Source organism: Hungatella sp., from assembly GCF_046966825.1.
The window spans coordinates 1-57,671 of record NZ_JBKVCZ010000020.1; the positions used below are offsets into that span (position 1 = coordinate 1).

56 protein-coding genes (1 of these 56 running past the window's edge) are annotated in these 57,671 nt (G+C 46.3%); 32 read left to right on the plus strand and 24 right to left on the minus strand.

Features of this window, described 5'->3' with window-relative positions; all coding sequences use genetic code 11:
* Positions 1 to 247: 247 nt before the first annotated feature.
* Both xerC and ACLTD4_RS08640 read right to left on the minus strand, forming a co-directional pair.
* On the minus strand, positions 248 to 1,660 hold the full coding sequence (gene xerC / locus ACLTD4_RS08635; protein ID WP_178258133.1) for a tyrosine-type recombinase/integrase: 1,413 nt from the start codon (positions 1,658 to 1,660) through the stop codon (positions 248 to 250).
* A 14-nt stretch (positions 1,661 to 1,674) separates the two neighbouring features.
* Entirely contained in the window at positions 1,675 to 1,881 is a 207-nt protein-coding gene (locus ACLTD4_RS08640; protein ID WP_178258134.1) for a helix-turn-helix domain-containing protein, read from the minus strand.
* A gap of 549 nt (positions 1,882 to 2,430) precedes the next feature.
* Between ACLTD4_RS08640 and ACLTD4_RS08645 the strand changes: the two genes are divergently transcribed.
* The 6 genes from ACLTD4_RS08645 (at position 2,431) to ACLTD4_RS08670 (ending at position 6,451) form a co-directional block, all read left to right on the plus strand.
* The gene (locus tag ACLTD4_RS08645) at positions 2,431 to 3,669 is read left to right on the plus strand and encodes an IS110 family transposase (protein WP_117624397.1); all 1,239 of its coding nucleotides are present in this window, start codon (positions 2,431 to 2,433) and stop codon (positions 3,667 to 3,669) included.
* 313 nt (positions 3,670 to 3,982) lie between these two features.
* The gene (locus tag ACLTD4_RS08650) at positions 3,983 to 4,759 is read left to right on the plus strand and encodes a M23 family metallopeptidase (protein ID WP_412313758.1); all 777 of its coding nucleotides are present in this window, start codon (positions 3,983 to 3,985) and stop codon (positions 4,757 to 4,759) included.
* The gene (locus ACLTD4_RS08655; protein ID WP_412313757.1) at positions 4,749 to 5,159 is read left to right on the plus strand and encodes a TIGR04076 family protein; all 411 of its coding nucleotides are present in this window, start codon (positions 4,749 to 4,751) and stop codon (positions 5,157 to 5,159) included. The genes ACLTD4_RS08650 and ACLTD4_RS08655 overlap by 11 nt, the downstream gene beginning before the upstream one ends.
* Before the next feature lie 59 nt (positions 5,160 to 5,218).
* Positions 5,219 to 5,635, plus strand: a complete 417-nt coding sequence (locus ACLTD4_RS08660; protein ID WP_412313756.1) for a DUF3795 domain-containing protein — start codon at positions 5,219 to 5,221, stop codon at positions 5,633 to 5,635.
* Positions 5,611 to 5,883, plus strand: a complete 273-nt coding sequence (locus ACLTD4_RS08665; RefSeq protein ID WP_412313755.1) for a preprotein translocase subunit SecD — start codon at positions 5,611 to 5,613, stop codon at positions 5,881 to 5,883. The genes ACLTD4_RS08660 and ACLTD4_RS08665 overlap by 25 nt, the downstream gene beginning before the upstream one ends.
* Before the next feature lie 46 nt (positions 5,884 to 5,929).
* Entirely contained in the window at positions 5,930 to 6,451 is a 522-nt protein-coding gene (locus ACLTD4_RS08670) for a GNAT family N-acetyltransferase (RefSeq protein WP_412313754.1), read from the plus strand.
* 90 nt (positions 6,452 to 6,541) lie between these two features.
* Here the strand turns inward: ACLTD4_RS08670 and ACLTD4_RS08675 are convergent, their stop codons facing one another.
* Entirely contained in the window at positions 6,542 to 7,270 is a 729-nt protein-coding gene (locus tag ACLTD4_RS08675; protein WP_412313753.1) for an alpha/beta hydrolase, read from the minus strand.
* Between the two features lie 330 nt (positions 7,271 to 7,600).
* On the opposite strand from ACLTD4_RS08675, the gene ACLTD4_RS08680 reads away from it, so the two are divergent.
* The gene (locus ACLTD4_RS08680; RefSeq protein ID WP_412313751.1) at positions 7,601 to 8,152 is read left to right on the plus strand and encodes a TetR/AcrR family transcriptional regulator; all 552 of its coding nucleotides are present in this window, start codon (positions 7,601 to 7,603) and stop codon (positions 8,150 to 8,152) included.
* 87 nt (positions 8,153 to 8,239) lie between these two features.
* Here the strand turns inward: ACLTD4_RS08680 and ACLTD4_RS08685 are convergent, their stop codons facing one another.
* Complete coding sequence (locus ACLTD4_RS08685; protein ID WP_412313750.1) at positions 8,240 to 8,422, minus strand: helix-turn-helix domain-containing protein; 183 nt, start codon at positions 8,420 to 8,422, stop codon at positions 8,240 to 8,242.
* On the minus strand, positions 8,412 to 8,822 hold the full coding sequence (locus ACLTD4_RS08690) for a sigma-70 family RNA polymerase sigma factor (RefSeq protein ID WP_412313749.1): 411 nt from the start codon (positions 8,820 to 8,822) through the stop codon (positions 8,412 to 8,414). The genes ACLTD4_RS08685 and ACLTD4_RS08690 overlap by 11 nt, the downstream gene beginning before the upstream one ends.
* A gap of 948 nt (positions 8,823 to 9,770) precedes the next feature.
* Here ACLTD4_RS08690 and ACLTD4_RS08695 point away from each other — a divergent pair.
* Positions 9,771 to 11,075, plus strand: coding sequence for a TrkH family potassium uptake protein (locus ACLTD4_RS08695; RefSeq protein ID WP_412313748.1), 1,305 nt, complete (start codon positions 9,771 to 9,773; stop codon positions 11,073 to 11,075).
* Positions 11,076 to 11,078: 3 nt separating this feature from the next.
* Entirely contained in the window at positions 11,079 to 11,789 is a 711-nt protein-coding gene (locus ACLTD4_RS08700) for a potassium channel family protein (RefSeq protein WP_412313759.1), read from the plus strand.
* A gap of 142 nt (positions 11,790 to 11,931) precedes the next feature.
* Here ACLTD4_RS08700 and ACLTD4_RS08705 read toward each other — a convergent pair whose 3' ends face one another.
* The 5 genes from ACLTD4_RS08705 to ACLTD4_RS08725 form a co-directional block, all read right to left on the minus strand.
* The gene (locus tag ACLTD4_RS08705; RefSeq protein ID WP_412313747.1) at positions 11,932 to 13,371 is read right to left on the minus strand and encodes a carbon starvation protein A; all 1,440 of its coding nucleotides are present in this window, start codon (positions 13,369 to 13,371) and stop codon (positions 11,932 to 11,934) included.
* Between the two features lie 186 nt (positions 13,372 to 13,557).
* Complete coding sequence (locus ACLTD4_RS08710; RefSeq protein WP_412313746.1) at positions 13,558 to 14,280, minus strand: LytR/AlgR family response regulator transcription factor; 723 nt, start codon at positions 14,278 to 14,280, stop codon at positions 13,558 to 13,560.
* A complete protein-coding gene (locus ACLTD4_RS08715; RefSeq protein WP_412331237.1) occupies positions 14,277 to 16,016 on the minus strand; it encodes a LytS/YhcK type 5TM receptor domain-containing protein in 1,740 nt (579 codons plus the stop codon). The genes ACLTD4_RS08710 and ACLTD4_RS08715 overlap by 4 nt, the downstream gene beginning before the upstream one ends.
* 161 nt (positions 16,017 to 16,177) lie before the next feature.
* Positions 16,178 to 16,582 carry a helix-turn-helix domain-containing protein gene (locus ACLTD4_RS08720; protein ID WP_412313744.1) on the minus strand — a complete coding sequence of 135 codons (405 nt, stop codon included), beginning with the start codon at positions 16,580 to 16,582 and terminating at the stop codon, positions 16,178 to 16,180.
* Positions 16,583 to 16,599: 17 nt separating this feature from the next.
* The gene (locus ACLTD4_RS08725; RefSeq protein ID WP_117622492.1) at positions 16,600 to 16,908 is read right to left on the minus strand and encodes a helix-turn-helix domain-containing protein; all 309 of its coding nucleotides are present in this window, start codon (positions 16,906 to 16,908) and stop codon (positions 16,600 to 16,602) included.
* Positions 16,909 to 17,055: 147 nt separating this feature from the next.
* Here ACLTD4_RS08725 and ACLTD4_RS08730 point away from each other — a divergent pair, with 147 nt between their 5' ends.
* The 9 genes from ACLTD4_RS08730 to ACLTD4_RS08770 all read left to right on the plus strand — a co-directional run bounded on the left by ACLTD4_RS08730 (position 17,056) and on the right by ACLTD4_RS08770 (position 28,518).
* Complete coding sequence (locus ACLTD4_RS08730; RefSeq protein WP_412313743.1) at positions 17,056 to 17,718, plus strand: hypothetical protein; 663 nt, start codon at positions 17,056 to 17,058, stop codon at positions 17,716 to 17,718.
* 539 nt (positions 17,719 to 18,257) lie between these two features.
* A complete protein-coding gene (locus tag ACLTD4_RS08735) occupies positions 18,258 to 19,325 on the plus strand; it encodes a YqaJ viral recombinase family protein (protein ID WP_412313742.1) in 1,068 nt (355 codons plus the stop codon).
* Between the two features lie 21 nt (positions 19,326 to 19,346).
* Positions 19,347 to 21,626 carry an ATP-dependent RecD-like DNA helicase gene (locus ACLTD4_RS08740; protein WP_412313741.1) on the plus strand — a complete coding sequence of 760 codons (2,280 nt, stop codon included), beginning with the start codon at positions 19,347 to 19,349 and terminating at the stop codon, positions 21,624 to 21,626.
* A 68-nt stretch (positions 21,627 to 21,694) separates the two neighbouring features.
* Complete coding sequence (locus ACLTD4_RS08745; protein WP_412313740.1) at positions 21,695 to 22,825, plus strand: hypothetical protein; 1,131 nt, start codon at positions 21,695 to 21,697, stop codon at positions 22,823 to 22,825.
* Between the two features lie 47 nt (positions 22,826 to 22,872).
* Positions 22,873 to 24,192, plus strand: coding sequence for a DNA primase (locus ACLTD4_RS08750; protein WP_412331238.1), 1,320 nt, complete (start codon positions 22,873 to 22,875; stop codon positions 24,190 to 24,192).
* Positions 24,189 to 24,671, plus strand: a complete 483-nt coding sequence (locus ACLTD4_RS08755; protein ID WP_412331239.1) for a YodL domain-containing protein — start codon at positions 24,189 to 24,191, stop codon at positions 24,669 to 24,671. Before ACLTD4_RS08750 ends, ACLTD4_RS08755 begins: the two co-directional genes overlap by 4 nt.
* Before the next feature lie 88 nt (positions 24,672 to 24,759).
* On the plus strand, positions 24,760 to 25,695 hold the full coding sequence (locus tag ACLTD4_RS08760; protein ID WP_412313737.1) for a DUF5688 family protein: 936 nt from the start codon (positions 24,760 to 24,762) through the stop codon (positions 25,693 to 25,695).
* A 37-nt stretch (positions 25,696 to 25,732) separates the two neighbouring features.
* Positions 25,733 to 26,506, plus strand: coding sequence for a Cas9 inhibitor AcrIIA9 family protein (locus ACLTD4_RS08765; protein WP_117622499.1), 774 nt, complete (start codon positions 25,733 to 25,735; stop codon positions 26,504 to 26,506).
* Positions 26,507 to 27,171: 665 nt separating this feature from the next.
* Entirely contained in the window at positions 27,172 to 28,518 is a 1,347-nt protein-coding gene (locus tag ACLTD4_RS08770; protein ID WP_412331240.1) for a PcfJ domain-containing protein, read from the plus strand.
* A 146-nt stretch (positions 28,519 to 28,664) separates the two neighbouring features.
* Here the strand turns inward: ACLTD4_RS08770 and ACLTD4_RS08775 are convergent, their stop codons facing one another.
* The 3 genes from ACLTD4_RS08775 to ACLTD4_RS08785 form a co-directional block, all read right to left on the minus strand.
* Positions 28,665 to 29,864 carry a hypothetical protein gene (locus tag ACLTD4_RS08775; RefSeq protein ID WP_412313735.1) on the minus strand — a complete coding sequence of 400 codons (1,200 nt, stop codon included), beginning with the start codon at positions 29,862 to 29,864 and terminating at the stop codon, positions 28,665 to 28,667.
* A complete protein-coding gene (locus ACLTD4_RS08780) occupies positions 29,857 to 30,345 on the minus strand; it encodes an RNA polymerase sigma factor (protein WP_412313734.1) in 489 nt (162 codons plus the stop codon). The genes ACLTD4_RS08775 and ACLTD4_RS08780 overlap by 8 nt, the downstream gene beginning before the upstream one ends.
* Before the next feature lie 186 nt (positions 30,346 to 30,531).
* Positions 30,532 to 32,352: a diguanylate cyclase domain-containing protein gene (locus tag ACLTD4_RS08785; protein ID WP_412313733.1), complete on the minus strand. Its 1,821-nt coding sequence runs from the start codon at positions 32,350 to 32,352 to the stop codon at positions 30,532 to 30,534.
* A 420-nt stretch (positions 32,353 to 32,772) separates the two neighbouring features.
* Between ACLTD4_RS08785 and ACLTD4_RS08790 the strand changes: the two genes are divergently transcribed.
* Genes ACLTD4_RS08790 through secD form a run of 4 tightly spaced genes read left to right on the plus strand, consistent with a single transcriptional unit; the run spans position 32,773 to position 40,401 of the window.
* Entirely contained in the window at positions 32,773 to 35,436 is a 2,664-nt protein-coding gene (locus ACLTD4_RS08790; RefSeq protein ID WP_412313732.1) for a cation-translocating P-type ATPase, read from the plus strand.
* A gap of 20 nt (positions 35,437 to 35,456) precedes the next feature.
* The gene (gene ytvI / locus ACLTD4_RS08795) at positions 35,457 to 36,545 is read left to right on the plus strand and encodes a sporulation integral membrane protein YtvI (protein ID WP_412313731.1); all 1,089 of its coding nucleotides are present in this window, start codon (positions 35,457 to 35,459) and stop codon (positions 36,543 to 36,545) included.
* A complete protein-coding gene (locus ACLTD4_RS08800; RefSeq protein ID WP_412313730.1) occupies positions 36,545 to 38,209 on the plus strand; it encodes a Na/Pi cotransporter family protein in 1,665 nt (554 codons plus the stop codon). The genes ytvI and ACLTD4_RS08800 overlap by 1 nt, the downstream gene beginning before the upstream one ends.
* Entirely contained in the window at positions 38,206 to 40,401 is a 2,196-nt protein-coding gene (secD, locus tag ACLTD4_RS08805; protein ID WP_412313729.1) for a protein translocase subunit SecD, read from the plus strand. Before ACLTD4_RS08800 ends, secD begins: the two co-directional genes overlap by 4 nt.
* A 99-nt stretch (positions 40,402 to 40,500) precedes the next feature.
* On the opposite strand, the gene ACLTD4_RS08810 is transcribed toward secD, so the two are convergent.
* Positions 40,501 to 41,760 (minus strand): HlyC/CorC family transporter, encoded by a 1,260-nt coding sequence (locus ACLTD4_RS08810; protein ID WP_412313728.1) that lies wholly within the window; start codon positions 41,758 to 41,760, stop codon positions 40,501 to 40,503.
* Between the two features lie 530 nt (positions 41,761 to 42,290).
* Between ACLTD4_RS08810 and ACLTD4_RS08815 the strand changes: the two genes are divergently transcribed.
* The 8 genes from ACLTD4_RS08815 to ACLTD4_RS08850 all read left to right on the plus strand — a co-directional run bounded on the left by ACLTD4_RS08815 (position 42,291) and on the right by ACLTD4_RS08850 (position 48,933).
* Positions 42,291 to 44,213: a YARHG domain-containing protein gene (locus ACLTD4_RS08815; protein WP_412313727.1), complete on the plus strand. Its 1,923-nt coding sequence runs from the start codon at positions 42,291 to 42,293 to the stop codon at positions 44,211 to 44,213.
* 306 nt (positions 44,214 to 44,519) lie between these two features.
* A complete protein-coding gene (locus ACLTD4_RS08820; protein WP_412331241.1) occupies positions 44,520 to 45,344 on the plus strand; it encodes an undecaprenyl-diphosphate phosphatase in 825 nt (274 codons plus the stop codon).
* A 20-nt stretch (positions 45,345 to 45,364) separates the two neighbouring features.
* Entirely contained in the window at positions 45,365 to 46,174 is an 810-nt protein-coding gene (locus ACLTD4_RS08825) for a DUF368 domain-containing protein (protein ID WP_412313725.1), read from the plus strand.
* A gap of 38 nt (positions 46,175 to 46,212) precedes the next feature.
* A complete protein-coding gene (locus ACLTD4_RS08830) occupies positions 46,213 to 46,503 on the plus strand; it encodes a hypothetical protein (RefSeq protein WP_412331242.1) in 291 nt (96 codons plus the stop codon).
* Positions 46,504 to 46,578: 75 nt separating this feature from the next.
* Entirely contained in the window at positions 46,579 to 47,019 is a 441-nt protein-coding gene (locus ACLTD4_RS08835) for a phosphate-starvation-inducible PsiE family protein (RefSeq protein WP_243009726.1), read from the plus strand.
* A 49-nt stretch (positions 47,020 to 47,068) separates the two neighbouring features.
* Positions 47,069 to 47,485 carry a winged helix-turn-helix domain-containing protein gene (locus ACLTD4_RS08840; protein WP_117622511.1) on the plus strand — a complete coding sequence of 139 codons (417 nt, stop codon included), beginning with the start codon at positions 47,069 to 47,071 and terminating at the stop codon, positions 47,483 to 47,485.
* An 81-nt stretch (positions 47,486 to 47,566) separates the two neighbouring features.
* Entirely contained in the window at positions 47,567 to 48,481 is a 915-nt protein-coding gene (locus ACLTD4_RS08845) for a ParM/StbA family protein (RefSeq protein ID WP_117622512.1), read from the plus strand.
* Between the two features lie 5 nt (positions 48,482 to 48,486).
* On the plus strand, positions 48,487 to 48,933 hold the full coding sequence (locus ACLTD4_RS08850; RefSeq protein ID WP_412313722.1) for a hypothetical protein: 447 nt from the start codon (positions 48,487 to 48,489) through the stop codon (positions 48,931 to 48,933).
* Between the two features lie 17 nt (positions 48,934 to 48,950).
* Here the strand turns inward: ACLTD4_RS08850 and ACLTD4_RS08855 are convergent, their stop codons facing one another.
* Positions 48,951 to 49,292 carry a helix-turn-helix domain-containing protein gene (locus tag ACLTD4_RS08855; protein ID WP_117622514.1) on the minus strand — a complete coding sequence of 114 codons (342 nt, stop codon included), beginning with the start codon at positions 49,290 to 49,292 and terminating at the stop codon, positions 48,951 to 48,953.
* Positions 49,293 to 49,422: 130 nt separating this feature from the next.
* Between ACLTD4_RS08855 and ACLTD4_RS08860 the strand changes: the two genes are divergently transcribed.
* On the plus strand, positions 49,423 to 49,950 hold the full coding sequence (locus ACLTD4_RS08860; RefSeq protein WP_412313720.1) for an SLOG family protein: 528 nt from the start codon (positions 49,423 to 49,425) through the stop codon (positions 49,948 to 49,950).
* Positions 49,951 to 49,962: 12 nt separating this feature from the next.
* Here the strand turns inward: ACLTD4_RS08860 and ACLTD4_RS08865 are convergent, their stop codons facing one another.
* Positions 49,963 to 50,271 carry a helix-turn-helix domain-containing protein gene (locus ACLTD4_RS08865; protein WP_412313719.1) on the minus strand — a complete coding sequence of 103 codons (309 nt, stop codon included), beginning with the start codon at positions 50,269 to 50,271 and terminating at the stop codon, positions 49,963 to 49,965.
* A 137-nt stretch (positions 50,272 to 50,408) separates the two neighbouring features.
* Here ACLTD4_RS08865 and ACLTD4_RS08870 point away from each other — a divergent pair, with 137 nt between their 5' ends.
* Positions 50,409 to 51,128 (plus strand): hypothetical protein, encoded by a 720-nt coding sequence (locus ACLTD4_RS08870; protein WP_412331243.1) that lies wholly within the window; start codon positions 50,409 to 50,411, stop codon positions 51,126 to 51,128.
* A 106-nt stretch (positions 51,129 to 51,234) separates the two neighbouring features.
* Here ACLTD4_RS08870 and ACLTD4_RS08875 read toward each other — a convergent pair whose 3' ends face one another.
* The 8 genes from ACLTD4_RS08875 to ACLTD4_RS08910 form a co-directional block, all read right to left on the minus strand.
* Positions 51,235 to 51,999 carry a hypothetical protein gene (locus ACLTD4_RS08875; protein ID WP_412313717.1) on the minus strand — a complete coding sequence of 255 codons (765 nt, stop codon included), beginning with the start codon at positions 51,997 to 51,999 and terminating at the stop codon, positions 51,235 to 51,237.
* A gap of 645 nt (positions 52,000 to 52,644) precedes the next feature.
* A complete protein-coding gene (locus ACLTD4_RS08880; RefSeq protein WP_412313715.1) occupies positions 52,645 to 53,445 on the minus strand; it encodes a phosphoadenosine phosphosulfate reductase family protein in 801 nt (266 codons plus the stop codon).
* 47 nt (positions 53,446 to 53,492) lie between these two features.
* Positions 53,493 to 53,858 carry a hypothetical protein gene (locus ACLTD4_RS08885; RefSeq protein ID WP_412313713.1) on the minus strand — a complete coding sequence of 122 codons (366 nt, stop codon included), beginning with the start codon at positions 53,856 to 53,858 and terminating at the stop codon, positions 53,493 to 53,495.
* Positions 53,859 to 53,864: 6 nt separating this feature from the next.
* On the minus strand, positions 53,865 to 55,067 hold the full coding sequence (locus ACLTD4_RS08890) for a sarcolemmal membrane-associated protein (RefSeq protein WP_412313712.1): 1,203 nt from the start codon (positions 55,065 to 55,067) through the stop codon (positions 53,865 to 53,867).
* A gap of 9 nt (positions 55,068 to 55,076) precedes the next feature.
* Entirely contained in the window at positions 55,077 to 55,280 is a 204-nt protein-coding gene (locus ACLTD4_RS08895) for a hypothetical protein (protein ID WP_117622522.1), read from the minus strand.
* A gap of 164 nt (positions 55,281 to 55,444) precedes the next feature.
* Entirely contained in the window at positions 55,445 to 55,954 is a 510-nt protein-coding gene (locus ACLTD4_RS08900) for a hypothetical protein (RefSeq protein WP_412313711.1), read from the minus strand.
* Positions 55,954 to 56,337: a DUF6809 family protein gene (locus tag ACLTD4_RS08905; RefSeq protein ID WP_412331244.1), complete on the minus strand. Its 384-nt coding sequence runs from the start codon at positions 56,335 to 56,337 to the stop codon at positions 55,954 to 55,956. Before ACLTD4_RS08905 ends, ACLTD4_RS08900 begins: the two co-directional genes overlap by 1 nt.
* A 66-nt stretch (positions 56,338 to 56,403) precedes the next feature.
* Positions 56,404 to 57,671, minus strand: the 3' end of a protein-coding gene (locus tag ACLTD4_RS08910) for an N-6 DNA methylase (RefSeq protein ID WP_412313709.1). 1,774 nt of this gene lie beyond the right edge of the window; 1,268 of the gene's 3,042 nt are visible here — the last part of the coding sequence; the start codon falls outside the window, past its right edge; the stop codon is at positions 56,404 to 56,406.

Below are 57,671 nucleotides of genomic sequence, written 5' to 3' on the forward strand. Positions count from 1 at the left end.
GCCGAAAGCCTTGATTTTACTAGGTTTTCGGCTTTTTTGTTTTTGGTGAACCTTTAAAAATCTGCTAATAAAATTGTGTCCTTGCTAATAAAATCAGGTCTGCTAATACGAGGCGAACGGTTTTGGGCTGTTTTTTCATGAAATTCTGTTTGCTAATAAAATGCCCCTTTTCAAATCCTGGTGCTGCGATTTGGGGGCTGATTTGCTAATACGGTTTTTCAGCCCCTGATTTTTTCTGCTAATAAAATTATTCTTTATTAGCAGGCTGGACAGACCGGACGACCTGCATTAGCAAATCCGGATTGGTCTGTAACAGGGTTTGCAGCGCCTGGGCTATGGCGCCGGCCTGGGCGCCGCTGGTATCGCCAATGTCTCCTTTTGTTTCTTCCAGGCCGCCGCCAAGAAAATCATCCATCTTTTGGGCAAGCTTTTCCCGGTTGTCCTGGAAGGAGTGTTTTCCGTAGCGCCGGGTAAGCATCTCCAAGTTTGCCCAGCCTCCGGCCTGCATGACCGAGTTATAATCTCCGTGGGATACAAATAGCTTTGCCGTGGCGCTTGTGTGACGGAGGCTGTGGAAGACGATTTCTTCCGGGTTTATTTCCGGATCGTTCATTTCTACCAGAATCTCTTTGAAGCGCTTGTTTAAATGCTCGGTCATCATCGGGCGGCCGTTAGCCTGGCAGATTACCAGATTGTAGTCTATGTAGCCATCGGAACCTAATTCTGCTTTCAGTTTCTCCTGCATTTGCTTCAGGAGCTGCAGTGCGTTTAAGACAATCTGCGGAATGTCTACATCACGCGCGGAGTGGTCGTTCTTTGGCTGCTTTAAGACAATACAGGTTTTCGCTCCGGGTATCAGATTGGGAAACTTGAACAGTATCCTTACTTTGGGCAGTTTCAAGTTTTTCTTGCTGATCCGGTCAATGGCTCTGTCAATGTGAAACGTCATTTTCTCATAATGTACACGGTCCCATTGCAGCCCTCCGATTTCGCCGCCGCGGATGGTACAGCCTATCGCAATCAACACGGCGCAGTGAATCAGGTAGTAATCGTAGTTGTCGGTCCGGCAGGTGAATTTTAAAACCTTCAGGATTTGGCTCGGCTCCAGGACTACCCGCTCCTTTTCCTTATGTTCCGGAAGTGTCACATTAAGGAATGGATTCTTTTTCCTGTAATCCCAGCGCACGGCCAGATTAAAGGCACAGCGCAGGACTTTGTGAATGTCGTGGATGGTGGAAGCGGTGATCCGCTCTCGCGTGGGTTTCCCCATATTGGTGGCCGGCTCCGCCTCTGTCTCTAAAAAATGGTAATAATCGTCAATCATCTTTGTTGAGAGAGAAAAAAGCTTTTTATCGCCTATGTAGGGATGAACATAGTTTTCCAACAGTCCTATGTTACCATCATAGGTTGAGGCCGACCATTTTTTTGCCCCGTATTTTTCTATGAACTCATAGAGAAATTCGCTGACGGTCATTTCTTTCAGATGATTTTCTGAATCGCCACCTCCTGTCTGCTGTGCCTGTTCATGCTCAATTTTTGCCTTCATGGCTTTTGCCGCGGAATACGTCAATCCGGATTCCCATTTTTGCTGACGCTTTTTTCCTTCCCCTTCGTAGTAAACTACGGAATATGTTTTACCTCGCTTTACGATAGATGCCATACTGATTCTCCTTCTTATGTGTGTGTGTCAAGCCATTCATCAAAGGAGGGCTTTGAGACTCTGACATATTTGCCAACCTTGACCGTCTTAAAAAGTGACTGTTTACAAAGGTTGTATGCCATGCTGCGGCTAATCTGCAGAATGTCTGCTATCTCTTGAACCGAGTAGGTTCGCTTTTCTGAAACGGCTTGTTTGTCATGGTTAAATTCTCCAACTGCCATGTTTACTCCTTTCTTTTGCAGTTGAAGAGGGAATCAGCATAATCCCTGTTTGTTGCTCTCCATATATCTTATACGAGGTGAACCTACGACTTTTCAACTGCAATTAGCATATTTTTTAAATAGTAATGTTTTGAATGAACACTCCAGGTCATTTCCTGCGCCAAAGTTATGCCGCGTATTGGCAGGCTGTGCTATGCACGGATTAAGAAACGGGCACGCTCATAGGATCGTCGCATACTGTCCGGAACACCTGTATAACTCCTGGAATGGGGTATGGAATTGTCAACGAATCATGAAAGGTTATCACAGCCCCTAATGAAAATAGGGTATTGGCTCCGCTACTTTTCTTATGCTTGCTTTTGCCGTAGAATCGGATTAGGCAGGATAAAGTTTGACCGCACATTGGTGGATCTGCACCCCGTTTGTTCAACGTAAACGCTTTACCCTTGAGCACAGCATATTGTGGCAATCTTTATGGTTAGCACGCGTAGCAAAGTCCGTATTATCTCGGGTAAATCTCCTGCCATCTTTGGAAAGGAGCTTGTACTTATGAAAGACCTGTTAGAAATTTCCTGCGGCCTTGACGTTCACAAAGATAAGATTGTTGCTTGCATCTTATCCGGCCCCATTGGCAAAACCACTGTCTCTGAAATTCGTGAATTTACCACTCTTATCCCTGATATGGCTGCTCTACGCGACTGGATTGTTTCCTGTAACTGCCATCATGTCGCTATGGAAAGCACTGGCATTTACTGGCAGCCTATTTATGAAATCCTTGAAGATGCTTATTCTGGTGATATCACTCTGCTTGTTGTTAATGCCAGACACATGAAAAATGTTCCGGGTAAGAAAACTGATATGCGTGATTCGGAATGGATTGCTACTCTTTTACGCGCAGGACTTCTCAATGGCAGTTTCATTCCGGATAAGCAGATCCGTGAATTTCGGTATCTGAATCGGTATCGCAAGAGTATCATCCGTGATATCACTTCCCAGAAAAACCGGGTCGAAAAATTCCTTCAAAGTTCCGGTTTCCGTTTATCCACTTTTATTTCAGATATATTTGGTGCCTCCGGCAGAAACATCATTTGTCATCTGATCCAGCATGGCTGTATCGATAGGGAATCTCTTGATTCCTGTCTGAAAACCAAAACCCGCAATCACATCAATGAAATTCTTGTGGCTGTGAACGGAACTCTTTCCCAAATCCAGCAGGATTTTCTGGAAATGCTAATGGATCATTATGACTCCCTCAAATCACATCTGGCAGAAATTGAAACCGCATTAGAAGAAGCAATGGCACCTTTTTCCCTTCATATTGAACAGTTAACCAGCATCTATGGAATCAACACCACTGCCTCCTGTGCAATCATTGCTGAAATTGGCACAGATATGAGCTATTTCAAAACTGCAGAGCACATATGTTCCTGGGCTGGTTTATGTCCGGGTAATAATGAAAGTGCCGGGAAACGCAAAAGCACCTCTATCACCAAAGGCAATCCTTATATAAAAAGTATGCTTTGTGAAATTGCCTGGGTCATTGCTGGAAAGCGTAATACCTATCTTTCCGCATGGTACTGGAGAATCAAGCAAAAGAAAGGGGCTAAAAAAGCCATAGTTGCGCTCGCACGCAAACTTCTGGTCATCATCTATACCATGCTGAAGCAAGGTACACTTTTTGATGAGAACTGCTTTGAAACGCGCCGTAAAAACTGTGAACAAAAACAGGTATCCCATTACATTCGTGAACTTGAAAAACGAGGTTATCATATTGAAGCCTCCGCCTGATGATTCATTATGGACAGGCAGCTATTTAGCTGCTCTATTTGTCGTGTCTTCATGATTGTTGAAAACATTTGTTGTCAATGTGCGGGTATCGCTACGAGGTATTTATTTTCGTAGCAAGGTGCATAAAGAGAAAAAACAATATCTGGTATTGCGATTTTAAGCTATACACTAAATAAATAGGGGAAGGCGGGGATATTTCTGCAGAATGGAAAAATTTATTTTCATAGTGTGAGAAACTATATATTGCTTCATTTCTATCGGGTTCTTTGATATAATTGTTTCAACCAGAAATTGGGGAGGTGGTGCTGGATCGATGAATCGTATTGTGCTGATACAATCACTGAAACAACTGTGGGGAATGATTGTGCTGGAATATAAATATCACGGCAATCTCCCCAATATCGAAAATTATCGTTCAAAAGAAACGTATTCTCTGCCATTTCACGGTGAATGGGTGGTTGCAAATGGCGGAGTAACTGAAAAAACCTCCCATTCGTGGGAGATACCAACGCAAAGATATGCCTATGATTTTGTGATATTGGATGGCGCAGGGAGCAGCTTTCAGGGGGAAGAGACAGAGGCGGGTTCTTTTTATTGTTATGGCCGGGATATTCTGGCTCCGGCAGACGGCATGGTTGTAGAAATCTGTACCGGGAATCCTGATACCGGAATCACGAAAAACCGGACCGCTTTCTGTCATGCGCGGGATATCAGAGGGAACTATATCCTGATACACCACGCTGAACAGGAATACTCATTGCTGGCCCATTTGAAACCGGATAGCATACGGGTGGCTGTGGGGCAGACCGTGAAAAGGGGAGAAAAGATTGCGGAATGTGGAAATTCCGGTAATACATCGGAGCCGCATCTTCATTTCCAGGTGCAGTTGGGGCAAAGCTTCTATTCCTCCCCGGGGCTGCCGATTGAGTTTGAGAATATAAGTGTGAGAGCAACTCCGAATTATGAAAAATTTGATGACAGGTATTTGAAGAAACATGGTGGGAATTATGAACCGCCATATATCGAAGTTGGACAGACAGTTAGTAACATAAATCGGGATTTGAAAGGAGATATAGAATATGCAACATAAGTGTAAAATAACGGTTTTAGAAACAAAAGTCTTCTCAGAATACCAAGAAAAATATCTTGCTGACCCAAAATCAGGACCATGCCCTTGCTTTAAAGCTGGAGACACTTTTATGTTAGAAAGAAACAGTAAACGTGACGATTTTTATCATTTGATGGATGGAAAATTTTGTGGTGAAGCGTGGGACGCAATCAGTAGGTATGTATATACCGCCTTACAAGGTGGGTCTATAATGCACCAGTGGACAAACGATGATAGGATGATGATTGCTTGTTGTAATGATGGAACTAGACCAGTAATTTTCAAAATCGAGAGAATTGATATTCCGGAGACAGATAAAGAAAAAGAGTGGCTTGAAAAACAAAACTTTGCCAATACTGCAAGTGATGCATATACTGGGTAGTTTAACAAATTCAATTCCAGTTTATTGGGGAGTTGAAAATCGGAAAGGGGTAATGGCCTATGAAAATGCCAGCAGAACGTATTGATACCATAATGTTTGCCCCTTGTGGAATGAATTGTAAGGTTTGTTATAAGCACTGCTACCATAAAAAGCCATGCTCCGGGTGCTTGAACAGCGATAAAGGAAAGCCGGAACATTGCCGCAAATGTAAGATAAAAGATTGTATCAAAGACAAAGGATTATCCTATTGTTTCGAGTGTTCCGATTACCCATGCAAGCTGATAAAGAATCTTGAAAAAAGCTACAACAAGAGGTATCAGGCAAGCCTTATGGAAAATAGTGAGTTTGTCCGGCGGCATGGAGTAGAGGTCTTTATGGAAAAACAGAAAGAAAAATATACGTGTACAAAATGCGGCGGTATTATTTCTATTCACGATAGAGAATGCAGCGAGTGCCAGGAAAAGATGAAAGATTGAATTTTCCGTTTGAAGAGGAGAAAAAAGACTTAAAAACCAGGAGAAAAGTGTTCAAATTGAAGAAAAAAGGTGAGATTTTAGGTATCATATTGCTTTTGATTATGGGGATAGCCCTTATTGCTTTTTCCGTCAAGCCTCCGCAATTCCTTGTGTTCTTAAATGGGAATTCATGGAGAATAGGGAGCGCAATCATAGGGATTTTTTTCATTACGGCAGGGGTGCTAAATATATTCCGCCAGAAAAAGTAGTCTGTGGATATTTTAATCAGAGCGATTGATATGAGGTGAAATTGAAATGAAATTTAGAAGATTAACAACCAGCGGGCATGAAATGTATAAGAAGGCGATGGACTTATACGAAGTCAGCTTCCCGGAGCACGAGCAGAGAGAACGTCATCTACAGGCCGATATTATGGTAAATGAAGAATACCACTTTAATTTGATCTACGATAACGATATCTGGGTTGGTGAAATTTTCTGGTGGGAAACGGCGGAGTTTATCTATGTGGAGCATTTTTGTATCCTGCCGGAGATGCGCGGCAGGCGGTATGGACAGAAGGCATTGGCACTTTTAGATGAAGAGGGGAAAACAGTCATTCTTGAAATTGACCCTCCGGTTGATGATGTATCCATCCATCGGAAAGTGTTTTATGAGCGTTCAGGATTTGAGGCCAATGGGTTTACTCATGTTCACCCGCCCTATAAAAAGGGGTTCAATGGGCACAGCCTTGTTGTAATGTCCAGTCCTACACTGCTGTCAGAAGCAGAATATCATGCTTTTAACAGTTATTTGAGAACCGTTGTAATGCAGAGTTAAAGTCCGGTATCCAGGCAGTAAGACACCTCTATCACTGATTTGATAAGACGTCTTACTGCCTTTGTTATCTTTTATATCAATCGAATATGGCTATCGGTGTTCTTCCAAAAACCGTACACATGCCTTTTCCATCCGTTTCAGTCCAGGTTCTTCTATTGGGAAATGTCCGGCGCCTTCCAAAATCACCGTCTGTTTTTCGCAGGCCAGGCGGTTGTAAAAAAGATTACTTAGCTTTATATCGGTCCAGCGGTCATCTCCCGGATGTGCCAAAAGAATCGGGCACACTGTAAAATGTTCAGGTTCCGTCTTTATTTCCGGATTCAGCATGGAATATATAAAATTGATAGGGACTCTTACACCGGCGGATTTCGCATCTTTCATAAGTATCTCAACAAGCTCTTTATGATTGGCAATGGCGTTCATATTTCCAATCCACTTCATTGGAACCCTCACACGGCCGGCAAATATTTGGGCGGCTGCCATGAGGGGCTTTGCCATAATTCCCATGAGCGGGTTGTTAGCCGAGTTTCTGATGACGGCCTTCTCCCGCTGATCGAGAATACAGGAGACAATCAAGCCTCTGATATTCCGGCTTTCACAGGCGACCTGATAAGCCAGCATACCTCCGGCGCTGAACCCAAACAGGAAGATGGGTAAGCCGTCTTTGCCCTGATAGTATTTTGCGATTTCCGCACCACATGAAACCCATGTGTCATACGTTATATCCCCAGTATAGCGGGTGCAGCCATATAAAGGCAGATCCGGACAGATTACTTCAAAACCGGCTCTTGCCAGTGGCAGGGCAATACAGGAAAGCAATCTTCCATTTCCACCGACACCATGAAACAGTATAAGCCGGGCCTTGGGCAAATCTGGTTTGTAATGGTCGATATGTATGTCCATGTCAAGTATGGGTATAAAATATTCTTCCGGCAGATTATCTGCGGCCAGGCGGTTGGCCTGTGGTAAATATGGCTGAATTCTTTCCCAATATGGATCACAATGATAGGTTTGTATGGTTTATTCCTCCCCGCTCGTTAAAAGTTACTGCCACACTTGTGGCACTTATGATTTTATAGTACAATAAGGCTATCGTCAACCATGTTGGAACAAGTTCCACAAAACTCATAAAATGTGGCAGGAGGCATTATGAAAGCGCTGAAAGAAAATCCGGTCGCTGTCCAGTCAAAGCAAATGCTGTTAAACGCGCTGCTTGAATTAATGGAGAAAAAGGCATATAGCAGCATATCAATTAAAGAATTGGCAGAATGTGCTGGGCTTGACAGAAAAACCTTTTATAGAAATTTTGATTCTAAAGAGGAGGTGCTGTACTTACGTCTGCAGGAAATGTGCCAGCTCTATATAAAGGAATTGCGGGGATTGCCGCGGCTTACCTCGTATGCGGGAACGAAAGCATATTTCGAGATCTGTATGCAGCACGTACATTTTTTCATGCTGCTTAAAAAGAATAATCTGCTTCCGCTGGTATTAATAAAATTTGATGAATATTTGTCGGAGTTGAACACCCTCTTTCTTAGCAATCCTTTATACAGAGAGAAATCTCCATATGAACTATACTATCAGGCCGGGGGCTTTTGGAATGTCACAATCCGCTGGCTGGAGGGAGGGACTAAGGAGAGTCCGGAAGAAATGGCACGGATAATCGGCTCTATCATGCCGCCATTAGAAAACGAGGGCTAAGTATGACAGAAATTTAGATGAATTTTAATTGGTACAGATATGTGAAAAGGCTCCGGGGAATAAAATCTCCGGAGCCTTTTCTGCTTTTTAAACCCTAAACTGCCTGATACACTTCAACAACGTAATGCTAAGTTCCTGGAACAAATCTTCATCATAGCTGCCGTTAATAATGGAGTTCTTGATAAGCAGCGGCCGGTACATATTCATGATTTCAGCAATAGCCGGGTCATTTCCAATCTTTGCCTGTTTCAGTAGTTCCTTAAAATCCATCTCTGTCCTCTCCCATCTTTCGTTTGATTTTCTGAACGGTACGGTAATAAATAGCGGCTGCGCCTTTATAGGTGATTCCTAATTCTGCGGCCAGTTCCTCAAAACCCTTGTCCTCCAGGGCATGGGAAAGAAATACGTGCCGCTCCCGCTCTGTGATCTGTTTCAGAGCGGATACAAGCGCATCGTTCTCCAACTGCATAAGCAGCGGTAAGTTACTATGTAGTTGTTTGTCAGATTCTAAATACCAGGCTTCGTCCTCCATACAACATTCCATACGGAGCCTTCTGTTTTGCTGGTTCATGTAGTCTTTCCTGCGCCGGTTTACAGCCGTTACCAGGTATGATGTAAAACGGTTCTGCAGTATCTCTGCTTCTCCTTGTCCATTATTCCTCTGCCACATGGCTTGTCCTCCCTTTTCAAGAATTTTTGTAAGATTCTTGAAAAATGGAGGCCCACGGCAGCGGGCAGGAACCTTGAAACAGAGAAAGCAGCCTTTTTCACGCATGTATGCGTAAACGGCTGCTTTTCTGATTGATACATTGAGAAGTTCAATAGTAAGCCTATCACTTCTTAGATGTGCCGATATCCGTACAAATACAGATACTTTTTCGTGAAGTGATATAAAAAGTCCTATTGGGTCATGTATCCTGAAAGCTGTGTGTCGTGGAGCTGTATGGCTTTTGAACAGCTCAATGTTGTGGATATATCTATCCATAACATTGCTCCTAGCCCGCAGCTATGCGGACGGCACACAGGCGGCGTCTCATCCTCTCTCATGTTTAGGATTTGGCAACATGAGCTGCCACCCTGCCGATATATATAATTGTGGGTTCCAAAATAATGTGGGGATTCCCTGTAAAAAAACAGGGAGATCCTGACATTTTATAAATGACAAGTCCCCCTTTGACATATCAGTATTTAATTGTGGTGTTACAGCCTTGTATATTCCTCCCGAATTATTATTCCGTTGCCATAGTTAAATTTTATCGAAAAAGTGTTAGATAAACGTGAGTTGTTTGTGAGTAAAGTATAAGAGCGTTCGACAAATTTCGCGTTCAGCACATTTAAGCTATAAAAGCGTATAAGTATAAAGACAGTATAAATTTTTTATAAATAAACAAATTTCGGCTTGCGATTCCCCCTGCGCTCCCGTATAATAGGCCCAATATCTGCTATACGGAAAGGAGGAATTATATACCATGGACAACGCCGCAGGCGACGCTGCCCCGTGTACATATTTAAAAAAAACGATTTGTTATGACATTACGCACATCTTGCGCCCTTTTGTGGTTAAGATGTGCTTTTTTCGTGGGAAAAACGTTTCAGGCGGAATTCCGATGGTGAAATTATGAATGGCTTACTACAATATTTGAAAGGGCAGCCCCCAGGCCGTTTAATTACGTTAGGATTTGCTTCTGTCATCCTGCTTGGAACTATCCTGCTGCTGCTGCCAGTGTCCGTGAACCCTGGCATGGAAGTCGGGGTGATTGACGCGCTGTTTACATCTACAAGCGCGGTTTGTGTCACAGGGCTTATTGCCATAGATACCGCCGACCATTTTACTGTGTTTGGGCGGGCTGTGGTGGCCCTGCTGATTCAGATTGGCGGGCTGGGTGTTACCTCGGTGGGCGTAGGGTTTATTCTGGCGGCCGGGAAACGGGTAGGCTTTAAAGGACGGTTGCTGGTGAGGGAAGCCCTGAACGTGGACAGCTCCAAGGGAGTGATCCGGCTGATTAGGGCAATCCTGCTTATGACACTGTTCTTTGAATCCGTGGGAGCGGTTCTTAGCTTTCTTGTGTTTGCCCAAGATTATCCGCCTTTAAAAGCTATGGAAATCAGCATATTCCACGCGATTGCGGCCTTTAACAACTCCGGCTTTGACATTTTGGGCGGGCTGCAGAATCTGATACCATATCAGTCTGATGTACTGTTGAACCTGGTTACCTGCGGCCTGATTATTTTTGGAGGACTTGGCTTCCTGGTTATCCTGGACGTGCTGAAAATGAGGTCTTTTAAAAAGCTGTGCCTTCATTCAAAGGTTGTTATTACAACTAGCGCCATTCTGCTGGTGGTTGGAACACTGCTTTTGAAGGTGACCGAGAATATATCTTGGCTGGGGGCGTTTTTTCAGAGCGTTTCGGCGCGAACGGCGGGATTCTCTACATATCCAATCGGGGAATTCTCAAACGCGGGGCTATTTACGCTGGCAATGTTAATGTTTATCGGCGCTTCTCCGGGATCAACGGGCGGCGGTATCAAGACAAGCACATTTTTTGCTTTGCTTATGTCGGTGAGAAGCCTTATGACAAAAAAGCATTATGGGGCATTTCACAGGAGTATACCGGCGGAAGGGATTTCCAAGGCTTATATGATTGCGTTTCTTTCCCTGCTGGTGGTGTGCGGCGGCACGTTCCTGCTCTGCGTTCTGGAACCGGAATATACGTTTATTCAACTGATGTTTGAGGTTACATCGGCTTTTGGCACGGTGGGACTTTCCACCGGTATTACGCCGGGGCTGGGGAATATGAGCAAGCTGGTGATTATTCTGATTATGTTTATCGGCAGACTGGGGGCCTTTACCCTCGCGTCTATGTGGGTATGCCGGCCGGCGCCTCATGCCCGGTATATAGAAGAATCCATTATCATAGGATAGGAGCTGTCGGAAAGCAATTATCAAACACACCCAAAGGAGATACGAATGAAAAATTTGAAGCACACCACGTTCGGCGTGATTGGACTTGGCCGTTTTGGGACGGCGTTGGCGAAGAGCCTTGCAAAAGCAGGGAAGGAAGTCATTGTGGTTGACTGTAATGAGAGCAAGGTCAGGGAGCTGCGGCATTATACGGAACACGCATTTGTCGCGGAGGATTTGACGAAGGAGACCCTGGAAGATATAGGAATACAGAATTGTGATACGGTTATTATCTGCATTGGAGAAAGGATTGACACCAGTATCCTTACCACCTTAAACGTGGTGGGCCTGGGTGTCCCCCGCGTGATCGCCAAGGCAATCAGCCGCGACCAGGGGGCCGTGCTTGAAAAAATCGGGGCGGAGGTTGTCTACCCGGAACGGGACATGGCGTTGAGGCTGGGGAAACGGCTGGTATCCCATAATTTTCTGGACTACATCTCGCTGGACAACGAGGTGGAAATACAGCAGATTCCTGTCACATCAAAAATGGCCGGAATCACTGTGCAGGAATTTAATATACGGCAGCGGTACGGTTTGAATATCATTGCGATTGAACGGGAACATATCACGGATATCGAGGTGTCACCGCAGTACCGCTTTAAGATGGACGATATCATTGTGGTGATTGGGAAGGTTGAAAAAATTAAACGGTTTGAGATGGATATAGAGGATTAGACGTGATGAAGTAACGAGGCAATAGGTGCTTTCATATATACAGACAAGAAGACTGCCAGCGGCTTCCCAGGGGGGAGGAGAGTTAGCCGTTGGCAGTCTTCTTTATCTATTCTAAATCCTGCGTGAAGCGCAGAGTTAGAACCTAGTCAAAATTCACATCTCCGACCGGAAGCGCCATAATTTTCCCTTTTTTCAAAATACAGCTATATGTGAACATTCCCAGGCACCCGGCAGCGAATAAAATTCCTATGGGATACGCTACGGAGGTAGACAGGCGCATCCCCTCTTCTGCCATTAAAATGTATGTACAGGATACGGCTGACATAAAGGTTGCCGGTAATGCGGTCACTAAGTAGGCTCTGCCACGCTTTAACAAGTACACGCTGGCTGCCCAGAGGGCAATCATAGCCAGAGTCTGGTTACTCCAGGAGAAGTATCTCCAGATAATCTGCACGTCAATCTGTGTAAGGAAAGCGCCGACGCCTAACAACGGAACGGTCAGCACCAGGCGGTTTTTAATGGGCTTCTGGTCGTAATTGAACCAGTCCGCCAGGGTAAGGCGGGCGCTCCGGTAAGCGGTATCCGCGGAAGAGATTGGGCAGGCGATAACGCCAATCATTGCAATCACCGCGCCAACAGGCCCCAACAGGGTAAAGCAGATTTCATATACAACGGATGCCTGACCCTGTCCGAGAGCGGCCAACAGTCCGCCCGTGCCATTATAGAACGCGGCTCCCGCAGCGGCCCAGATCAGGGCGATAATGCCCTCTGCAACCATGGCGCCGTAGAACACATTTCTTCCACTCTTTTCACTTCTCATACACCGTGCCATCAGCGGGGACTGGGTGGCATGGAATCCGGAAATAGCGCCGCAGGCTACGGAGATGAACATAACCGGCCAGATAGGGGTTCCGTTCGGGTGAAGGTTCTGCAGGGTGATTTCCGGAATCGTGTAGTTGCCGCTGAATAAAATCATGCCGCCAACACCAAGGGCCATTACAATCAGGCAGATTCCGAAAATAGGATATATTTTTCCGATCAGCTTATCAATCGGTACAAAGGTTGCAAAGAAGTAATAGACAAGAACAACTATCAGCCAGAAATTCATGTCCAGCACTTCCGGGGTCAGCATCGCCAGTAAGTTGGCCGGGCCGGTGGAGAAGCTGACGCCAACCAGGACCAGAAGAACGACGGAGAATACACGCATGACCTGTTTCATGCCGTTTCCCAAATACATGCCAGTAAGCTCGGATACGCTGGCTCCTTTGTGGCGCATGGACATCATGCCAATCATGTAGTCATGGACGCCGCCGCCTAAGATGGTTCCCAGGGTAATCCACAGGAATACGGACGGTCCCCAGGCAGCTCCGGCCAAGGCTCCGAAGATTGGCCCCAGTCCTGCAATGTTTAATAGCTGGATCAGGAAGATACGGGCGGTTCCCATGGGTACATAGTCAGCCCCATCTTCCATTGCGATTGCCGGTGTGCGGCGGTCATCCGGCCCGAATACTTTTTCAGCAAATTTACCATAAACAAAGAAACCGCCGATTAACAGGAACAGACAGACAAAGAAACTAATCATACGTTACGCCTCCTTCTTTTTTTTTGATTTGTTTTATGGTCTTATTATACAGAAATCATAGAAAATGAAAATATTTTTTGTGGGAAATGTGAAGTTCGGCGCGTAAACAGCAGACTTTGGCGCAGATAAAAAGAGGGGCTGGCCTATTGGAGGAAAAGGAAAAAGGACCGCCCCGGAGGACAATCCTTATATTTTCATTCGCTGCCGGAAGATTTTTGTCTTTTCTCTTCCGATAGGAAAAATTTCAGTGCCGCAGCCATTCAGCTTCAAGGCTAGCCCGTTGTTGGCCCAGGGGAAGACTTCGGAGACATAGGCAAGGTTGACGAGATAGCTCTTATGGATTCGGAAAAAACCGAGGTGGGACAGTCTCTTTTCGTAATCTCCAATCAGGACGTTTTCCGCATAACCGCCTGTCCGGGTATGAATCATACAGCCCCGGCCGCTGGTTTCTATGTAGATAATATCTTTCGTGTCTGTGAATATTACCTTGCGGTTAAAGCTGATGGCTATTTTGCTTTCCATCGGGTCGGAAAAGGACGGCGCTCTATTGGAAACAGCCATACATTTTTTCATGACGGTTCGCAGGCGGTCCGGCTCAATGGGTTTTAATATATAATCCGCCGCGCCCAGTTCAAAGGCTTTGACTGCGTAATCCGAGTAGGCGGTGGCAAAAACAACCGGCACGTCCGGAAGGATTTTCTGCATGGCAGCAGCCAGGGTGGTTCCATCCATGTCGTTTAGGTTGATATCCAGGAAAGCCAGAGAGATATCCGGGGTTGAGAGGAAAAGCTCCAGGGCCGCCGCCCCGCTTGCGGCTTCCAGTATCTCGGCTTCCGGCAGGATATCCGTTATCAGAAATGACAGTTCACTCCGGGCTGGGCGTTCATCATCTACTACTGCTATTTTCATCCATAGTACCCCCTGACTTCATTTGTATCTATTTCTTCTGGCGGTTTCCAATCCTCGGCTTTGGGAATCAGAAATGAAACTCTGGTTTCCCCATCTATATGCTGAATGGTAAGACCGCCTGACGGTCCAACTATTTTTTTCAGCCGGGTGTGGACGTTATAAAGACCATAGGACTTTCCGGGTTCCCGGCCGGATAGAATAGCTTCTGTAATAGCTTCCGGGATTCCGGGACCGTGATCGGCTACTTCAATCTTTATCCCATCTGGTGTCTGACGGGCGCGGATCGCAACGGTTCTAAGCCCTGACCTGTCGGCGCCATAACGCACGGCATTCTCCACTAACGGCTGTAAGATGAAGGACGGGATAAGACAGTTTAGTTGTTCCGGCACATCTGTCTCTATCTGCAGGTTTTCTTCAAAACGTGCCTGTTCCATTTCCAAATAGCGGAGAACCTGGTACAGCTCTGTATGTAAATCTGTCATTTCGTGATGTGGCTCCAAGGTCTGCCGGTAATAAACGGAAAGCGTCCGGGACAGCTCCCTGGCCCGCTCCGGGTTCTCCCTGCACATACAGGAGATAGTGTTCAGCGCGTTATGCAGGAAGTGGGGATTGACCTGGGAGCGCAATGCCCTTATTTCCGCTTTGCGGCGCAGGCTTTTCTCATAGTTTAAATCCGCCAGCTCCAACTGGGTGGAAAACAGGGCGGAGAGATTTTCTGCAAAGACAATGCGGGACTGGGTTCTGTGCCAGCGCTTTTTATAAAACAGACAGAGACAGCCGGATACCTGGCTCCTGCTTGTCAGGGGAACCGCTGTCAAAACATAATTTTTAATAACAGGAGCAAGGGGATCGGAGGAGCTTACCTCCGATACACAGATGGTTTTGTGCTGCTCCATGGCGGTTCTGATAGGGGTGTTGAACAGATTGTCAACCGCGGTAAAGTCTCTGTTTCCGGGAGAACAGGAAAATGCCAGGACGTGTTCCCGGTCGGTAATCATGACAGCCGAACAGGTGGTAGACTGGAAGATAATATCAGCCGCCGCCTTTATATCCGCTGGATTGTCCAGCCCCTTGCGAAGATGGGGCAGGCATTGGCTTGCCACATGCAACGCCAGGCTGATTCCGCTGGTTTTTTCATTATCCTTTTCCATGGACAGCGCCCGGAACGTTCCGATAAATACCACCATACCGCAGGAGTTTAATATAATCATTGGCAGCGCAATCTCTTTCACCACGTCGAGGGCGGCGGAAAATGGACGCGCAATCAAGAGGATCAGGAGCATCTGGCAGACTTCCGTAACAGCGGTGAGCAGAAACAACATGCCATTGTCCCATTTCCCGCGGTGGAAATACTTGGAGCAGACAACGCCTATCACACCCTCTGCCATTGTGGACACCGCACAGGCCGCGGCAGTCAGCTGCCCCGCCTCGTAAAAGTACCGGTGGATACCGCCAATCAGCGCGGCTCCAATCCCGATTACGGGTCCACCCAGCAGGCCGGCGGACAGGACGCCGATTACCCGGGTATTAACGATAGCGCCTCCTGTCTCTATTCCGGTATAAGTGGCGAGTATGCTGACAAAGCCAAACAGGGCGGCTGTCAGAAGCTGGCCTGGGATTGATAAATTTTCGCACGTTAACATATTTCTGACAGTGGGGATTCTGGTCAGAATGAAGGCCAGGAAGATTAGAAAGCCGATATTGAATAGCAGGGAGAGGAAAAGGTTGTCCGGCATGGATAAGGTGCTCCTTTCCGATACTGTAAATATGGGTTGTTACATTAATTTTAACATGAAAATACCTGTGTCACAAATATATTTTTTATGAATTTAACACGGGATAAGGAGGTTATCCTTTAGAGGAACAGAAAAATACCCCGTGTCAAATACACACGGGGCTATGAGATGTTTTTAAATAGTTCTAAGAAAAGTTCCCGCTGTTTTCCGGTCATAGACGACCAGCGTTTTAACACTTCTCTCTGCTCTGGTGAGAGACATACTAAGTCATCACTTTCAGCAAAAAATTGGGACAATGAAATGTTACACCCCTTACAAATTTTTTCTAAAGATTGAATCGTTGGAGTCTGATTTTTCCGATACCAAGTTGATATGGTTGACTGTGACAAATTTGAATGTACAGCTAATTCATATTCAGACCAGTTGCGTTCTAAGCGGAGCCGCGTAATTTCCCCAAGTATATCTTTAACTATGCCCACCTCATTTCCGTACTGTTTTAGTACGTTTATTATACTTTGTCCAAAAACAAAAGAATAATTAGTTTGGACGTATAAAATATTCGTCATGAAACACTATGGAATGGCTATTGCATGTTTTTAAGCAAGTCCATGATGATTTGCTGCTGCTTCTTATTTAATGTTGACCAGTTATCCAACATGTCTTTTTGCTCTGGGGTGAGTGAGATAGCGTCCTCTCCTTCGGCAAAGAATTGGGCCAGTGTAATGCCAAAGCCATTACATAATTTGTTTAATGTTTGGATTGTTGGAACTTGCTTCTTACGATACCAATTTGAGATTGTCGATTGAGATAATCCCGAATGTTTTGATAAGTCATATTCAGACCATTTGCGTTCCAAGCGGAGCCTTGTAATCTCCTCAAGTACATTTTTCATCTACTTGTCCTCCGTACTTCGTCATTGCGAATATTATACTTCGTATAAAACTTGATTTTTAGTTGTTCATGAAGTATAATTTATACGTTCTAAAACAGTATGGGGTTATTTGTGGCACATGAAAAGAGGAGAGGATAAAACGAAGCTATGAATGTAAAAAATGAATTAAAGGCACTGGCAGAACGAATGTTTAACGACGAATTGCTGGGCACGCTTCTTGAAGCGTATCAGCAGGAGGCAAATGAGGATGGTTATGGAATCGTTGAGAAAGAATACAGTGAGGGAACAGAGGCGCTATCCACTATTTTGAACGAAGAACAAAAGACGGCCTTAATTAAGATGGAAAAGCTATGTGAGGAAAACATCAGGTATGGCGTTAAGTTTGGATTTGCAAGCGGTGTATTTGCAGGCTTTCAACAATTTTTTGTTGAGGAGACTACGAAACAGCCCTTTGAAGATTTTATAGACAACGAGATATTAAAAGAGCCAAACATAAAAAAACACGGCGGTTACTACCAGAGAAGATGTGAGCTTAATGATATTAATACCGCCCTGGAGGAGCAGCTTGACACAGACAATAGAGAGCACTTGATTTCTGTCTATTCCGCATGGGATAATCGGTTGTATGGCGTATTAAGACATTCGTTTTATATGGGATACCGATATGCAATAGAAATAATTAATCATGTAAAACCTCTTAGTGCGTCTATGAATATGATCGACAAAATTTTATTGACGGAGTATGAGCTGGGCTTTATCAGAACCCTGTCGGAGCAGGAGCAGAGGACAACCCAATGTACCGACGTCTAACCTCAAATTCAAAAACCACAATATACAGATAAAAAATATTGATTTATCCTATATATTGTGCTAAACTATCTCTGTAATTGATTTTTGTGCGTATCCTTCGGGTAAGGCAGATGTTTTGTATAATTCAAAATATCCGCATTGCACACGTTGTCAAGTTTGTATCTTCGTACCAGTAGTATTATTGCGCCCTTTAGGCCGATGATTTACTGGTTTTTTTATTTTCAGGGATTTTCTCTTATCTGCGAGAATGGCTGCGGTTCATAGAACGCTATGGACATCAGGTGATTAACCTTTAGCCGTCCTCGTTTTTTTGTTGCCCAAATGCCAGTATATGGCTTTGAGGATAAATTCTATCACTGAAAGGTGGAACGAAAATGAGGGTAAAACAGAAGCAAGGCTTTAGAGTCAATTCAAAAAGGAGGGTGATTTCACAACGCTGGAGTGCTAAAAACAAAAAGATGGAATTGCGGAAATGGAACCGCTGTGCAGTCGCAAAATCAGTTTTTATTCCCCGCAAAGCACGAAGGGGGTGTTAATGAATGACGGTGAGCAGCACCCTGAACAGGGAGCGGCATACTCCACTGGTGCTTGTGGAGACGGAGAATCTTCCGGAAGAAGAATGGCTTTCTTACCGGAGACGCGGAATCGGCGGCAGCGATGTGGCTTCCATTCTTGGCATATCACCATTTCGGACGGCCAGGGACTTGTACTACGATAAGCGAAACATTGTGTCGGTCAATGACAACGAAGAAAATTGGGTAGCCATGTCGATGGGACACCTTCTGGAAGATCTGGTAGGCAAAATATTTCAGCATAAAACCGGATTTGAAATATACCAGATAAAAAAGATGTTTTATCATCCCAAGTATCCGTTTATGCTGGCGGATATTGACTACTTTGTGACCCTGCCGGACGGTTCAACAGCCCTGCTGGAGCTGAAAACCACAAATTATAATGCCCGGGGTAAGTGGTGGCTGGATAAACAGGAAATCGTCCCGGCCTATTACGAAGCACAGGGACGGCATTACATGGCTGTTATGGATATTGACCGGATTTTCTATTGCTGCCTTTATGGCAATAATTTGAATGAGGTGATTATCCGTGAGCTGAAGCGGGATTTTGCTTATGAAGAAGAAATGATTTTTTTAGAGCAGGAATTCTGGCAGAATCATGTGCAGGCCCAGATGCCGCCGCCTTATACGGAAGACGGAGAGCTAGTCATAAAAAGCGTCCGCAGCCATGCCGGTCATGCGGATGAAAGCGCGTCAGTCATTGAATTTGATAAAAACATGAAGAGCAAACTGTTCCGTTTCCAGGAATTGCAGGAGCAAAAGAAAACCTATGAAGCGCCTGCGAAAAAAGTGAAAAGTGAAATGGAGCGTCTAAAGGCGCTGATGATTGCCGAGATGGGAACAAGCTGTACCGCTGTCTGTGAACAGGACGGTATCAGCTATACAATCACTTATAATCCGGTACGGGAGCCTGCCATAAGCAAGGATAATCTTATGCGCCTGAAATTCCAGTATCCGGAAATCTACAAGGAGTTTGTGACCGTTTCTGAATCCAGAAGGTTTCATATCGCGGTTTCGGCAAAGAAAGCGGCTTAGGTATAAATGGAGGATACGAAAATGAATTGTACCGGAACCTATGACAGAACCATATTTTATAATCCCGCAAATAAATACTGTATTATCAGTGTAAAAACTTCAGACCGGACAATCCCGGAGAACGCCCGCTCGCCTGTACGGAATAAGGATCACCTGATTCGCTTTATTGCCGTAGGATATGAGCTGCCCCGCACAGACGCGGTGGAGTTATCGCTGGAGGGGGAATGGGTGCTCAACAAAAAGCACGGTTATCAGTTACAGGTGGAGCAATGGCAGGAAATTGTTCCTAAAACCAGAAGCGGTGTGGAAGGATATCTTTCCTCCGGGCTGATTAAGGGAATTGGCCCCAAGATGGCCTCTGACATAGTAGCCAGATTTGGCGTGGGTGTCATTGACATTTTGGAACAACAGCCGGAACGTCTGCTGGAAATCAGAGGAATAACGGAAAATAAGCTGGAGGATATTAAAACCTCTTACGCGGAAAGCCGTATGCTTCGGGATCTGATGACCTTATTGGCTCCTTATAAACTGACGCCAAAGACAGCGTTGAAGATATACCAGCACTTTGGCCCTGCCAGCATGGAGATTCTAGAAAACGACCCCTTTGAGCTGTGCCAGATTTCAGGCTTTGGCTTCCGGCGGGTGGACAGTATCCGGCAGAAAAGCGGAGGTGATCTGCATGACCCCTTGCGTATCAAAGGCGCGCTTCTCTGTGTGCTGGACGAGGCAAAAAGGAAAAATGGACATTTATTCCTGCTGAAAAAGGATCAGATAAAGGCGGCCTTATGCCTGCTGAATGAAAAGATTCTGCTTCCCGGCCAGCGTATTCGGGAGCAGCAGGTGGCGGACATGCTGCAAGAGCTTATTTTAAGCGGAACCGTTGTGTCGATGAAGGAACATATTTATAAACCTAATATTTTTGCAATGGAAGACGAGACGGCCCGCCAGATTGCGCTGCGGCTGCTGGACAGAACGCCATGCCCCAATATGGATTCCATTCTGGAGCAGGTAAAGGCCCGGTTCGGTCTTACCCTGTCTGTCAAGCAGTCAAAAGGGGTTCAACAGGCATGTGTCTATAATCTCTCCATTATAACGGGACCGCCAGGATCAGGAAAGACCTCTGCCATTAGAGCAATCATCGAGATGTTCCGTATCCTGAATCCGAAAGGTAAAATTATGCTCATGGCTCCTACCGGCCGTGCGAGCCGTCGAATGGTGGAAAGCACAGGATTTGAGGAGGCCAGCACGCTTCACAGCGGTTTAAGTGTAATCAGCGAGGAAGATGAAAACTGTAGGAAAAGGGAACCCGAGGCTTTAGAAGCTGATTTAATTATCGTGGACGAGGTTTCCCTGGTGGACATGTGGCTGATGTGCCAGTTCTTTAAGCGGATAAAACGGGACACAAAAATTGTATTTGTGGGTGATGTGGACCAGCTTCCAAGCGTAGGCGCCGGCAATGTACTGTATGAGATGATTCATTGTGGTTTGATTCCTGTCACTGTGCTGGACGAAATTTTCCGGCAGGATAAAGACAGCCATATTCCCCACAATGCCCGATTGATTAACAAAGGCTGTACCAAGCTGCACGACAGCGGTGACTTTACTTTTATTCCCAGCGTCAACCAGGTAAAAGCCGCGGAGCTGATTGTTGAAGGCTATTGTCAGGAGATTTTGGAAAATGGGATTGAGCAGGTACAGATACTCTCACCGTTCCGCGAAGATGGGGCTGCTTCTGTCACTCATTTAAACGCGGTTATCCGGGAGAGGGTAAACCCATTCTGTTCTACAGAAGATGAAATACACGCAGGAGCCATATCTTTCCGTGTGGGTGACCGTATTATGCAGACAAAGAACACGGAGCACGTATCCAATGGAGATTTGGGATTTATCCGGTATGTTAAGGATACGCCGGAGGGAACACGGATCGGCATGGATTTTGGAGCCGGTCGGGAACTGGAATATGGGATAGAGGATCTGTCACATGTGGAGCTGTCTTATGCCACTACGGTCCACAAAGCCATGGGAAGCGAGTTTTCAATCGTATTGATTCCGGTGCTGGAGGCCCATAAAATCATGCTTTACCGCAATCTGCTTTATACGGCGGTAACGCGTGCCAAAACAAAGGTAATATTGATAGGGCAGAAATCAGCGCTCCTTACAGCGATTCACCGAGATGGGAATAAAAAGCGCAATACGCTTTTAGGGTATCGAATCCGGCTGTATTACAGAGCATTTGCCAAACGGGCGGGACTTCCGATACCGGCAGATTTAGAGGAACTTGAATTGAAAAACGCAGGTTAAAAATGAGATACAGCGTGCAGAAAAAGCATGGCGTGTCTCTTATTTTATTTATGAAAGGGGTTTTTGCAATGAGTGAAAAGAAACATCAAGTAACATCTTTGTACGAGGGGATTCCTGCTGTGGCAGAGCTGAACAAAGTCCAGGGCTTTGACCCGCGTAAACTGTTGCGCCGGACTGTCTCAAGAACCGGGAAGGAGGAAGTCCTGAAGCTGGATCTCCGGTATAAAAAGCTGTGGTTTCGGCTGGCTTACCCCAATGGGAGGCTGAAGCTAAACGCGCTTCGTATCACGGAACAGCTTGCGATTTTTGAAGCCAGGGTTTATATGGACCGCAGTGACGCGGAACCCATTGGCAATTTTACAGCCGCCTGCACCTGCGGGGAAATCCCGGACGGGCATTATGTAAAGGCGGCCCAGGAGGCGGCATTGGACGAGGCGCTGACAAACTCCGGCTTTGGTTTGCAGTTTGCCGATGTATGCGTTGGTAAGAATGAGGAGCGGTATGGAAGTGAAATTCCTCTGGCTGACGGACAGATTGCCGGGAAGGACAGCAATGTGGTGAAGCCCGGGGCAGACGGCCGGCAGCAGGATGGAATCTCGCCGCAGACAGCAAAAGTCACCGAAACTCCGCTACAAATTGCGGATAATATAGAAATTCCAAAACAGACTGTAAACACTGCCACGGTTACGCAGCAGATTCCAAATACCGGTGAAAGCCCACAGCGAAGTGCTGAAATTACCAAAATCCCGGTGCAAGCGGAAGAAAGGACAGTCACAACACCGGCGGCGGACACCTTACCCCAGAGAGAACATTCAGATACCAGCGGGGAAATGGACCAGCTTCCAACGGAATTAATGGAGGCTGCCGCTGATGATAAAGCCGAAAGTATGAAAACAGATACGTCCAGCCCGAATTGTGGGGCTGGCTCCGGTCGGGTAATCCAGGAGATGGAACAGAGCCAGGTCAGCTATACGGCGGATATGCCTGTGGCGGAGATCATAAAAAGAATGACCTTTGAGGAAGCCCAGCGTGTAACGGTTGATGAAGGAACCTGTAGCGGCTGGACCATGGCCGAGGTGGCAGAACGCCGTCCGCCGAGCCTTAAATGGTATGTCTATGGTTATAAGAAGAATAACAATATCCTCCGGGCGGCGGCCCAGATTATGTGGGATTCGCTGAACGGACAAAAAGCCGGTTAAAGATTACGGATTAAGGTTTACATCCATGAAGAAGGGAGAAACGGCAGATGGACTCTTATCCCCAGGATTTCCCGTATGGGATATTGGACGTGGCGGAGCTGCTGCATTTACAGAGACGGCGGCCAGGACCAAACAGCATTTATACAGACTGCCCGTTTTGTGGAGACCAGAGGGGTAAGATGAACCTGAACTATGTCAAGAATGTGTGGCGCTGTAATTATTGCGGAGAACAGGGCGGAATGTTAAGCCTTTACGCAAGGCTGAACCATATCTCAAATTCAGAGGCCAACAGGGAAATACGCGAGGCCCTCCGGATTGAGAATACCGTGCACAGCAGCAGGCGGGATTTAAACTTCACAGAAAGTACCGGTGATTCCGGTTCGGGATTACCGGCGCCCGCGGCTGTACCGGAAAACAGTATGGGTCAAGCTGGCATGGCTTTAAAAGAAATTCCGCAATCTCCCCGCGCCAGCATACAGGAGATTCATCAAACTCTTTCTATGCTTTTTGGAATGTTGACGTTGAGGACGCCGCACCGATTGCACCTGCGCTCTGCGAAGCGCGGGCTGTCCGATAAACAGATTGATACTTTGGGATTTAAAAGCACGCCTCCGCCCTTCCTATGCCGTTCTCTTACGGACCGGTTGATTCAGCAGGGCTGCACGGTACAGGGCGTTCCGGGATTCTATCTGGACGAAGGCGGCAGATGGACGGTGAAATTCTTCCGCAGGACATCAGGCATCCTGATTCCGGCAGTCGGCATAGACGGTTTAATCCGCGGCGCACAGATATTGCTGGATACCCCAATGAAAGATAAAAACGATCCGCCGGATAAAGCGGGGACAAAGTATATCTGGCTTTCATCTTCCAACCGGAATATGGGGGTCACGTCGGGAAGTCCTGTTCATTTTATTGGGAATCCATGTTCACGCACCATCTATATCACGGAGGGGCTGCTGAAAGCAGATATTGCCCATATGCTGATGGACCGCTCATTTGTGGCTGTGGCAGGAGCTAATAATGTTCAGCAGTTGGACTCCATGTTTGCAGCGCTGGCCCAAAATGGAACGGAGCTGATTGTAGAGGCAAATGATATAGATAAGTTCAGTAACAATATGACTTCCAGGGGAGCCTCAAAAATATATCTGATGGCAAAGCGGCATGGCATGGACTGCCGGCCGCTGACCTGGAATCCTAATTACAAGGGAATTGATGACTGGCAGCTTGCGTTACGGAAGAAGGAGAGGCAGGAAAAAGAGACACCGAAAATAAGCTTCAGGCAGATTTATCTTTTGGGAAGGTGCAGCTTTGAGTCAATAGATGGCTGTATTGAGCTGGCGGACAGAGCCGGAGAATGGAACAAATGACGGAATACTTGGGGCTGTCGGTGGCAGAATATGAGGCATATGTCCGGAACGGAGCCGGAGCACTGAAAACGCTTCTGAATCCCAGCGGCTTGCTGGCAATTCCTATTTATCAACTGGATTTTGACGGAGAGAGAAAGACTATCCCCTTTGCTTTTATGGGGATTGACGCGCTGCACAAAGCCAATTATACACAGCCGCCTGCCGCAGAATACCGTCTGATGTGCGAGGATACATTGATTTGTCCTGTGGACAGGTCAGAAGCGCAGGTTTTAGAACAGATTTTCAGCCGTTACAATGGAGAATTACCGGAAGGATACCATGGGCGCAGCTTGGCGCCGTCAGATGTGGTGGAATTGCATGAGCAGGGTAAGAGAAGCTACTTTTATCGGGATAAAGAGAACTTTGTCCCGGTAAATTTCTCCCCCTTTTTTGTAAAGCCCATGAAGGAAATAACAAAGTCCCTGCCAGAAGGGGATTGAAGAAACATGATACTTGATGTTTACAGGTAAAACAAAGGCGCGGAACAGGGTAAAATCCTATTTCCGCGCCTTTGTTGTCAGGAGGAAAATGATGACAAAGAACGATTTTATTTATGAAGTAACAGACCGAATCCGACACAGGGCGGGCAGTTCCTGCGAGGTGCAGGTTAAAAAAGTTCCTTACAATAACGGGCAGCATTTGACCGGAATCATTTTAAAGAAAAATCCGGGAGTATCACCGCTTATTTATCTGGATAAATTTTACGATCATTATGTGTCCGGCAGTATGAGCATGGTTGAAATTGTGGATGAAGTTGTAGGGATACAAGAAGATGGCGGATTACAGGAACTGACAAGTGACGGCCGCCTGGCTGATTACGAGTTCATGCGGTCAAAGATACGGTTGAGGCTGGGAAATTATGAAGCAAACAAAGTTCGCCTGGAAAAAATGCCGCATGTTCTGTTTCTGGATACTGCAATTATGTTTTACATAGAGATTGACAGTAACCGGCAGAGGACGCTGACTGCCGCTGTGGAGCATCGCCATTTGGAAATGTGGGGAATTGAAAAGGAACGTCTCTATGAAGACGCGCTGCACAATATGCGTGTGTATTGCCCGGTCAGGATAAGGCCAGTTATGAACGTTATAAAGGATATTGAAGATAAAGTATATGAGGAATTACATATTTCAATGCCGTGTGAAGAGACGCTTCAAAACGGTGGATTTTGGATTATGGCTGCTGAAGCAGGGGGACAAGGCTCCGCCGCTCTCATATATGGAAATGGTCTGAAACGGTTCGCCCAGTTAATTAAAGATGATATTGTGATACTGCCTTCCAGTCTCCATGAAGTAATACTGATTCCTAACGGGCTGGCAGGCGGGGAGTATGGACATTTTTCACGCATGGTTGAAGAGGTTAATAATACCGAAATTTTAAAGGAAGACCGTCTGTCAAATAGTGTTTATTTATATAGCAGAGACAATGATTCTATCAGCATCGCACACAAGGGTCCCGATTTATGATGTTTCAAGCGGCAGATTGAGAAGGGAGATTTTATTAATGCAGGATTCTTTAAAGATTGAGACGTTACAGCATATTGACACGGAAGCCGTCAATCAGACGGAACAGGCGGCAGAGGAACTTCTCCTGCCTGCCGATCTGGAGAAAATCCAGGAGGAGCCAGAGGAAAAGAACGATAAAGAGGACATAAAGCGTGCCGAGCATGAGGCTGCCGAAGCAAAACGCAAAGAAGAATGGGAGGCAAAGCAGCAGGCGGAAAAGGACGCCGAACAGGAGCAACTGGATAAATTGAAGGCCATGGATAATGATGAGGTGATGGCGGCGTCCATGAGACGTGTCAGCGCTGATACGGAGCGTTTGACACGGCGGAATATGAAGGAGTGCGTGTCGGAGCATATCCAGACCCTGTGTCTGGAAAGCCCGGATTTCGCCCGGCTGGTGATGCACCCGAAAAAGAATATGATTCACTGCTTTCGCTATATTTACCGCAAAGCCAAGGATTTTATTGAGCAGGATATGAAAGACAATAATGTTGAACTGACAAGCGGATTATATGGCGAAGATGTTCCGGATGAACTTTGCTACCAGTGGGCCGAGGATTATTTCAGAGATATGTATGCGGAAGAGGATAAGGAGAAAGAAGAAAAATTTGTTCCCAGGCAGTATCAGGCAAAAACAGTCAGTAAACAGCAAAAAACGGTTAAGAAAAAACCGGAAAAAAAGCAGGAACACAAGAAACAGGAGGTTCCGGCAGATGAAGGTGTTGCAGGGCAGCTTCTGCTTAATTTTATTTCGGAGGTGAAAGCAGGATGAAGTTAAATAAAAGGGCTTGCCGGAAATACGCAGAGCCAAAATGGAACATGGATTTAAACAATGGTTTATTCTCTGCGGATCAGCTTCAGTATCTTGTGAGAACAGTGATAAAAAATGTAGATCATCAACGGGTTCTTATTTTATATGTCTACGACAAGAAACAGGTGGCGGCAGGTGAAACACGCCCTCTGTGGACTATGTTCCAGAGCCGTAATGAGTACATCACCCTGGCCCGCCGGGAGAATGGGGATACCTGCTGGAGAAGCGCAATCTTTGACAATTTGGACAGGGGTTACTCGTTTAGAAAAAAATGTGCTTTCTATTCCATCAGTGACGAAAAAAGGGTGGTGCGGTTCTGCAAAAAGGAGCAGGAAGACGGCTTTACCTCTCTATACACGCTGCAGTACAGTATAATGTATCAATGTATGCAGCGAAAAAGATATAAAAAACAAAAGGTAATTGTCAGGAAAATGAAGGAGGTTCCCAGCCTGCCAGGAGGTTTTAAACATTGGGTTCACAAGGAGGTTATGCCTGCATATATATTCTATACTTACTCGAAAAACAGGAAATGGCTATCTGGATATTGTACCGCCTGTGGGAAGGAGGTTAAGATATCCGGAATAAAACACAATGGCGGGGGAAGCTGCCCTCACTGCAACAAGGACGTGATTTATAAAAGCCGTGGCCGCCGTGGAAGTATCATTGATCGGGAAACGGTGCAGATTATTCAAAATATTTCTGAAAGAGAGTTGATTGTCCGTTTTGCAAAAATATATCGCAAATATCCAAATAGTGATATACCGGATGACGATATCTATGAGAGCGCCAGAATATTTGTTACCTGGGATAGTAATGGGGATATGAAGGAAGAAGATTTTTATTGTTCTTTTGAATCTGGTGATATGACTCCATGGAAGAAAGGGACGCGACCGGTGTTCAGCAGATGGCAAAATAATTTTAATGCAGATAATTGTGGCTATCTGTATGATAAAAATTTAGATTCGGTACTTGAAAACACGCCTTGGAGATATGCACAGTTAAAACAGTTTTATCAGGCAACATACACACCATTTTATGTGATGAATTACTTGAATAGATTTGTAGAATATCCAATGATGGAATATATGGTGAAGCTGAAATTATACAAGCTGGCGGCCGATATTGTAGATCCACGCTACTATTACAATACGCTTAATCAGGTAATCAATCCTAAAGGTAACAGTATTAATGAGGTGTTAGGTTTGGATAAAAGCCATCTTCCACTGCTTCAGAAGGTTAATCCGGGCAGCAAACAGTTTGAACTTATTAAAAGGTGTTTAAAGAACCGCATTAAATTTGATGAGAACCTTTTTCACTGGTGTGGAAGGTATGGAGTTGGCCGGCTGGAAAACCTGACGGTTCCATTGCAGTACATGACCGTACACAAATTAATCCGATACGCCAGTGAACAGTTTGAACAGTTTAAAAGAAAAAGCTGGTCTGATCCGGTAGGCTATTACGATATGGAAACGCTCTTAAACAACTACAGAGACTATCTGTGTATGTGTGAGGCGTTGGAATATGATTTAAGTAATAGCTTTGTCCTTTATCCTGCAAATCTGCCAAAGGCACATGATAAGGTTAATGATTTATCGGATACGGAGCAGGCGCTGGCTTATGAAAAACAGATTCAAAGGCTCTATCAAAAGCTGAACAGCCATTATGAGTTTGCTCGGTCCGGCTACTTTATCGCTCTCCCGCGATCTGTGAAGGAGATTATTGAAGAGGGACACAAACTGCATCATTGCATTGGATCGTATGTCAAAAGGATTGTCAAAAGACAATGTCTGATTTTGTTTTTGCGAAAAGTCAAGGAACCTGATAAGCCTCTCTGTACAGTTGAATTGAATGGAGTGGAAATTGGACAGACGAGTATGTTCTCCAACAGACCGCCAACCCCTCCGATTAAAGCATTTTTAAAGATATGGGAGCGGGAAGTTTTACAGGCGCCTGCGCTTCAAGAGGCGGCTTAAAACCGGATGCCGTTTAGCACAAATTGGGAAGACAATGATATGATTTGTGAACTAAATTTTGGCATATATACCGAGAAGTAGGTTATGAAGAGCGGTAACAGAATGGAGAGAAGGGGTTTTTCATGCCCTCTCTCCATTCATGTTAATTAATCAAATTGTTTTCTATCCCAGTTATAAATTTTGCTATATATATTTTCTATAATATCCTCTACATTCTCGAAATTACCGCTTTCAGTATAAATAACAGTTCCATGTTCGTTCAATGCATAAGCTGAATAACTACCTTGAGAAGTGCGCATATGGATAGTCGGAATACCTGAACTGCTTTTATTTATCAGAGGAAAAGTAACCCTCCAGTTTCCTTCTGTCCATCGGCCCGATGTGACAAAATACCCATACAGCTTATACTCGCCAATGTTATCTGGGGAAATATCAAAAACGTATTCCTGGTAGTCGATAGCATCGGAATTTTCCGTTTGTTCTCTAAAAGAGATACTATAAGTATGTTCTAAGCGCTCTCCGCTGCTATCCATGAGATAAAAAAATCCATGATTGTCTTTTTCCAAATTATTTTCAACTGCGGTCTGAAGGTGAAGCTTTCCATCTACATAACCGGCGCCCGTTAATTCAATTCCCTCGACAGGAAATTCACTTTGGGGATCAGAAGGTATTAATGCGGTTGTAGTATCTGATAGTTTAATTCCGCTGCTTCCGGTTAGCGATACGGTTTTAGTTTTTTCTGTAATTGGGATATCTGCAAGATCAATGGGGATAAGGATATCTTTGTAATACATTTTATTGCTCAAAAACCCTTTTAAAGAAAAGGTTATTTTATCACCGGATATATCCCGATCTGTCCAGTCGCTTATCGTAACCAGAAATGTGGCTGTTTGAGATTGTGTGTCAAACCCAACAAATTTACATGTACTTGAACTATTAAAAGGCTGATTGATGGAGTAGCTGTCATAAAGGTCGGTCGTAGCATCAACTCGGTTGTCTGTCAAATCCTGTATAGTTAAATATACTTCGGCTATATTGTCATGGATATAGGCTGATACCACCTCTAAACGTATTCCGTTGTCCTCGTCAGATTTTTGCATGGGCATGAAGAATTGAGCAATGTCTGGGGAAACCATGTACATTAGCTGATAAACTGATTCTATATTTGATGCTAACGCAGGCAGAGAAAAGGATAGCAGGATACATATAACAGTCGATACTGCGATTATTTTTTTAAATGGTATTCGGCATTTCTTTTGATTACGGGAAATTATTAGTATATGGTTTACCAAATGATCGCTTGGGCGAATTTGGGCGTTAAAGTGTTTATATTTTTCTCTAAACATAATCTTCTTCCTTCATAATATCCTTTAACTTAGCTCTGGCACGGGTTAACTGGGTTCTTACTGTAGAGTTTTTTCTGTTTAGGATCATACCTATCTCCTCGACAGACATATCCTCATAGTAAAACAAATGCAATACTTCACGGTATTTAGACGGTAATTGCTGTAATTCATAATAAAGTTCTATATCCTCCCTGGTCTCGAAGGGGATACTATCATTTAACGGTTCTGTTTTTCTAATCCACGCAGAATTCCATAACTTTTTAGAGCAGTTTAATGTAACCCGGATTAGCCAGGCTTTTCGATGTTCTTCATCATGGAATACTGGTTGTTTTTTTATATAACGCAGAAAGACCTCTTGGTATACTTCATCTGCATCATAGGTTGTACCCATTTTGGCAAAGGCCAGACGATATACCATATCTGAATAGAACTGTATTACTGTTTCTACGCAATCATCCGCACGTAATGATTGTCTGTCCATTTTCATCTCCCTTCACTATTAACACCCCGGAAGCAACGCTAAGGCTACAAAATTTATTGAAAAATTTTATATAGTGCACTTCCTAAAATAAAAAGGCATAGCTCACCTGCAATAGTATAGCTATACCTTTTAAAGCTGTAAATTTAGGAGTGACAAATTCAGGCATATTACCCTTATTTAATGCTTTCATTGTATTTCCGAATAAAACATATAACGCTTCCCGCCGCTGTGTTTCGCGCGGTAAAGCGCCTGGTCCGCCTGCTTAACCAGCTCCGGCAGACTGCCGGCGTCCGATGGATAAAAGGCGATTCCGATACTCACAGCCAGACCGCATTTCTTTTCTGCCATTTCCATCTGCTTTACCATCTTATCAATGAGCAGCCGCGCCTTTTGGGCAGCCATCTCCGGCAGAACAATGTCACTTGAATACACAATAAATTCATCTCCGCCAAGGCGGGCCACAAAGCTGTCACTGCCAAAGATTTCAGTCAGGCAGCGGGCGAATTTCCGCAATACAAGGTCACCTTCCGGGTGGCCCAGGGTATCGTTAATTTGCTTGAACTTATCTAAGTCAAATATCAACAGAGCGCCGGCGCCCTCTGTTGCATGAAGCAGTTCCGGGAGTCTCTTTTCTACCGCCAGCCTGTTATTTACGCCGGTAAGAGGGTCAATCAACGCCTCCTGTTCAGCATTCAGCAGTAGTTTTTTCTGTTCGCTGATATCGAAAAAGGCGCACAGGACTGTTTGAGAGGTATCCGAACAGTCAAAATTTCCATAAACCCACTTCATCTGCCCGTTGGCATCCAGCACCCGGAATTCATGTGCTGACAATCCATCAGGAAGGACAGCAAGAATTTCACGATCCTGGGGATGGATGACAGGGAGCAGGAAGCCCCCAATCCGTTTATCAAATTCCTGGGGCGAATATGCGAGGAAATGATAAAAAGCATCATTTGCGTCCAGTATGGAGTAATCGCGGTCTTTCCTAAACTGAACCACGGAACTGGGCACGGTCCGGTATATGGACCGGATATTCTGATAAGCTCGCTGCAGCGCTCTGTGGCTCTGGTGTTTTAAGTAAAAAATGAGTAATGCTACAAATGAAAACGACAACAAAATGACGCCGCTGTAAAAGCTCGTGCTTTTTATGATTGCCTGCGCTTTCGCGTCAATAACATCAGAAGGGATTACCAGAGCCAGGTTCCAGTCATTGATTCCTACGGGAATATATTTCATAATGCGTTCCTGGCCGTCCCTTGCATAAGTAATGCTGCCGCCGGCGCCAGATTCCATATTGCGGAGCATGGCTTCTATATCGTCCGCGGTCAAAGTGCTGGACGCGTTTTCCGCAATTTCAGTAAGCGTTTTATATTCTGACGCCATGGAATCGGTTAAAGCCCGGAAAATAATGCTTCCATCTGATTTCATGACATAATTATACCCTTTTCCATCAAAGGCGCCGATTGTAAACAGCTCGGACAGGTTTTCCATGGAATACCGCCCAAGCAGTACGCCGTTTAACTTTCCGCTGCTATTGATTGGTACGGATATTACAAGTTTTTCACTTTTTCCGTCGATTTCCGGCAGCCACATGACGGAGGACTCACCGTGAATCGCACTCTGAAAGTAGGGTTCCCGGGAGATGTCTGGTGTTTCCGGATATTCGGGCACGTAAAGCGTGCCGTTGGTATCCGCAACAGCCATCCATTTAAAGCGGGTAATATCAATCCATTGGCTTAATATGTTTAAGGTGCGCGGCTCTGATAGCGGCAGATTAAGCTCGCCGATAGAAGCCGCCAGCCCCTCCAAATAGGTCTGATCGCTTTTTACGCGTTCATAAATGAGTCGGGCGCTTTGTTCAGTCAATTCTTCCATGTAGGTGTCTGTTTCTTCCTTCAAGGCTGTATGGACAAACTTACCATAAATCACGGTTGTTATGATAATGACCGCCAGCACCGGAAAAAGCGAGATACCTATGGCGAACAAGGGCCTTTTATAAAATCGCATGGTAGTTCTCCTGTCTTATGTATCAGTGAAGCTGCCAGTAAATATTGATATTATATAATGGCATAACCTACTTGGTCAATGTGTTTTCTTGTAATCAATGAGGCCAGTAAATTGAAACAGAAAGTATTAAATATTTGTTAAAATTGCGCCATGGCTGTTGACAGAAGATGCGTCATCCTCATATAATGCCAATAAAACACCCAAAACTATTTTTTACAGAAAGGATCTAAACTCTATATGGACGACGCCGATAGCGACGCTGCCCCATGTTATAGTATTAAAATAAATGGAATAAGTTTCAGTACATAGAAGGCATAACCTGCGCTTTGTTATAAAGGCGCGGGCTATGTCTTTTTGTGTTCTGACTTAGAATAAATAACTGATTACATCTCATGAAAAGAAAGGAGTGGTCTTTCCTATATGGAAAATCACAAGCGACTGCCTTGGCACGCATCAGAGCCGGAGGCAATCTACAAAGCGTTACACACCTCTGAAGAAGGACTTAGCGATGCCGAGGCGGCCGATAGGCTGGAGCATTACGGGCGCAACGAGCTGCGCCAGAAACCGAAAAAAACAATCTGGCAGATGATTAAGAGCCAGATCACCGACCCTATGGTGCTGATTTTAATTGGCGCGGCGGTTTTCTCCGCTGTGCTTCAGGAATGGACGGAAGCAATCGTTATCCTGACGATTGTAATTATCAACGCGGTAATCGGGATTGTACAGGAAAAGAAGGCGGAAAGCTCCCTCGAAGCCTTGAAACAAATGAGCGCGCCTAACGCCAGAGTTCTGCGCCAGGGGGAGGAAAGCATTGTGCCGGCCAGTGAACTGGTTGTGGGAGATATTGTCCTGGTTGATGATGGAGCCATGGTTCCGGCAGACTTACGGTTAATCGAATCAGCTAATTTAAAAATACAGGAGGCGTCACTTACGGGAGAATCCGTTCCGTCGGAAAAGGACGCCAGGGAGACCATGCCGTTAGAGTGTGTGCTGGGAGACCGGGTGAACATGGCGTACACCTCGTCTATCGTTACCTACGGACACGGAACCGGCGTGGTGGTGGCAACCGGCATGGATACCGAGGTCGGCAATATCGCCGGACTTTTAGAGAACCAGGATGAACTGGACACCCCGTTAAAGAGAAAGCTGAACGCGGTGGGCAAGACACTGACTGTTGTTGGTATCATTGTATGCGCCCTTATTTTTGCAATCGGCGCGTTTTACGGAAGGCCGCTGATTCCCCAGTTTTTAGTAGCAATCTCTCTGGCAATTTCTATTATCCCGGAGGGGCTGCCCGCCACGGCAACCATTGTTATGGCATTGGGCGTCCAGAGAATGGCAAAGCAGAACGCCTTAATCCGGAAGCTGCCGGCGGTGGAGACATTGGGCAGCGCCACGGTAATCTGCAGCGACAAGACAGGAACTCTGACCTTAAACCAGATGACCGTCACCCAGATTGCGGTGAACGGGGATTTTGAGGCGGGAAGGACAACACCGGTTGAAAATGCCGGTAAGGAGCACCCGGACGTATACCGGGAGCTGGTCTACGCCGGCGCGCTGTGCAATAACGCAAGCCTGGACCCGGACCACGAGGGAGAAATCATTGGAGACCCCACGGAGGGCGCGTTGATTTTCCTGGCCCAGGAGTTCGGGATTGACCATGAAGAACTGGAAGAGACGTATCCGAGGCTGTTTGAACAGCCCTTTGATTCGGAAAGAAAGCGGATGTCAACCGTCCATGAAATCAATCAGAAGCTGGTTTCCTATACAAAAGGCGCGGTGGATGAAATGCTGCCCCTGTGTACTGGGATTATGACGTCCAAAGGTGTCCGGCCGATTACGCAGGCTGATATCAGGCAGATTCAGGAAATGTGTGATTCCATGTCACAGAAGGCCCTGCGCGTGCTGGGATTTGCTATGAAAACCCTGAAGCGTCTGCCGGAAAACGAGGAAGAAAATATTGAGTTTGATATGACCTTCATCGGTGTCGCGGGTATGATTGACCCGCCGAGAAAAGAAGTGGCGGAGTCCGTCCGCACCTGCCGGAACGCGGGTATCCGCACCATCATGATTACAGGCGACCATAAGGTGACCGCCCTTGCCATTGCAAAAGAGCTTTCCATCTGGCAGGAGGGCGACACCGTGATATCCGGTGAGGACTTATCCGCCATGAGTGAGGAAGAACTGGACCAGGCGGTGGAACACGCCACGGTCTTTGCCAGGGTATCCCCGGCCGATAAGCTGCGGATTATCCAGTCTTTAAAGCGGAACGGTGAAGTGGCGGCCATGACAGGGGACGGCGTGAACGACTCCCCGGCGTTAAAAGCCGCCGATATCGGCGTGGCGATGGGGCGGACGGGAACAGACGTGGCAAAGGAAGCGTCGGACATGATTCTTCTGGATGACAGCTTTACCACCATTGCTTACGCGATTAAGGAGGGACGCCGCGTCTACCGGAATATCCAGAAGGTTATCCAGTTCCTGCTGGCGGGAAATATAGCGGAGATTACAACGCTGTTTCTGGCAACCTTGTTTAACTGGGACGCTCCGCTCCTGGCGGTGCATATCCTCTGGGTGAACTTAGCGACAGCCACGCTGCCGGCTCTGGCCCTGGGCGTTGACCCGGCCAGCAAAAATATTATGAAGCATAAGCCGGTGAAGGCGGGAACGCTGTTTGAGCGCGACTTGATTGCCAGGGTGATACGACAGGGTATTTTCGTGGCGGCTATGACAATCGCCGCGTACTTTATCGGAGCGGGTCAGGGCAGCCATACCACCGGCCAGACCATGGCCTTCAGCGTTTTGGCGATTTCCCAGATGCTCCGCGCGTTTAACCAGAGGTCCAACACCGAACCCATCTGGGTGCGGGCGGAGGGTCCGAATCCGTGGCTGGTTGTATCGTTCCTGATATCAGCCGGTCTGATGGCGTGTATCCTGTTTATCCCGGCGCTGCAGAGCGCTTTCCGGCTGACTTATTTAACCGGAACACAGTGGCTCACTGTCCTGGGGCTTTCCGCTATGTCCATTGTGCAGATGGAAGCCGTGAAGTGGGTGAAACGCGCCAGAAAAAGAGAGAAACGATGATTTCTACGAGGAGGTGAAGTATGAAAACAGAGAAAAGAAGAGCGTTTATTATTCATTTTGCATACTTTTCAATTTTGTTTTTGATGGCTTTTGTGGTGTTGAAATATGGTTTGTCCATGCTTTCCCCGTTTGTGGCAGCCTTTTTGATTGCATGGGTCTTAAATGGCCCCATTGGATTTGTGTCAAAAAGGCTCCGGCTAAGCTGGAAGGCAGCCGCGATTCTAGTGGTGCTGTTGTTTTACAGCACCATCGGGTTTTTGATTTTCCTGCTGGGTGTCAAGGCGTTTTCCGCGGCAAAGGAACTCATTGGCAGCCTGCCGGATATCTACGCGTATTATGTGGAGCCGGCTTTAATCAGTTCTTTCGACAGTTTTGAGCAGTCGATTTTCCGGATAGACGATACACTTCTTTCTGCCTTCATGGAACTGGAAACCCAGTTTGTCCAGTCGGCGGGGCAGATGGTTTCAAGCCTGTCCATGGACGCTATGGGGCATATCTCCGGATTTGCCTCTTCCTTACCCGGCTTATTTATTGAAATGCTGCTCGTGATTATTTCTACGTTTTTTATTGCATTGGATTATCACCATTTGACCGGATTTTGCCTGATGCAGCTTAACGGAAAAGCGAAGGACATATTTTTTCAAATCAAAGAATATGTGGTGGGAACCTTACTTGTGTGTATCCGTTCCTACGCGCTGATTATGACCATTACGTTTGTGGAGCTGGCGGTGGGACTGTCTGTCATAGGGGTGGAAAACCCGGTTCTGATTGCGTTCCTGATTGCGCTCTTTGATATTCTTCCCGTATTGGGAACCGGAGGCATCATGATTCCATGGACGGTTCTCACGGCTCTGCAGGGAGATTATCCGCTGGCGCTGGGGCTTCTTTTGGTTTATTTGTTTGTCACGGTGGTCCGCAACATTTTAGAGCCGAAGATTGTCGGCAGCCAGATAGGGGTACACCCTGTGATAACTCTGGCGGGCATGTTTGTCGGCGCGCAGTTGTTTGGTGTCCTGGGTCTGTTTGGTTTTCCAATCGGGCTTTCGCTGCTGCGCCATTTAAACGAAAAGGGAGCTATAAAAGTATTTAAGATGGCGGAGGAAAAATAATGAGTGTGGGTATGATTTTTGGCTTATTGGGCGGTCTGGCGCTGTTTCTATACGGTATGCAGATGATGAGCGTCAATTTAGAGGCGGCAGCGGGAAACCGTATGAAGCATATCCTGGAGCGCCTGACCGCCAACCGTTTTTTGGGTGTCTGCGTGGGCGCCGTTATCACAGCGGTGATTCAGTCCTCTTCCGCCACTACAGTTATGGTGGTGGGCTTTGTCAACTCCGGGCTTATGACGCTGCGGCAGGCGGTCTGGATTATCATGGGAGCGAATATCGGAACCACGGTCACGGGGCAGTTGATTGCTCTTGATATCGGCGAGCTGGCCCCGCTGATTACCTTTATTGGCGTGGCGCTGGTTCTTTTTGTAAAAAGGAAAAATGTCCAGTTTGCCGGCGGTATTATCGCCGGTCTGGGAATCCTGTTTATCGGCATGGGCATGATGGGGGAGGCCATGGTTCCTCTGCGGGAATCGGATACCTTTGTCAATCTTATGACCAGGTTCTCGAATCCATTTCTGGGGATTTTGGCGGGCGCTGTCTTTACAGCGATTATCCAATCATCCTCCGCATCGGTTGGAATTCTGCAGGCCCTGGCTGTCAGCGGCCTGATTGGGCTTGACAGCGCGGTGTTCGTGCTGTTCGGGCAGAATATCGGAACCTGTATCACAGCCGCGCTTGCTTCCATTGGGGCGAGCCGTGACGCAAAAAGGGCTACGCTGATTCATCTTTTGTTTAATATGATTGGAACGGCTGTATTTACGGCGGTCTGTATCATCTGGCCGCTCACAGGCCTGGTGGGAAGTCTTACGCCGGATAACCCGGCGGCGCAGATTGCCAATATGCACACGCTGTTTAATATTGTGACTACGCTTTTGCTGCTGCCGTTTGGAGCACAGCTTGCCCGTCTGGCAGGAATACTTCTGCCGGATAAGCCTATGGGGAAGGCGGAGGAAGAACGCTGGTTTGAAGACCTGCTGGAATCGGAACATGTGCTGGGTATTTCGGTAATCGCCAGAAAGCAGTTAAAAGAGGATATCGGGCGTATGCTTCATCTGGCCGCAGAGAACGTAGAAAAAGGATTCCTGTCATTTGAGAACAGGGACGAGGCGGAGTTGGAGAAAATTTTGGAGCGCGAGGAAGAAATTGACCTGCTGAATGCCCGGCTGTCGCGGAAGATCTCTAAGGTACTTCAGGCGGAGCATTCCCCGTCAGAGGTGGAAGCGCTGCGGCATATGTTCACTGTAATTGGTAACATAGAACGGATTGGCGATCACGCAAAGAATCTGGCGGGATATGCAAAAAACATGATAGAGCGGAAGTTGGAGCTGTCGGAACAGGCGTTAGGAGAGCTGTTGGAAATGAGGCAGTCCTGCAAGAGCGCCCTGCGGCTGCTCTGCAACGCGGATTATATAGCATCCGGTTATCTGGCGGAGGAAGCGGCTCTGTTGGAGCAGAACATTGACGATAAGGCGGCGCAGTACCGGCTAAACCAGCTGGAGCGCATGGGAGTAGGAACCTGCCATGTTGAGACGTCCATTTTGTATTCAGAGATTTTGACGGATTATGAGCGGATTGGCGATCATGTACTGAATATTGCCCGTGCCTGGGCCGGGCTGGAAGATACGGAACGGTTCTCTGTAAATGAAAAGGAGAGATTATGAAACCTGGAAGAAAAAGTCTGGCGGCTATGCTCTTGCTGCTGGTTTTAAGTATTTATGCTGTCTGGTTTGGCCTTGGGGAAGAGATGAAAGGCGCCAGAGATATGCGATTTGGCATTGATATCCGTGGAGGCGTGGAGGCTATCTTCGAGCCTGTGGGCTTAGACCGCGCCCCTACAGAAACAGAGGTCACGGCTGCCCGCAACATCATGGAATCCCGGCTGGATGACAAAAATATTCTGGACCGGGAGGTGACGGCTGATTCTGACCGGGGCTACGTGATCGTCCGTTTCCCATGGAAATCAGGGGAGACGGAGTTTAACCCGGAGGCGGCGATTGCAGAGCTGGGAGAGATGGCAAATCTGACATTCCGTGATGAAGCCGGAAATATCATGCTGGAAGGAAAGGACGTGTCTACCAGCAACCCGGTGGAGAGCAGTCAGACCGGTCTGAAGCAGTATGCTGTGGAACTTCATTTTACGGAGGAAGGCGCGGAGAAGTTTGCGGATGCCACGGGGAAATTGATCGGGCAGCGCATGGGGATATTTATGGACGATACTATCATCTCCAACCCGGTGGTGAGGGATCAGATTACAGGCGGAAACGCTATTATTGACGGAATGGAAAGTTATGAGGAAGCAAAGGAACTGTCCGACAAAATCAACGCGGGCGCCCTTCCCTATTCCATGGCAACGCGGAATTTCAGCACAATCAGCCCTTCCTTGGGCGCCGCCGCCCTGGATATCATGGTGGGGGCGGGCGTTGCGGCGTTTGTGTTAATCTGTGTCTTTATGGTGGTGAAATACCGGCTGCCGGGTTTTGTGGCCTGCCTTGGTCTGGCTTTCCAGACGTGTCTGCAGCTTTTGGCAATCTCCGTTCCCCAGTATACGCTGACGCTTCCGGGTATCGCAGGTATTATCCTGTCCCTGGGAATGGCGGTGGACGCTAATGTAATTATTAATGAAAGGATTGGCGAGGAGCTAAGAGACGGGGCGTCTTTGAAGGACGCGATTCTCGCCGGGTATAAACGCGCCTACAGTTCCGTGATGGACGGGAATATCACCAGCGCCATTGTGGCGGTCATTTTGATGATGTTCGGTTCCGGACCTATGCTTAGCTTTGGTTATACGTTGCTGGCCGGAATCATGATCAATGTGGTAATCGGAGTGTATTATTCAAAGGTGATTCTACTATCCATGGTGAAGGAACGGCATTTTTCCGCTCCCGGGTGGTTTTGCAGTAAGAAAGAACAGCGGATTTATCAGTTTATGAAGTACAGGAAGGTCTGGCTGTCCATATCGGCTATTGCCCTGTTGATCGGTTTTCTGGGGCTTGCCAGAAATGGCGTGAGCCTGGACACCCAGTTTACCGGAGGTACGACTCTGAAATACGAGATTCAGGAAGAAACGGATTCAGAACAGCTTGCGGCTTCCCTGGGGGAAGAACTGGGGAGAAACGTGAGCGTCCAGTTTACCAGGGAGGACGGCCAGGGAAAACAGTCCATGGTAGTTACCTTCTCCGGAAAAAAGGGAATCAGCCCGCAGGAACAGAAGCAGGCCACGGATTTAATCAGCCGGGAATATGGGGAGATGGGAGCGGCGCTCTCGGAGACGTATTCCGTCCAGCCCTATATTGGGCGGCAGGCGTTAAACCGCTCTATGATTGCCATGGGGCTGGCAGCGGTACTGATTACCCTGTATGTATGGATACGGTTCTCGATTCTGTCCGGGCTTTCGGCGGGGCTGGCGGCCATGGCGGCGCTGGTTCATGACGTGCTGATCGTGTTTGCCGTGTTCCTGGTGTTTGCGATTCCGCTGAACGATGCGTTTGTGGCTGTGGTGCTGACAATTATTGGATATTCCATCAATGACACTATCGTTATCTATGACCGGATTCGGGAAAATATGAGAAAAGGGGAAGGGACGGAGGTATTCCGTTTAGTGGACATGAGCGTTTCCCAGAGCGTGTCCCGGTCGGTCTATACGTCCGTGACAACCGTGATTGGCGTGCTGATTCTGGTGGCGGTGTCCTGGTATTATCAGATACCTTCCATCTTTGAATTTTCTCTTCCGATGCTGTTCGGAATTATGAGCGGCTGTTTTTCCTCGGTGTGTATTGCCAGTATCCTGTGGGCATTATGGGTGAAAAAGCGGGAAACGTGGCAGACGGAGGAGGTGGAGCCTGATGGGACATGATTTAACCGGGTTGTAATACCATAAGTCTAAAGAAAAACGGGACGCAATTTTAGCTGGCTGCGCCCCGTTTTTTTTTAATCTACTAATTAAGTTTTTTGCCTATTCTTCAGGTAAAGAGAGCTGATTCTCCGCCACTGTTACCCGGATTTTCTCCACCCGCTTTTCCGCCATCTTTAAGACCGTTACATTTAAGTCCTGGTACTCAAAGGAATCTCCCTCTTTCGGAATCCGCCCGGCCAGCTCCATCACCCAGCCGCTGGCGGTGAGGAAATCAAAGTCCTGTTCCTTCTGCAATAATTCAAAAAGACGGTCGATATTGGCACTTCCAAGAACCAGATACTCCTGATCGGATACCTTCTCTATCTCCTGTACGACCGTATCGTGTTCATCCCAGATATCGCCCACCAACTCCTCTAAAATATCCTCCAGTGTGACAATACCCACGGTTCCACCGAATTCGTCCAGAATGACAGCGATGTGCATTTTGTCCCGCTGCAGCTCTTTCAAAAGCGGGCCTATTTTTTTAGTTTTAGCGATAAACATAGCGGGCTTAATCATTTCCCGTATATCCCTGTCGGTGCGGATAATATAGTTGTGGAAATCCTTCTGATAAAGGATACCGATGATATGGTCGATATTATCCTCGTAAACCGGCAGCCGGGAAAAGCCGGTCCGGGCAAACAGTTCCGCAATTTCTTCCTTATCCGCATCGGTGGGGATTCCGATAATGTCAATTCTCGGGGTAAAGATATCGCCTGCCTCCAGCTCCGTAAATTCGATGGCGCTGCGGATCAGAGTTCCTTCCTGCTGGTTGATTCCCCCGCCCTGCTCGGCCTCGTCCACAATGGTAAGCAGTTCCTCTTCCGTGATTCCCTGTTCATCGGATGAATGGAAGACTGCGGACAGCAGCTTTTTCCACTGACGGAACAGGAAATTGGCGGGAGTCAGTATTTTGACAAAGACACTAAGGATAGGCGCCGAGAACATGGCGAACCGCTCCGGCGATTCCTTGGCGATACTCTTTGGGGATACCTCCCCGAATATCAGGACAACAATCGTGGTTACGACTGTGGAAACGCTGGCTCCGGCTTCATCTCCCAGGAAACGCACAAAAATGAGCGTGGACAGGGAGGCGCAGGCAATGTTCACAATGTTGTTGCCGATCAGAATTGTGGAGAGCATACCGTCGTAGTCCTCGGACAGCTTCATGACCAGGGCGGCCCGTTTGTTTCCCTTCTCCGCCATGTTCTTTACCCGGATACGGTTGAGGGAAGAAAATGCTGTCTCCGTGGCGGAGAAATAGGCTGACATGATGATACAAAAAACAATGATAATCAAAGATATAGTGTCACTTTCCATTAAAATAGTTCCTTTCTGTGGTGGTTTTTTCTTTTTTTACACGAAAACAGGCATAGCTTCCCGTAATGGGCGCAGCTATGCCTGGCTATGTATGAAATAACAAGAAGTTCTTATATAGGGCAGCGTCTTCTGGCGCGTTGTCCGGCATGTAATGTATTCCCTCCTCCGATTTGTTGATATGGCAAGATTATACCAGAACAGCGGGAGGGAAGCAACAAAAATATATCATTTTGCACACCGTTTTCAGATACATACAAATTTAATAAATTTTTTGTTAATTCTGTCGTCATCCTGTTGACAGAAGCCATATTATCCCAATATAATGCTAAAATAACCGGAAAGTTTACACGGTTAGCCAGAAAGGAAATAAAAGATACATGGACAACGCCGACAGCGACGCTGCCACAAATCGAAGTAAAACCTGTAATAAAATAGATATTGAAATAGAAAAGACATGACCTGCGCTTTCAGGCATTAAAGGCGCAGGCTATGTCTTTTTGCGTTCTGTTATTTGGGAAGGAGTGTTAGAAATGAAAAGAAGCCGGCTGTGGTTTCTCTATCCGGTTACCGGACTGTTTATGATTGTATTTTCCCTATGGATGGGGGCATGGTATGTGGGTATCTCTGTGGTTTTAACCATTGTCATGGGAATGATGCTGGCGGAGAACCGATTCTCGAAAAAAAGAAACAGGACTGTTGCCCCTGCCATAAAACTGGCTCATAGCTTAGAGCACGACGAGGAGACAAAACGCTTTTTTGAGGATGGAAAAGCGTACTATCTTGCAATGGAAAGAAGAAACATATTAGATAACGTCTTAGGCGTTCTGTTTTTGTGGGCGTCGGTTCTATGGACTTATGAGCGTTTACTCCGGCCGGACGGGGGCGGAGCAGCCGGGACGTTGGCTGGCTTCTTAATCGCGTTTATTTTGTTCCTGACAGTCAATTTCCTTCAAAGGTGCTATTGGCAGCGGGCATTGCTGCATCCACTACTCCGGGATAACCGCCCGATCAGCGCGTCTGTGGCCTGCCTGCTGGAAGGAATCTACGGTCTTCCCACGAAACGGACGCGGGCAGTATCGATTCACAATGCAGCCGTAGGTCTGTATCGCGGCTGCCGGAGCGAGGAGGCGCTTGTACTATGCCGGCTCGCCCGGAATATGGCTGGGAAATATAGAAGTGGTCTTTTTATGTATTTAGACAGCGATACGGCTGCCGCCTGTCACAGAAGTCTTGGAGACGAAACGGCAGCGGAAAGAGAGGAATTGAGGAAAGAGATTATCCTTGAAGAAAATCCCCTGCTTCTAAAGAACAAAGACATTCAGTTGAACCTTATAAACGCAAGATATCGCCATATGATTGGAGAGAGTCGGCTTACCGATGCGGAAAAAACAGGAGAAGATTATTTACGCAGATGTCAGGATGATTACCACCGCCTGCAGGCGCTGGGGCTTATGGCAGAGGTAAAAGAAAACCTTGGAAAAACGGAGGAAGTTTCTGATATCCGAAGGAAGATACTTACTTTCAGTTCTGAAAACAAGGAAGTCCGGGACGCCATGGCTTACGGGCCGTGTACCTATTCTTTAAAAAAGCTGGCGGTGAACGACTGGACTGCCACTGTTTTCCGATTCCTATATGGCGCTGTCATAGCCTTACTATTATTTGTGACGGCGGCAAAGATATCAGGTGCAGATATCAGTAAACAGGCAGAAATAACCGAGCCAGATTTTTCAGAAATTATTGGTTCTATGGAAGATGTGCCGGAAGCAATACAGCCTTCTGAAAATCCGATTGTTTCGGTGCCGGAGGAATCGGAAGAACCTTATGCAGATAACGGTTTCGGGATAAACACGGCAGAATTTTCGGTAACGTACCCGGAAGATTGGAATGGACTATATGTGGAGAAGCGGTTAGAAAACGGAGGAATCCTGGTCTGTCAGAAAAAATCGTATGAGCAAAATGGAGACGGGGCGCTATTCTCAATCACTGTTTTTGATGACGGAGCCTATGTTAATGAGCCGGATTATGAGATCCTGGGCTATGATGACCCCTGTGTCTATGTTATGAAACAGCCTACGGATGTGACATTTTACTGGGATAATGAGCAGATTCGGCGGGAATATATCAAAATGCAGGAGGATTTGGAAACGGTTAAAAACAGCTTCCGTATCCTCTCCGATTCTGCTGAATATGATGGCAGGGAATACATTTTCCCTAATAGCAGCGCCGCCACCCTGCAAGAGTCAGACTTATTGAACCTATCCGCGGAAGAACTCCGAATTGCCAAAAATGAGATTTACGCGCGGCATGGCAGGTTGTTTGTAGATACGGAGCTGCAAAGTTATTTTAATGGCTGCAGTTGGTACAGGGGGAGGATTGAACCGGATGAATTTGACGAGGGGATGTTAAATGAGCTTGAAAGAGCCAATGTCCAAATCATTCAGAGTCGGCAGTAAAAAAATGGATAAATATTAAAATTATGTTAATTTTATTTACAGCCTGTTGACAGAAGATGCCCCTCCCCATATAATGCCATCATAACCCCAAAATTGACTGATGGTTGAAAGGAAATAACAAAACGTATGGACGACGCCGATAGCGACGCTGCCCCTAATATATATATTGACTGTAATAAAATAGGAATACGCTCCAGAATAGGAAAGGCATAACCTGCGCTCGTGAAAAGGCGTGGGCTATGTCTTTTTGTGTTCTGGCTTAGATAAATCAAAAGAATTTTGAGAAGAATGGAGGAGATATAAATTTTGACAATCATTGAGGTTGTGGAAGTATTAAAAGCGGTTATCTTTGGCTTCGTACAGGGAGTGACAGAATGGCTTCCGGTCAGCAGCACGGGGCACATGATTCTGCTGAATGAATTTCTGCCGCTGTACCAGTCGGAGGAGTTTCTGGAGTTGTTTTTCGTGGTGATTCAGTTTGGCTCCATTCTGGCGGTTCCGCTTCTGTTTTGGAAACGGATGGTTCCCTGCGCTGTCCGCGGAGGTTTCCGTCCAAAGCCCGATATCCTTCTCCTGTGGGGAAAGATAGCCGTGGCCTGTATTCCTGCCGGCGTGGCGGCGCTTTTGTGGAATGACGAGATAAACGACCTGTTCTACCACCCCCATGTAGTGGTTATCATGCTGATCGTTGTAGGCATTCTGTTTCTGGTGGTGGAGAATCGAAAAAAAGACCCAAAGATTCATACCGTGGCGGAGCTTACCTGGAGGGCCGCATGGTGGATTGGCTGTTTTCAGATGATTGCCGCCATATTTCCGGGGACTTCCCGTTCCGGCGCAACCATTATCGGAGCGTTGATGATTGGGGTGTCACGTACCGCGGCGGCTGAATTCACCTTTATTATGGCGGTGCCGGTTATGCTGGGGGCAAGCCTCTTTAAAATGGTTCAGTTTGGCTGGGAATGGACCTGGGTGGAGGCGATTATCCTGCTGATCGGAATGATTGTGGCATTTCTGGTGTCTCTGCTGGTTATACAGGGACTGATGAATTTTATTAAAGGGCACAGCTTCAAAATCTTCGGGTGGTATCGGATTGGATTGGGGCTTGTTATGGCAATCTACATGTTTGTTTAAGCGAAGGAGGATTTAAAAGATTGAAAGGTTCTGCTTTATCTGTCATGTTAAAAGGCGTCTGTGTTGGCAGCACGATGATGGTTCCGGGCGTCAGCGGAGGTTCCATGGCTATGCTTCTGGGAATCTATGACAGGCTGATTTATTCTGTCAATTCCATTCGCAGCGGCAAGAGCCTGCTGCTTTTGGGGACATTTTCAGCAGGAGGTTTTATCGGTATCCTGCTGTTCTCCCAGCCGCTGTTATCTCTGCTGGAGCGGTATCCCATGCAGATGCTGTATTTTTTTATGGGCGCGGTGGGTGGCGGGATTCCGCTGATATTTCATAAGGCGCAGATCCGGAGGTTTTCCATGCCGGTTTTGGTCTGGCCGGCGTTTGGTATGCTGCTGGTGTGGATTTTGTCTATACTTCCGGAAGCGCCTGTCCAGGCGGGATTGTCCATGGGGCTGAAGGAAACCGTGTTTCTTGTGATGACCGGCATTGCCGCCGCGGTGGCTTTGGTGCTGCCTGGAATCAGTGTTTCTTACCTGCTGCTTGTATTTGGGATTTATGACGGAATGATTCTGGCGCTGCACGGGTTCCACCTGCCTGTCTTAGTTCCATTTGGGATTGGGCTGCTGCTGGGAATATTTCTGTCAACAAAGACCCTGGAGCACGCGATGAAGAACTACCCGCGGCCCACGTATCTGATCATCCTCGGTTTTATACTGGCTTCCCTGGCGGAAATCTTTCCGGGGCTTCCGGAGGCCAACCAGACGATTCTTTGCTGTATGCTGGCGGGAGCGGGCTTTTTTGCGGTCCGGGCGCTTTCCGGGCTGGAGGAGGCAGCATAGGTTGATATTAAACTATGATAATATTTTTAGGAGTGAATATGGTACTGCTGGCTGTAAGTATCGGTTTTACCATATATGTATTGAAAAAATACGGGGAGAACGGCTGGAAATCTATTATTAGCCACGCAATTCTTCCGCCCTTTCTTTTGGGCGTGGAAATCGCGGTTCTATCTGCCATTGAGTACAGTATCATTATGCAGGATAACGAAGGCCCGTTTTTAGGGATAAATCCGTTTATGCTGTTGTTTTTATCTTCGGTGATTTACCTGCTTGCAATAGTTTATTACATGTGTAAATATAACAACGATACGCGGGATTCCGATAAATAATGGAGGGGGTGGTAGGTAAGATGGAAACACAAACTGTCAGGAAAGATTTTAAGCAGAGCAAGGAGAGCAGCACAGATGAAAGATGATGATATAGGTAAGAAAAGAACACAGATAAACCGGATAACAGCCTCTTATTTTACAAATATAGCTGCTTTTCTGGAATTTTTTGTGGCGGCGATTCTCCTTGTCGCCATACTGGCCGGAGCGGTTCTGTTGGCGGTCAATTTGACTGGCGATTTGATACATAATCCCCAGTCAGTAGACTTAAACCAGGTTTTGGGAGACGCGCTGGCTCTGGTTGTTGGTATTGAGTTTATTAAAATGCTGGTTAAACACGCGCCGGAAGCCGTGGTGGAGGTGCTTCTGTTCGCCATAGCCCGGGAGATGGTGGTTACACATGCCGGATCGGCTGAAACCCTTATGGGAGTAGTGGCCGTAGGGATTATCTTTCTGATTCGCCACTATCTCTGTCCGGCTAAGCCAGTTACGGCGGAACAACGCCAAATACATGAATAAGGTTGGAATTTTAAGGTTATGAGTATCGGAATGGAAAGGGGGTGCCAGAATGGGAAAAATTGTGATTATCACTCTTGATGAAGGGTCGGAGCATGTTCTAAACAAGATATTAGACAGCATAGAGGCTGAAAAAATTCAGTTCGTGGATGTTTCACCAACGCCGGTACTGTCCCTCACAAACTTATCCCTCTATCCCCATGAATGTAAGGTAGAGGTTAATGGGCAGGAACTGACATTGGGACCGCGCCAGTTTGCACTTCTGTACCTTCTGGCGCGCAATGTGGGCCGCATTTTTACAAAGGAACAGATTTACTACCAGGTATGGAACGAATCGACGGCAATTAATGTAGACGAGACCATCCGCTACCATGTCAGCGAAATCCGGAAGAAGCTGGAGCAAACATATGGCTATGACTGCATAGAGACGGTCTGGGGGATTGGATATCGGTTTAAACATGAAAAATAGTTCAAAAATTTCTGTGGTCTGTTGAAAAAAACGTAATCAGAACGTAAAGGATAAGTATAAAATGAAAAGGAGATGTATTCTATGTTATTAGCAATCGACCACGGAAACAAACAGATTAAGACAATCCACTGCCCGCCCTTTGTATCAGGGCTGCAGCAAAGCATCACGAAACCATTTGGAAAAAACATTATCCAATATGATGGGACTTATTACGCCCTTTCAAACCAGAGGATTCCCTACCGGAAGGATAAAACAGAGGATGACCGATTTTTCCATTTGACCCTGTTCGGTATTGCCAATGAGATTGAGGCAATGAATTGCTATTCAGAGGACGTAATACGTGTTCAACTTGCAGTAGGGCTTCCGCCGGCCCACTTTGGCGCCCAAAACAAGAGTTTTACAAAGTATTTTATGGACAGAGATGTCATTAAGTTTCATTATCATGGAAAGCCTCATTCCATCTATATTGAAGACGTGGCCTGTTTCCCCCAGGCTTATGCGGCGGCGGTAACGATGATGAAATCCCTGATTGAATGTTCTAAGGCTCTGATTTTGGATATTGGGGGTTTTACGGCGGATTATCTTTCGATGATATATGGACAGGCAGACCTATCTACTTGTGATTCCCTGGAAAACGGTGTGATTCTTCTGTACAACAAGATTCGCTCCAAGTTAAATTCAGAACTTGATCTGCTTCTGGAGGAAAGCGATATTGACGCGATTCTAAAAGGGAAAACAGACGGTTATGCACAGAAGGCGGTTCAGATTGTGGAATACCAGGCGAAGGAATTTATCAACGATTTGTTCAGCGCTCTGCGGGAGCGTATGATTGATCTGCGGTCCGGTACTGTCGTGTTTGTTGGGGGTGGAGCTATTTTGCTGCGCAGGCAGATTGAAGCGTCTGGTAAAATCGGCAAGCCGCTATTTGTGGACGAGATTAATGCCAATGCGAAGGGATATGAATTTTTGTATCAGCTTGAAATGGCAGGCAGGTGATACATATGGCCGCTAAAAAGGACAGGGAGCGCTTTACAATCAAATTTAATGAAAACGATCCCGCGCATAGAAAGGTAATTGAAATTCTGGAGAGACAGGGAGCGCACAGCAAGGCTCCCTTTATCGTCAACGCAATCCTGCACTATATCCACTGCCCGGAAACGCCGGATATTCCTGTCTCCTGGCTGATGGATAAAGGAGCTATCGAGGAAATGATTCGGGGCATCCTAAAGGAGCAGGCAACGGAAAATGGCTGCTCGAAGCCGATGGTAAAAGTACAGCCAGCGGGAAAAACACAGCCCTTGGCAGAAGCCGGACAACCGCCCAAACAGCCAGAACCGCCGTCCGGTACATTTCGGGCGGAGCAGGCGGCTCCGATGGAACAAGATACGGAAGAAGACTCCGCGCGGGCCTTAATTATGAATACGCTGTCGGCATTTCGGAATAATTGAAAAGGAGACATGGGAGGTTATTTCTCCTGTGTCTCCTTTTCCTTAACCGCAGCTATAAAGCTGCCAATAATATCTTCCAAATGCCTGTATTGATTTGGCGTCAGTTCAGATACCCTGGGAGAGAGAAGTGATTGTTCTCCCTCTGTGATTTTACCCAGCAGAAGATAATCCGTGCTGATATTGAGAGCGGTGCAGACCCTGATGATAGTTTCAGGTCGCATTGCCTTCTGGCCCAGTTCCGCGGTGGAAACTGTCTGCGGTGTGATATTTGCCAGCTCCGACAGCTTCTCCTGTGTCATATGGAGCTGCTTTCTCCGGTCGTGAATTCGTTTTCCCATTGCTTTTAAAAGGTCGTCCATTTATCCTGCCTCCATGCTATAGTTATATTTTATCGTCTATGGCATGGTTAATTAAGCGTCTATGGTTGATTTTTAGCGTCTATAGCAGTTATAATGGAAATAATATTTTTATTGATTGAGGAGGAATCAGATGGAAATACCCGCATGTACAATTATTGGACATAAACCGACAAGATTTAAGTTCAAATACAAAGAAAGCTATTCCCTATGTAAAAAAATAAAGAACGCCATGACAGAACAATTCAAGCTTCTCCATGCAATAGGTGTGCGCCGTTTCTATGTGAGCGGAGCGCTGGGCGTCGGTATGTGGGCGGGAGAGCTGCTTCTCCGCTTAAAGGAACAGCCGGGTTATGAGGATATAGAACTTTGGATAGTCCTGCCCGCAGCAGGCTATGACGCACATTGGGATGAACGGAGTCGAAAACGCATGGATTTTCTGATAAAGCACAGTACAGAATATGCGACGATTGGAGGGGGAGACGGTGGAGAAGGTTATCTGAAGCGAAACTGCTACATGGCCGATCACGCACAATACATGGTAGCCGTTTACGATAGAGATACTACGGTGAGATCCATCACGGGGCAGACTGTAAATTATGCCATAAGAAAGGGCTTAAAAGTCACTTATATTCATCCCGACACGGCGCGGATTACCTGAAAATCCAATAAGCTACTTTTTCAATCCCTTTATGATGGCTTTAACATTCTGCAGCTGTTCATGGTCCAATGCTTTTACATCATCAAACATCTCTTTATACTCTGTGGGGTAATCGCTTTCACTGTCGAAAAATTCGGACGGTGTAACGCCCAAATACTCACAGATATAGAAAAAAACCTGCATAGATGGAAAACCGTTTCTATTTTCCAGCGCATTAATATAACCGGCGCTCTGCCCGATAGATAAACTCATATCGCGCGCAGACACACCCTTTGCGGCACGTAACCTTTCTAACCGTTGGTAAAACAAGTCCTCAAACATACCAAATCACCTCTATATATGATTTTACCCTATAGGCAACTGTAATATGTCCGGTTATACTGGATACTAGACCCGTGGTGTCTGATTGTATTGGAGATTATATTAAAAATAGCTTATTTAACCAGATGGGAGCACTTATGAAAAAGATATTTTACTACTTTAAGTCAAGAAAAGTCCGAATTGCAGTCCTGATTGCAGCGTTATCTATGGTGGCGTGTATGGCCGGTATAAGGGGGGTTAACCAATGGAAACGCCCGGAAAAGAGTCCGGCTCCCGTAGTTGAATGCGAAGAACCGCCGCGATACATTTCAGATACTGCGCCAGAGGATTGCCTGCTGTGTAACGGTGGAAAGGGGACGCTGCTGCCCTGGTATGGGAAACAGGAAAATGTGGAATTTATCAGCCTGAATACCTTTAAGCTGTCATGCGTGGAGATTAACCGGTATGATGATGACGGAAAACTGATAAAAAAGCCTGTAAAAGGTTCATCTTCTCATATATTGACTACTGGTGACGGCGGCTTTATGTCACTTGTGTCAGCATCTCCGAACAGAGGGTATGCCCATGCCTCCATCACCTTTAATAAGGACGAGGTTCTGGATATGAAAAAGGTGGAAGAATTCCTTTGTACAGACTGCTTAAACCGTATCATGGACGAATGCTGGAGCGATGAACCATTTGGAATCGGGGTAATCGACTTCAAGACAAAAGATATACGGCTGCTGGAGCCGGATATTACGGCTTTTGTTTTTAACGACTATTATATTTCCTGTGATTTGCGTGAGAGAAGGGAGGAAGATTCCTGTGCGGAGATGGATTTCCTGATTTTCTATTGCCCGGAGAGGTATAAGGAGTAGACGGGTTGATGATATATTACAAAAAAGCGTCCCGTATGTTACTATATGGGACGCTTTTAAAATATTCAGAGGTGATTTCCTATAGAGCATACTTTGTCAGTCAGCGTTAATTCTTTTGTTCGCCGGTGTAAGAATCAAAAACTGTCTGTTCCACGATTTCCTGTGTTTCATACTCTATTTTTGAGAATAGAAGTTCATTCTTTTCAGAGTCATATCTGTGTTCATATAAGTAGCGAACGCCGTCCTCAACCTGTTCCACTGTCCCGAACCAAAAAGGCGCATAGGACAACGGGTCTTCTGCATATTTACGAACTTCGTCAATTTTATTGGACACCTCTGTTGATATTCCCACATCGCTGGGGATTGTATGCGGAAAATCACTGTAATCACCGATTGCAGCGTTCCTCCCGAGTGTTTTTAAATAGGCTTCCGCATAGGAACGCTCCTGTCTTTTTAACTCTTGCTCATCATCTTCCTGTGTACTGATACACCGTTCCCAAAGTCCATCAGGAAACATGGAACGGATAGAGTCACCGTAGAGGCCGCCGTCCAGCGGTTCCTGATAGTCCTCCAGTTCCCAGCCCCCACTATCTTCCTTGCGGAATTGAATGGCTGCCGGAATCACACCGCTTCCGCTATCCTTTACAAAGTTTCCATCCTGGAACTGATAAGTTCCATACATTGTGAGCGCATATACTTTAACTTTGTCTCCATCCTGCACCGTATCCATGATGATATGGCCCTCGCCGCAAGCCTCATCATTGGCTGGGTATTTATCACTGTTGTGTTGCAGAATTACCTCCGCGATTGCCTCGTCAAGTGTTTGGGCGGCTGGTGCCGATCCGGTTTCCGAGGCAGGTTCTGGATTCATTGGGGCAGGCGTGCCTAGCTCTTTGATTTCAGCAGATAAGGTGGAGTCCTTTGCTGATATGTCCTCTGACTTTACTGTGCAGCCGGTCATTCCCAGTAGCAGGATTAAGATAGATATGAAATATAGGATATCTATTTTCGCTTTTTTCATTTTCTACTCCAATACCCCTTAAATTTATCAGTATTTATTGACTTTGCTTTTTTCTCCACTCGCGTTTCCATAAAGCTCCAATAAGTTGAATGAAAAATATCGCAACAAACATGGCTATCTCGGCTTTCCAGGAGATTGGAAATGCGTAATCAAAGATAAGCCAGGAAAAAAGGTAAAGCAAAAACACAGCAATATAAAGAAATATCGTCCGTACAAATGATAGTAACAAAATTTTTTTCATAAGCGTTTCCCTCCATCATGTTAGATTTGAGATGATTCATTTTTTGAAAATTTATAACGAAACAACGGCTCCTTTCCACGCAGAAAATAGCAGCGCAAACGCTTTAAATAAGGTGATAATTAAGTATATCATATGGACATTTCCTATAAAAGAAAAAATGGTATTTTTATACAATGTTAAGATTTTAAGAGCCAGCGCCGCCAGCTATTCCGGCAGCGCCTGGCGTTCAATGTATACCATCTATATCCGTTTGCTTAACATGCAATCCGGGAGACCTCTTTTTTCTCCTGGCAGCCACGTAAAATTTGAATGGCTGTGTTCACATCTCTGCGTTCATACTCATGGGTAAGATTATCAAAATAATCTCCATAATACAGTTCATTTTCATAGGCGCGGAAGGTATTTTGCTGCCACAGTTTATCGTTTTCTTCGTTCAGCTTTCTATATTGTTCCTGGACGCCATACACGTACCAGTCCATCACATCATATTTCGCTTTCCATTTGTCGAACTGCCGGCCTTCTAACATTCGCTCAAATGCCCATAAATAAGCCTTTTCAAAATTAGGCCAGCGCCGCAATTCCCGGATTATGTTTTTGGAGGATGTGAGAGGACAGCCAACACAGCCAATCCGGCTGAAGCCTTCGTCATATAGTTCACAGTATGGGATATGATTGTCTTCAATGACATTCCAAAGCTGTTCATCGGTCCAGTCAAGGATTGGGTGAAAAAATGTCACTCCTTTGTATGCCTGACAGGTCTCAACTCTTGAACGGTTTCTCCTCTTGGCGCTTTCCGCCTTGCGTACTCCTGTCAGCGTCAGGACGTGTCCCTCTTTAGGACAGCTATTTCGCTCTTTGTATTCACTGTAGCAATACCGGCAGACCCTGGCCTGGTATGGGATACTGGCCTGGTCGAGTAGCCATTTTAGGACCACACTGTCCTTACCGCCGGAAAAACGCAGGCACATGGTATGGCCGCCGGCGATATTGCGTAATTCTTTGATAACTCGTCCCACGTAATCTCCATATACAGGTAAATTTATCTGACCTCTCATTCTGATTCCTCACATTTCGTTAAATTAGTATGCGCCAGAATTAGGAATCAAGATTTAACCACAGTCACCTCTAACGCCCGTCCTTTCCTTCCATATGGCAGATTTGAGAGAATATCCTCATAATATTTTCCTGTGCCGACCTTATCTTTCAGATAGCTGTGGTGGGAAAGCGGAAGTCCATCACTTCCAATGACGCCGATTACAAAAGTTTCCGCATCACGGGTGCTATGGTACAGAATATAAGTGAGGCTTCCCTGACTCCATTTGGCTGCCCGGAAATCATCTGCACAAACTATGTTTTTCCAGAATTCTTTTACCACTTCCAACTGCTTTGAAAATAAGCGGTCCGCATGGAACGGATCAGCGGTTACCTGCGGCGCTTCTATTTGCTGCGTTTTAAAATCATTTGCCATATGTCACTAACTCCTTCCTTCTAAATCAAACAGGTTTATTTGTACCGGTTGTTCCTGCTCTGCTCTTATCCTTTGCTGCCGCAATTTTGCCAGCTCCTCAATCCGTTCGGGTGTCAGCCATTTGTCTGCGTGAATTTTATCTAAAGAATGTTCCTCCAGGCTGTCATATCCAATCTCCAGGATTTTTGCTTCCAGCTTTTCTATACGCTTTTTTCGCGTTTTCTGGCGCCGCTCCCGTTTTGCTTCCTTTTGGCGCTTTATTAAATCTGATGAATGTGATATCCGGATTCCGTCCTGAATATCAGCCAGATCCTGCATAAGGTCACGGCTTGGTCTGGATTCCGCCCTGATATTGAGAATCTCGGCCTGGAATGTGGGGTCAAATAACTTTACTGTGGTATAGGTATTCCATTTGTATTTATCCCAGATGATATTCTTTCCGTTTTGCCTGATAAATGCCTCACAGATATCCATGCACACAGGGCGTTCAAAGTAGCGGATTCCCTTTTCAATGTGAACCACTACTTCCCCGTCGAACAGCGTTCCGTCCTTTCTGGTATGGCTTGTCTTCAAGTCATAGTACACGTTTCCCTTTTTCCGGCTAAGCTGGCGGTCTAAAACAGGACACCACCCATCCTGGGAATAACATATTCTGGCACACCTTTGTGGTTCGTAATCTAATCTCCATTCCCGCGTCCGTTCGTCAAACAGCATATGGTTCAAACATATACGCCCTTTGTGAGCAATAGAATATTCCCTATACTTCCGCTGTTTTTCAGTCTGCCGTTCATCATCTGCTTTTTCAATGCTATTCTCATAATCATAACTTTCTTCCGTTTTATGGCAGACACATTGGCACATAATACAAAGACCGCCGCCCCGAGTGCCGTGGAGCAGCGGATCATTGTCCGGGCAGTCCGGGATATCGTAGGGACACCGGATTACCGGATTATCATTTTCGTGACACCACAGAATTCCCATATAACTCATATCGCTGTTGACATTCTCGCCCAGGACATATTTACCGCAGCCGGTCTTATAGATACATTCATTGGCAACCGCTCTTTTGAAAATGAAACCGCCGCCCAGATTGTTTAGCGGATCGTCTCCGGGCAGGGTGCTGCTTTGAATCTGTACATAATCCGGATAATGGTCTACCGTGTATCCTTCTGACAAAAGGCGCTGTGTTAAAAGATTATATTCCGCCATAAGCTCACCTCATATTCCAAGGCAGGGCCTGATGCCCAGATAATGCTCCATGCGGTCTCGCAGCGCCTCTATGTCCATATCGTATTCTTTGGCGATACAGGATTCGCAGCATGGGTATTTATATGCCAATACCTTTGAGATTCTCTTATCCCAGCTATTAATCCGCGTATCACAGTTGTTGCAGGTTTCGTCCAGCCATTCTAACTTTTTCATGCTACGAACGGGCCTCCTTTCATATTTTGCGGTCTTGCATTATCACACCGGCAAGAGAATAGAAAAGAGCTGACCGCTGCTCATTCGGGCAATCGGTCAACTCTTTATACTTAATGTTCCTCTGATTCTTTTGCATAGAATACTTTAGAGGAACCGGCTTCCATTTACGCAGCAGAATCCTGCTTTCCATACATTGTTTCCTCGGGTATCCATTTCCCGTCATGTAAGATACAGCCGTTGACATCACAATAGATATCCGGCGTCCGGGGCGGATTTCCGAAACAGTCTTCTATCAGATAAAGCCCCAGGTGTTGATAATAGAATGGCTCCAGGGCCGCCTTAATCTGTTCATTTAAAGTTAGCGATAACCGTTCAATCTCCTTGATATCCTGCCGCTTGAAGGCTGCGGCTGAAATCTGCCGGAGCAGCCCTGACTGACGTATCGCGGCTTCGATAATTGGCAGAGCTTCCTTAAAATACTCCCTTCGGATACGGATTCCCTGCATAGCCGCCTTGTTGACATAGGCGGTGGTTGCCGCGCATATGTCCTCACAAAGCGCTGTATATGGCTTTCTGTATTTTGTCTTTAGTTCAGACAGGGATACAAGCTCCCGGTTCCGCTTCAGTTTGTCAAGCAGCGCGGACAGGGCTTGATGAAGCTCCATAATATCCATTACAACCCCTCTTTTCCTTCCGATTCCGAAAGACCAGCAAAAATCAGTTGTGTGGCGGTACAGAATCCAGATTTATATGCCTGCTCTACAACCGCGTTGTTTCTTATTACTGTAGCTTCATAATAGTCTTCAAACAGCTTCTGCGAGTTTTTAGGAAGGCTTGACAATAGCATCCTCTGTTTGATTATTACTGTATTGTTAAGTGCCGCCGAGGGAGCGGTATCCTTAAAAACCGAAGCCTCATAGTTTCCCAGATAAAGCTCTTTTAAGATATCGGCGCCTTCCGTCAAAGGCAGCTTGACAGCCGGATTTTGACGGTTTAAAGAGTCCGATATTGATTGTAATGATTGAATAATCTGGGGGAGCTGATGTTCAAAAAACATTTTTCCCGCCGGTGTCTCATAGAAATTCATTGTATCTCCTTTCCTTTCATAGAAAGAGCCTTGGTATTAAGCAATGGTCTGCTGCCCCCAGCGAATCCGCAGCCGTCCCTTATCGTCCTCTTCCCGGCACATAAGCAGTGACAGCAAATCATAGTCCACATCAAAGCGCTCGTAGATTTCATCTAAATTCGTATCCTGGCCTTTCATGAACAAATTCAGTTTTTCTTTCACCAGAATCATCTGCATGAGGTTTGATTCAATGCTTCCGGCATAGGTGATAAAGTACACGTCTTTGTATTCCGTAGAGGTATAGCGGATAAACCGGAAATAGAACTGGCTCATACCGGAGTTATTATAGTGAAGCTCCGGTATAATAATTTTATTGACAAACTCAAAATTCACACTGGACGAAAGACTCTGCTGGGTACAGAGCAAGATACCGTTTCCGCTGTCCCTAAGCGTCTGCCGTAGGGCGCGCCGCTTGGCAAAGGTAGTTGTTGAGCCGGTCACAATGAATAGCGGCCGGTCAGGGAGGTACTCGCGGATCGCTTCCGCGTAGGAATCCAGAACCGCCTTATGACGCACGCCGATAGCGACAATCTCATTTTTCCACCCGGCTGCCAGCTCCACGGCTGCCATAATCTTGACAGGCGTATCGCCCCCATATTCTTTTACCGTGTCCGGCGCCGCGCTGATCCGCAGCAACAGAACAATCTGCTGGATTAATTTCATCATACTGTCTTTTCTGGAGTTGCCCGTTAAGTTAAAGTAATGGTTCCGCATGACAACAAATTCGTCCATGGCTTTTTCGTATACCTCTTTTTCCTCCGGTGGAAACCAGACCGGAAGCTGGTGCAGCCGTTTGATGTCCTTCCCGCATACCTCCTCAAAGGTACGTGTGATAACGGTTTTCCCCAGAAGCTCGCTAAGGACTTCGGAATTAAAGATATCCTGCGTCCTCTGCGCCACTCCAAAAACAGTGATTTTATCTGGAAGGTGGGAGACGGAAAAAAGAGAATATCCTTTTTTATAAGCCGGAATAGGTTGTCTGTAGTTTGGATTACGCCATGATTCTAAATGAGAATCCTTCCCCTTATAACAGTAGAGCTTCGAGCACCAGGAAATCATATTCACGGAATTGTTGTATAACAGTTCTAATTGTGGCGCGAACTCGGAAATGTTGTTCCGTGTGCTGGTGCCGGTAGTCAGAAGCTTCATCCGGCAGCGCCGGAAACAGGCCAGAACCGCTTTTGTCCTCATACTGCTGGAATTGGATATTTCGTCGCTTTCATCCAGCACAAGCTGTATTTTCTGCCGGTGCTGCTTCATCCATT

Coding starts and splice junctions, on each gene's coding strand:
- ACLTD4_RS08725 (WP_117622492.1), bottom strand. CDS start 16,908: ATGAAAAATGTACTTGAGGAGATTACAAGGCTCCGCTTGGAACGCAAA.
- ACLTD4_RS08705 (WP_412313747.1), bottom strand. CDS start 13,371: ATGATTAGTTTCTTTGTCTGTCTGTTCCTGTTAATCGGCGGTTTCTTT.
- ACLTD4_RS08775 (WP_412313735.1), bottom strand. CDS start 29,864: ATGTTTAGAGAAAAATATAAACACTTTAACGCCCAAATTCGCCCAAGC.
- ACLTD4_RS08735 (WP_412313742.1), top strand. CDS start 18,258: ATGACGGTGAGCAGCACCCTGAACAGGGAGCGGCATACTCCACTGGTG.
- ACLTD4_RS08715 (WP_412331237.1), bottom strand. CDS start 16,016: ATGCCGGACAACCTTTTCCTCTCCCTGCTATTCAATATCGGCTTTCTA.
- ACLTD4_RS08755 (WP_412331239.1), top strand. CDS start 24,189: ATGACGGAATACTTGGGGCTGTCGGTGGCAGAATATGAGGCATATGTC.
- ACLTD4_RS08810 (WP_412313728.1), bottom strand. CDS start 41,760: ATGGAAAGTGACACTATATCTTTGATTATCATTGTTTTTTGTATCATC.
- ACLTD4_RS08745 (WP_412313740.1), top strand. CDS start 21,695: ATGAGTGAAAAGAAACATCAAGTAACATCTTTGTACGAGGGGATTCCT.
- ACLTD4_RS08680 (WP_412313751.1), top strand. CDS start 7,601: ATGAAAGCGCTGAAAGAAAATCCGGTCGCTGTCCAGTCAAAGCAAATG.
- ACLTD4_RS08640 (WP_178258134.1), bottom strand. CDS start 1,881: ATGGCAGTTGGAGAATTTAACCATGACAAACAAGCCGTTTCAGAAAAG.
- ACLTD4_RS08835 (WP_243009726.1), top strand. CDS start 46,579: ATGAAAGATGATGATATAGGTAAGAAAAGAACACAGATAAACCGGATA.
- ACLTD4_RS08760 (WP_412313737.1), top strand. CDS start 24,760: ATGATGACAAAGAACGATTTTATTTATGAAGTAACAGACCGAATCCGA.
- ACLTD4_RS08800 (WP_412313730.1), top strand. CDS start 36,545: ATGAGTGTGGGTATGATTTTTGGCTTATTGGGCGGTCTGGCGCTGTTT.
- ACLTD4_RS08870 (WP_412331243.1), top strand. CDS start 50,409: ATGAAAAAGATATTTTACTACTTTAAGTCAAGAAAAGTCCGAATTGCA.
- ACLTD4_RS08650 (WP_412313758.1), top strand. CDS start 3,983: ATGAATCGTATTGTGCTGATACAATCACTGAAACAACTGTGGGGAATG.
- ACLTD4_RS08830 (WP_412331242.1), top strand. CDS start 46,213: ATGGTACTGCTGGCTGTAAGTATCGGTTTTACCATATATGTATTGAAA.
- ACLTD4_RS08750 (WP_412331238.1), top strand. CDS start 22,873: ATGGACTCTTATCCCCAGGATTTCCCGTATGGGATATTGGACGTGGCG.
- ACLTD4_RS08765 (WP_117622499.1), top strand. CDS start 25,733: ATGCAGGATTCTTTAAAGATTGAGACGTTACAGCATATTGACACGGAA.
- ACLTD4_RS08885 (WP_412313713.1), bottom strand. CDS start 53,858: ATGGCAAATGATTTTAAAACGCAGCAAATAGAAGCGCCGCAGGTAACC.
- ACLTD4_RS08865 (WP_412313719.1), bottom strand. CDS start 50,271: ATGTTTGAGGACTTGTTTTACCAACGGTTAGAAAGGTTACGTGCCGCA.
- ACLTD4_RS08850 (WP_412313722.1), top strand. CDS start 48,487: ATGGCCGCTAAAAAGGACAGGGAGCGCTTTACAATCAAATTTAATGAA.
- ACLTD4_RS08860 (WP_412313720.1), top strand. CDS start 49,423: ATGGAAATACCCGCATGTACAATTATTGGACATAAACCGACAAGATTT.
- ACLTD4_RS08645 (WP_117624397.1), top strand. CDS start 2,431: ATGAAAGACCTGTTAGAAATTTCCTGCGGCCTTGACGTTCACAAAGAT.
- ACLTD4_RS08655 (WP_412313757.1), top strand. CDS start 4,749: ATGCAACATAAGTGTAAAATAACGGTTTTAGAAACAAAAGTCTTCTCA.
- ACLTD4_RS08790 (WP_412313732.1), top strand. CDS start 32,773: ATGGAAAATCACAAGCGACTGCCTTGGCACGCATCAGAGCCGGAGGCA.
- ACLTD4_RS08855 (WP_117622514.1), bottom strand. CDS start 49,292: ATGGACGACCTTTTAAAAGCAATGGGAAAACGAATTCACGACCGGAGA.
- ACLTD4_RS08845 (WP_117622512.1), top strand. CDS start 47,567: ATGTTATTAGCAATCGACCACGGAAACAAACAGATTAAGACAATCCAC.
- ACLTD4_RS08730 (WP_412313743.1), top strand. CDS start 17,056: ATGAATGTAAAAAATGAATTAAAGGCACTGGCAGAACGAATGTTTAAC.
- secD (WP_412313729.1), top strand. CDS start 38,206: ATGAAACCTGGAAGAAAAAGTCTGGCGGCTATGCTCTTGCTGCTGGTT.
- ACLTD4_RS08840 (WP_117622511.1), top strand. CDS start 47,069: ATGGGAAAAATTGTGATTATCACTCTTGATGAAGGGTCGGAGCATGTT.
- ACLTD4_RS08905 (WP_412331244.1), bottom strand. CDS start 56,337: ATGTTTTTTGAACATCAGCTCCCCCAGATTATTCAATCATTACAATCA.
- ACLTD4_RS08880 (WP_412313715.1), bottom strand. CDS start 53,445: ATGAGAGGTCAGATAAATTTACCTGTATATGGAGATTACGTGGGACGA.
- ACLTD4_RS08815 (WP_412313727.1), top strand. CDS start 42,291: ATGAAAAGAAGCCGGCTGTGGTTTCTCTATCCGGTTACCGGACTGTTT.
- ACLTD4_RS08875 (WP_412313717.1), bottom strand. CDS start 51,999: ATGAATCCAGAACCTGCCTCGGAAACCGGATCGGCACCAGCCGCCCAA.
- ACLTD4_RS08890 (WP_412313712.1), bottom strand. CDS start 55,067: ATGGCGGAATATAATCTTTTAACACAGCGCCTTTTGTCAGAAGGATAC.
- xerC (WP_178258133.1), bottom strand. CDS start 1,660: ATGGCATCTATCGTAAAGCGAGGTAAAACATATTCCGTAGTTTACTAC.
- ACLTD4_RS08785 (WP_412313733.1), bottom strand. CDS start 32,352: ATGCGATTTTATAAAAGGCCCTTGTTCGCCATAGGTATCTCGCTTTTT.
- ACLTD4_RS08695 (WP_412313748.1), top strand. CDS start 9,771: ATGAATGGCTTACTACAATATTTGAAAGGGCAGCCCCCAGGCCGTTTA.
- ACLTD4_RS08895 (WP_117622522.1), bottom strand. CDS start 55,280: ATGAAAAAGTTAGAATGGCTGGACGAAACCTGCAACAACTGTGATACG.
- ytvI (WP_412313731.1), top strand. CDS start 35,457: ATGAAAACAGAGAAAAGAAGAGCGTTTATTATTCATTTTGCATACTTT.
- ACLTD4_RS08670 (WP_412313754.1), top strand. CDS start 5,930: ATGAAATTTAGAAGATTAACAACCAGCGGGCATGAAATGTATAAGAAG.
- ACLTD4_RS08685 (WP_412313750.1), bottom strand. CDS start 8,422: ATGGATTTTAAGGAACTACTGAAACAGGCAAAGATTGGAAATGACCCG.
- ACLTD4_RS08780 (WP_412313734.1), bottom strand. CDS start 30,345: ATGGACAGACAATCATTACGTGCGGATGATTGCGTAGAAACAGTAATA.
- ACLTD4_RS08690 (WP_412313749.1), bottom strand. CDS start 8,822: ATGTGGCAGAGGAATAATGGACAAGGAGAAGCAGAGATACTGCAGAAC.
- ACLTD4_RS08900 (WP_412313711.1), bottom strand. CDS start 55,954: ATGGATATTATGGAGCTTCATCAAGCCCTGTCCGCGCTGCTTGACAAA.
- ACLTD4_RS08740 (WP_412313741.1), top strand. CDS start 19,347: ATGAATTGTACCGGAACCTATGACAGAACCATATTTTATAATCCCGCA.
- ACLTD4_RS08660 (WP_412313756.1), top strand. CDS start 5,219: ATGAAAATGCCAGCAGAACGTATTGATACCATAATGTTTGCCCCTTGT.
- ACLTD4_RS08710 (WP_412313746.1), bottom strand. CDS start 14,280: ATGAAAATAGCAGTAGTAGATGATGAACGCCCAGCCCGGAGTGAACTG.
- ACLTD4_RS08720 (WP_412313744.1), bottom strand. CDS start 16,582: ATGACGAATATTTTATACGTCCAAACTAATTATTCTTTTGTTTTTGGA.